General features: G+C 74.8%; 53 protein-coding genes and 1 pseudogene (2 of these 54 cut by a window edge). 29 read left to right on the forward strand and 25 right to left on the reverse strand.

Annotation, left to right across the window (positions count from 1 at the left end; all coding sequences use genetic code 11):
* A protein-coding gene (locus FB458_RS12775; RefSeq protein ID WP_246061198.1) for a bifunctional FO biosynthesis protein CofGH crosses the window boundary here: on the forward strand, positions 1–1,757 show its 3' portion. 766 nt of this gene lie to the left of the window's left edge; only the last 1,757 of its 2,523 coding nucleotides appear in the window; its start codon lies off the left edge, out of view; the stop codon is at positions 1,755–1,757.
* Positions 1,758–1,796: 39 nt separating this feature from the next.
* On the opposite strand, the gene FB458_RS12780 is transcribed toward FB458_RS12775, so the two are convergent.
* The 3 genes from FB458_RS12780 to FB458_RS12790 all read right to left on the reverse strand — a co-directional run bounded on the left by FB458_RS12780 (position 1,797) and on the right by FB458_RS12790 (position 4,429).
* Positions 1,797–3,080 (reverse strand): YncE family protein, encoded by a 1,284-nt coding sequence (locus tag FB458_RS12780; protein WP_211356031.1) that lies wholly within the window; start codon positions 3,078–3,080, stop codon positions 1,797–1,799.
* Positions 3,077–3,931 (reverse strand): polysaccharide deacetylase family protein, encoded by an 855-nt coding sequence (locus FB458_RS12785; RefSeq protein ID WP_246061199.1) that lies wholly within the window; start codon positions 3,929–3,931, stop codon positions 3,077–3,079. Before FB458_RS12785 ends, FB458_RS12780 begins: the two co-directional genes overlap by 4 nt.
* A 63-nt stretch (positions 3,932–3,994) precedes the next feature.
* Positions 3,995–4,429 (reverse strand): MerR family transcriptional regulator, encoded by a 435-nt coding sequence (locus tag FB458_RS12790; protein ID WP_141848828.1) that lies wholly within the window; start codon positions 4,427–4,429, stop codon positions 3,995–3,997.
* A gap of 55 nt (positions 4,430–4,484) precedes the next feature.
* Here FB458_RS12790 and FB458_RS12795 point away from each other — a divergent pair, with 55 nt between their 5' ends.
* The 3 genes from FB458_RS12795 to FB458_RS12805 all read left to right on the forward strand — a co-directional run bounded on the left by FB458_RS12795 (position 4,485) and on the right by FB458_RS12805 (position 8,606).
* The gene (locus FB458_RS12795) at positions 4,485–5,669 is read left to right on the forward strand and encodes an acyl-CoA dehydrogenase family protein (RefSeq protein WP_141848829.1); all 1,185 of its coding nucleotides are present in this window, start codon (positions 4,485–4,487) and stop codon (positions 5,667–5,669) included.
* Entirely contained in the window at positions 5,666–7,216 is a 1,551-nt protein-coding gene (locus FB458_RS12800; RefSeq protein WP_141848830.1) for an acyl-CoA carboxylase subunit beta, read from the forward strand. Before FB458_RS12795 ends, FB458_RS12800 begins: the two co-directional genes overlap by 4 nt.
* Positions 7,217–7,289: 73 nt before the next feature.
* Positions 7,290–8,606: a hypothetical protein gene (locus tag FB458_RS12805; RefSeq protein WP_141848831.1), complete on the forward strand. Its 1,317-nt coding sequence runs from the start codon at positions 7,290–7,292 to the stop codon at positions 8,604–8,606.
* 163 nt (positions 8,607–8,769) lie between these two features.
* On the opposite strand, the gene FB458_RS12810 is transcribed toward FB458_RS12805, so the two are convergent.
* Genes FB458_RS12810 through FB458_RS12825 form a run of 4 tightly spaced genes read right to left on the reverse strand, consistent with a single transcriptional unit; the run spans position 8,770 to position 14,336 of the window.
* Positions 8,770–9,432, reverse strand: coding sequence for a Maf family protein (locus tag FB458_RS12810; protein WP_141848832.1), 663 nt, complete (start codon positions 9,430–9,432; stop codon positions 8,770–8,772).
* A 9-nt stretch (positions 9,433–9,441) separates the two neighbouring features.
* Complete coding sequence (locus FB458_RS12815) at positions 9,442–11,310, reverse strand: Na+/H+ antiporter (RefSeq protein ID WP_141848833.1); 1,869 nt, start codon at positions 11,308–11,310, stop codon at positions 9,442–9,444.
* Between the two features lie 12 nt (positions 11,311–11,322).
* Positions 11,323–12,636, reverse strand: coding sequence for an MFS transporter (locus FB458_RS12820; RefSeq protein ID WP_141848834.1), 1,314 nt, complete (start codon positions 12,634–12,636; stop codon positions 11,323–11,325).
* Entirely contained in the window at positions 12,633–14,336 is a 1,704-nt protein-coding gene (locus FB458_RS12825; protein ID WP_246061200.1) for a DUF885 domain-containing protein, read from the reverse strand. Before FB458_RS12825 ends, FB458_RS12820 begins: the two co-directional genes overlap by 4 nt.
* Before the next feature lie 407 nt (positions 14,337–14,743).
* Here FB458_RS12825 and FB458_RS12830 point away from each other — a divergent pair, with 407 nt between their 5' ends.
* Complete coding sequence (locus FB458_RS12830) at positions 14,744–15,583, forward strand: helix-turn-helix domain-containing protein (RefSeq protein WP_141848835.1); 840 nt, start codon at positions 14,744–14,746, stop codon at positions 15,581–15,583.
* A 26-nt stretch (positions 15,584–15,609) separates the two neighbouring features.
* Here the strand turns inward: FB458_RS12830 and FB458_RS12835 are convergent, their stop codons facing one another.
* Genes FB458_RS12835 through FB458_RS12855 form a run of 5 tightly spaced genes read right to left on the reverse strand, consistent with a single transcriptional unit; the run spans position 15,610 to position 21,091 of the window.
* Positions 15,610–16,242 carry an HD domain-containing protein gene (locus tag FB458_RS12835; protein WP_170185672.1) on the reverse strand — a complete coding sequence of 211 codons (633 nt, stop codon included), beginning with the start codon at positions 16,240–16,242 and terminating at the stop codon, positions 15,610–15,612.
* Positions 16,239–17,705 carry a metallopeptidase TldD-related protein gene (locus tag FB458_RS12840; protein WP_141848837.1) on the reverse strand — a complete coding sequence of 489 codons (1,467 nt, stop codon included), beginning with the start codon at positions 17,703–17,705 and terminating at the stop codon, positions 16,239–16,241. The genes FB458_RS12835 and FB458_RS12840 overlap by 4 nt, the downstream gene beginning before the upstream one ends.
* Positions 17,705–19,210, reverse strand: a complete 1,506-nt coding sequence (locus tag FB458_RS12845) for a TldD/PmbA family protein (protein WP_141848838.1) — start codon at positions 19,208–19,210, stop codon at positions 17,705–17,707. The genes FB458_RS12840 and FB458_RS12845 overlap by 1 nt, the downstream gene beginning before the upstream one ends.
* A 28-nt stretch (positions 19,211–19,238) precedes the next feature.
* On the reverse strand, positions 19,239–19,451 hold the full coding sequence (locus FB458_RS12850) for an acyl-CoA carboxylase epsilon subunit (protein WP_141848839.1): 213 nt from the start codon (positions 19,449–19,451) through the stop codon (positions 19,239–19,241).
* On the reverse strand, positions 19,448–21,091 hold the full coding sequence (locus FB458_RS12855) for an acyl-CoA carboxylase subunit beta (protein ID WP_141848840.1): 1,644 nt from the start codon (positions 21,089–21,091) through the stop codon (positions 19,448–19,450). The genes FB458_RS12850 and FB458_RS12855 overlap by 4 nt, the downstream gene beginning before the upstream one ends.
* A gap of 25 nt (positions 21,092–21,116) precedes the next feature.
* On the opposite strand from FB458_RS12855, the gene FB458_RS12860 reads away from it, so the two are divergent.
* The 10 genes from FB458_RS12860 to FB458_RS12905 are packed head-to-tail and all read left to right on the forward strand — an operon-like array spanning position 21,117 to position 30,415.
* Positions 21,117–21,944, forward strand: a complete 828-nt coding sequence (locus tag FB458_RS12860) for a biotin--[acetyl-CoA-carboxylase] ligase (protein WP_246061201.1) — start codon at positions 21,117–21,119, stop codon at positions 21,942–21,944.
* Entirely contained in the window at positions 21,941–23,104 is a 1,164-nt protein-coding gene (locus tag FB458_RS12865) for an adenylate/guanylate cyclase domain-containing protein (protein ID WP_141848842.1), read from the forward strand. The genes FB458_RS12860 and FB458_RS12865 overlap by 4 nt, the downstream gene beginning before the upstream one ends.
* A 10-nt stretch (positions 23,105–23,114) precedes the next feature.
* The gene (locus tag FB458_RS12870; protein WP_141848843.1) at positions 23,115–23,789 is read left to right on the forward strand and encodes a response regulator transcription factor; all 675 of its coding nucleotides are present in this window, start codon (positions 23,115–23,117) and stop codon (positions 23,787–23,789) included.
* A 1-nt stretch (position 23,790) separates the two neighbouring features.
* Complete coding sequence (locus FB458_RS12875) at positions 23,791–24,816, forward strand: sensor histidine kinase (protein ID WP_141848844.1); 1,026 nt, start codon at positions 23,791–23,793, stop codon at positions 24,814–24,816.
* A gap of 35 nt (positions 24,817–24,851) precedes the next feature.
* Positions 24,852–25,430, forward strand: a complete 579-nt coding sequence (locus FB458_RS12880) for a GtrA family protein (RefSeq protein ID WP_141848845.1) — start codon at positions 24,852–24,854, stop codon at positions 25,428–25,430.
* An 11-nt stretch (positions 25,431–25,441) separates the two neighbouring features.
* The gene (locus tag FB458_RS12885) at positions 25,442–26,677 is read left to right on the forward strand and encodes a 5-(carboxyamino)imidazole ribonucleotide synthase (RefSeq protein WP_141848846.1); all 1,236 of its coding nucleotides are present in this window, start codon (positions 25,442–25,444) and stop codon (positions 26,675–26,677) included.
* Between the two features lie 25 nt (positions 26,678–26,702).
* On the forward strand, positions 26,703–27,209 hold the full coding sequence (gene purE / locus FB458_RS12890) for a 5-(carboxyamino)imidazole ribonucleotide mutase (RefSeq protein ID WP_141850554.1): 507 nt from the start codon (positions 26,703–26,705) through the stop codon (positions 27,207–27,209).
* A gap of 60 nt (positions 27,210–27,269) precedes the next feature.
* Complete coding sequence (locus FB458_RS12895) at positions 27,270–28,289, forward strand: LLM class F420-dependent oxidoreductase (RefSeq protein WP_141848847.1); 1,020 nt, start codon at positions 27,270–27,272, stop codon at positions 28,287–28,289.
* 1 nt (position 28,290) lies between these two features.
* Positions 28,291–29,205, forward strand: a complete 915-nt coding sequence (locus tag FB458_RS12900; RefSeq protein ID WP_141848848.1) for an oxidoreductase — start codon at positions 28,291–28,293, stop codon at positions 29,203–29,205.
* Positions 29,206–29,248: 43 nt separating this feature from the next.
* Positions 29,249–30,415, forward strand: a complete 1,167-nt coding sequence (locus FB458_RS12905) for an acyl-CoA dehydrogenase family protein (RefSeq protein WP_141848849.1) — start codon at positions 29,249–29,251, stop codon at positions 30,413–30,415.
* Between the two features lie 15 nt (positions 30,416–30,430).
* On the opposite strand, the gene FB458_RS12910 is transcribed toward FB458_RS12905, so the two are convergent.
* Entirely contained in the window at positions 30,431–31,156 is a 726-nt protein-coding gene (locus tag FB458_RS12910; RefSeq protein WP_211356032.1) for a flavodoxin family protein, read from the reverse strand.
* 157 nt (positions 31,157–31,313) lie between these two features.
* Here FB458_RS12910 and FB458_RS22135 point away from each other — a divergent pair, with 157 nt between their 5' ends.
* Positions 31,314–32,588, forward strand: a complete 1,275-nt coding sequence (locus FB458_RS22135) for a glycosyltransferase 87 family protein (RefSeq protein ID WP_141848850.1) — start codon at positions 31,314–31,316, stop codon at positions 32,586–32,588.
* Between the two features lie 356 nt (positions 32,589–32,944).
* On the opposite strand, the pseudogene FB458_RS22140 reads toward FB458_RS22135, so the two are convergent.
* Positions 32,945–33,967, reverse strand: a pseudogene (locus FB458_RS22140) (glycosyltransferase family 87 protein); the annotation flags it as partial.
* A gap of 24 nt (positions 33,968–33,991) precedes the next feature.
* Here FB458_RS22140 and FB458_RS21635 point away from each other — a divergent pair.
* From FB458_RS21635 to FB458_RS12930, 3 genes are read left to right on the forward strand one after another with little or no spacing between them, the layout of a single operon-like run.
* Entirely contained in the window at positions 33,992–34,543 is a 552-nt protein-coding gene (locus FB458_RS21635; RefSeq protein ID WP_211356033.1) for a hypothetical protein, read from the forward strand.
* The gene (locus FB458_RS21640) at positions 34,540–35,151 is read left to right on the forward strand and encodes a molybdopterin-dependent oxidoreductase (protein WP_211356034.1); all 612 of its coding nucleotides are present in this window, start codon (positions 34,540–34,542) and stop codon (positions 35,149–35,151) included. The genes FB458_RS21635 and FB458_RS21640 overlap by 4 nt, the downstream gene beginning before the upstream one ends.
* Positions 35,148–35,495 carry a hypothetical protein gene (locus tag FB458_RS12930; RefSeq protein WP_141848852.1) on the forward strand — a complete coding sequence of 116 codons (348 nt, stop codon included), beginning with the start codon at positions 35,148–35,150 and terminating at the stop codon, positions 35,493–35,495. The genes FB458_RS21640 and FB458_RS12930 overlap by 4 nt, the downstream gene beginning before the upstream one ends.
* A gap of 11 nt (positions 35,496–35,506) precedes the next feature.
* Here FB458_RS12930 and FB458_RS21645 read toward each other — a convergent pair whose 3' ends face one another.
* Positions 35,507–36,769 carry a DUF2064 domain-containing protein gene (locus FB458_RS21645; protein ID WP_141848853.1) on the reverse strand — a complete coding sequence of 421 codons (1,263 nt, stop codon included), beginning with the start codon at positions 36,767–36,769 and terminating at the stop codon, positions 35,507–35,509.
* Complete coding sequence (locus FB458_RS12940) at positions 36,766–37,458, reverse strand: glycosyltransferase family 2 protein (protein WP_141848854.1); 693 nt, start codon at positions 37,456–37,458, stop codon at positions 36,766–36,768. Before FB458_RS12940 ends, FB458_RS21645 begins: the two co-directional genes overlap by 4 nt.
* A 124-nt stretch (positions 37,459–37,582) precedes the next feature.
* Here FB458_RS12940 and FB458_RS12945 point away from each other — a divergent pair, with 124 nt between their 5' ends.
* Positions 37,583–38,302, forward strand: a complete 720-nt coding sequence (locus FB458_RS12945; RefSeq protein WP_342778056.1) for a response regulator transcription factor — start codon at positions 37,583–37,585, stop codon at positions 38,300–38,302.
* Positions 38,295–39,440, forward strand: a complete 1,146-nt coding sequence (locus FB458_RS12950; RefSeq protein WP_141848855.1) for a sensor histidine kinase — start codon at positions 38,295–38,297, stop codon at positions 39,438–39,440. Before FB458_RS12945 ends, FB458_RS12950 begins: the two co-directional genes overlap by 8 nt.
* A gap of 23 nt (positions 39,441–39,463) precedes the next feature.
* On the opposite strand, the gene FB458_RS12955 is transcribed toward FB458_RS12950, so the two are convergent.
* Entirely contained in the window at positions 39,464–40,552 is a 1,089-nt protein-coding gene (locus FB458_RS12955; protein ID WP_141848856.1) for an NAD-dependent epimerase/dehydratase family protein, read from the reverse strand.
* 84 nt (positions 40,553–40,636) lie between these two features.
* Between FB458_RS12955 and FB458_RS12960 the strand changes: the two genes are divergently transcribed.
* Positions 40,637–41,410: a nucleotidyltransferase domain-containing protein gene (locus tag FB458_RS12960; RefSeq protein ID WP_141848857.1), complete on the forward strand. Its 774-nt coding sequence runs from the start codon at positions 40,637–40,639 to the stop codon at positions 41,408–41,410.
* Between the two features lie 13 nt (positions 41,411–41,423).
* Here FB458_RS12960 and FB458_RS12965 read toward each other — a convergent pair whose 3' ends face one another.
* Genes FB458_RS12965 through FB458_RS12980 form a run of 4 tightly spaced genes read right to left on the reverse strand, consistent with a single transcriptional unit; the run spans position 41,424 to position 44,988 of the window.
* Positions 41,424–42,287 carry a MurR/RpiR family transcriptional regulator gene (locus FB458_RS12965; RefSeq protein WP_141848858.1) on the reverse strand — a complete coding sequence of 288 codons (864 nt, stop codon included), beginning with the start codon at positions 42,285–42,287 and terminating at the stop codon, positions 41,424–41,426.
* Positions 42,288–43,049, reverse strand: a complete 762-nt coding sequence (locus FB458_RS12970) for an amino acid ABC transporter ATP-binding protein (RefSeq protein WP_141848859.1) — start codon at positions 43,047–43,049, stop codon at positions 42,288–42,290.
* Positions 43,046–43,990 carry an amino acid ABC transporter permease gene (locus tag FB458_RS12975; RefSeq protein WP_141848860.1) on the reverse strand — a complete coding sequence of 315 codons (945 nt, stop codon included), beginning with the start codon at positions 43,988–43,990 and terminating at the stop codon, positions 43,046–43,048. Before FB458_RS12975 ends, FB458_RS12970 begins: the two co-directional genes overlap by 4 nt.
* Positions 43,990–44,988: an ABC transporter substrate-binding protein gene (locus FB458_RS12980; protein WP_141848861.1), complete on the reverse strand. Its 999-nt coding sequence runs from the start codon at positions 44,986–44,988 to the stop codon at positions 43,990–43,992. Before FB458_RS12980 ends, FB458_RS12975 begins: the two co-directional genes overlap by 1 nt.
* Before the next feature lie 348 nt (positions 44,989–45,336).
* Here FB458_RS12980 and FB458_RS12985 point away from each other — a divergent pair, with 348 nt between their 5' ends.
* Together FB458_RS12985 and FB458_RS12990 are read left to right on the forward strand one after the other, a co-directional pair.
* Positions 45,337–45,732, forward strand: a complete 396-nt coding sequence (locus FB458_RS12985; RefSeq protein WP_141848862.1) for an ArsR/SmtB family transcription factor — start codon at positions 45,337–45,339, stop codon at positions 45,730–45,732.
* On the forward strand, positions 45,729–46,679 hold the full coding sequence (locus tag FB458_RS12990; RefSeq protein ID WP_141848863.1) for a cation diffusion facilitator family transporter: 951 nt from the start codon (positions 45,729–45,731) through the stop codon (positions 46,677–46,679). Before FB458_RS12985 ends, FB458_RS12990 begins: the two co-directional genes overlap by 4 nt.
* 52 nt (positions 46,680–46,731) lie before the next feature.
* Here FB458_RS12990 and FB458_RS21375 read toward each other — a convergent pair whose 3' ends face one another.
* A complete protein-coding gene (locus FB458_RS21375) occupies positions 46,732–46,896 on the reverse strand; it encodes a hypothetical protein (protein ID WP_170185673.1) in 165 nt (54 codons plus the stop codon).
* A 125-nt stretch (positions 46,897–47,021) separates the two neighbouring features.
* Between FB458_RS21375 and FB458_RS12995 the strand changes: the two genes are divergently transcribed.
* Both FB458_RS12995 and FB458_RS13000 read left to right on the forward strand, forming a co-directional pair.
* On the forward strand, positions 47,022–49,310 hold the full coding sequence (locus FB458_RS12995; protein ID WP_141848864.1) for a putative bifunctional diguanylate cyclase/phosphodiesterase: 2,289 nt from the start codon (positions 47,022–47,024) through the stop codon (positions 49,308–49,310).
* Positions 49,311–49,544: 234 nt separating this feature from the next.
* Positions 49,545–50,687, forward strand: coding sequence for an IS110 family RNA-guided transposase (locus tag FB458_RS13000; protein WP_246061097.1), 1,143 nt, complete (start codon positions 49,545–49,547; stop codon positions 50,685–50,687).
* Between the two features lie 18 nt (positions 50,688–50,705).
* On the opposite strand, the gene FB458_RS13005 is transcribed toward FB458_RS13000, so the two are convergent.
* Positions 50,706–52,049: a hypothetical protein gene (locus FB458_RS13005; RefSeq protein WP_141848865.1), complete on the reverse strand. Its 1,344-nt coding sequence runs from the start codon at positions 52,047–52,049 to the stop codon at positions 50,706–50,708.
* Positions 52,046–53,224 carry an ROK family transcriptional regulator gene (locus FB458_RS13010; protein WP_141848866.1) on the reverse strand — a complete coding sequence of 393 codons (1,179 nt, stop codon included), beginning with the start codon at positions 53,222–53,224 and terminating at the stop codon, positions 52,046–52,048. Before FB458_RS13010 ends, FB458_RS13005 begins: the two co-directional genes overlap by 4 nt.
* Before the next feature lie 71 nt (positions 53,225–53,295).
* Here FB458_RS13010 and xylA point away from each other — a divergent pair, with 71 nt between their 5' ends.
* Complete coding sequence (gene xylA, locus FB458_RS13015; protein ID WP_211356035.1) at positions 53,296–54,477, forward strand: xylose isomerase; 1,182 nt, start codon at positions 53,296–53,298, stop codon at positions 54,475–54,477.
* Positions 54,478–54,664: 187 nt separating this feature from the next.
* Here the strand turns inward: xylA and FB458_RS13020 are convergent, their stop codons facing one another.
* Positions 54,665–55,690, reverse strand: coding sequence for an alcohol dehydrogenase (locus tag FB458_RS13020; protein WP_246061202.1), 1,026 nt, complete (start codon positions 55,688–55,690; stop codon positions 54,665–54,667).
* 38 nt (positions 55,691–55,728) lie between these two features.
* Between FB458_RS13020 and FB458_RS13025 the strand changes: the two genes are divergently transcribed.
* Together FB458_RS13025 and FB458_RS13030 are read left to right on the forward strand one after the other, a co-directional pair.
* Positions 55,729–56,121 (forward strand): helix-turn-helix domain-containing protein, encoded by a 393-nt coding sequence (locus FB458_RS13025; RefSeq protein WP_281286125.1) that lies wholly within the window; start codon positions 55,729–55,731, stop codon positions 56,119–56,121.
* Between the two features lie 37 nt (positions 56,122–56,158).
* Positions 56,159–56,741, forward strand: the 5' portion of a protein-coding gene (locus FB458_RS13030) for a TetR/AcrR family transcriptional regulator (protein WP_170185675.1). The gene runs 80 nt beyond the window's last position; the window shows 583 of its 663 coding nt (coding positions 1–583); its start codon is at positions 56,159–56,161; the stop codon falls past the right edge of the window.

The following is a 56,741-nucleotide window of genomic DNA, read 5'->3' on the forward strand; positions in this document are numbered from 1 at the left end:
TGCAGGAGGTCATCGTCCAGAACTTCCGCGCCAAGCCGGACACGGCCATGGCGCGCCGCCCCGACGCCGAGCTCGACGAGCTCGTCGCGACGGTCGCCGTCGCCCGGCTCGTCCTCGGCCCGCGGATGCGGCTGCAGGCCCCGCCGAACCTCATCGGCGACGAGTTCGCCCGGCTGCTCGCCGCCGGCATCGACGACTGGGGTGGGGTCTCGCCGCTCACCCCGGACCACGTCAACCCCGAGCGGCCGTGGCCGCACCTCGACGTCCTCGCGCAGGAGACGGCGGCGGCCGGCTTCGAGCTGCGCGAGCGGCTCACCGTCTACCCGCCGTACGTCGTCGCCCGCGAGCCGTGGCTCGACCCGCGCGTCGTCCCCCACGTCGAGGCGCTCGCCGGGCCGGACGGCCTCGCCGTCGCCGACGCCCCCGTCGTCGGCCGCCCATGGCAGGAGCCGGAGGACGTCGCGTCGTCCGGGCGCACCGACCTGCACACGGCGATCGACCGCGAGGGCCGCACCGGTGACCGTCGCTCAGACTTCGACGCCGTCTACGGTGACTGGGACACCGTTGCCGGGGAAGCGACCCGGACCGGGGCGCCGGTGCGGGTCGACGCCGACGTGGCCTCGGCGCTGCGCGCCGCCGAGCGCGACCCGGCCGGTCTGTCCGACGCGCACGCCCTGGCCCTGCTGCACGCCGACGGTCCGGCGCTCGACGCCCTCTGCGCCCTCGCCGACGGGCTGCGCGCCGACGCGGTCGGTGGCGACGTCACCTACGTCGTCAACCGGAACATCAACTTCACCAACGTCTGCTACACCGGCTGCCGGTTCTGCGCGTTCGCCCAGCGCAAGACCGACGCGGACGCCTACACCCTCAGCGTCGACGAGGTCGCGACCCGCGCGGCCGAGGCATGGGCGCTCGGCGCGACCGAGGTCTGCCTCCAGGGCGGGATCCACCCCGACCTGCCGGGGACGATCTACGTCGACATCGTCCGGGCCATCAAGGCCCGCTGCCCCGACCTGCACGTGCACGCCTTCAGCCCGATGGAGGTCGTCAACGCGTCCGCCCGCACCGGCCTGTCGGTGCGCGAGTGGCTCACCCAGCTCAAGGAGGCCGGGCTCGGCTCGATCCCCGGCACCGCCGCCGAGATCCTCGACGACGACGTGCGCTGGCTGCTGACCAAGGGCAAGCTGCCCGCCGCCGAGTGGATCGACGTCGTGACGACGGCGCACGAGGTGGGCCTGCGCTCGAGCAGCACGATGATGTACGGGCACGTCGACAACCCCTCGCACTGGCTGGGGCACCTGCGCACGCTGGCCCGGATCCAGGACCGCACCGGCGGGTTCACCGAGTTCGTCGGACTGCCCTTCATCCACACCAACGCCCCGATCTACCTCGCCGGTGTCGCCCGCCCGGGCCCGACCGCGCGCGACAACCGCGCCGTGCACGCCATGGCGCGGGTGCTGCTGCACGGTCGGATCGACCACATCCAGTGCTCGTGGGTCAAGCTCGGCGTCGAGGGCTGCCGCGAGGTCCTCACCGGTGGCGTGGACGACCTCGGCGGGACGCTCATGGAGGAGACGATCAGCCGGATGGCCGGCTCCCAGCACGGCTCGGCCAAGACCGTCGCCGACCTGCACCACATCGTCGAGGCTCTGCCCGGGCGCACGGCCCGCCAGCGCACGACGGAGTACGGCGTCGTGCCGCAGGAGCGGCTCGAGGCCGCCGGCCGGTTCACCGGCCTGCTGCCCTCGGTGGGGTGACGCCCGAGCCCGTACGGCGCCGCGCGGCGCCGTACGGGCTCAGCGCATGGTGCCGGTGTGCCCCAGCGAGATCCGGCCCGGCTGCGGCCACACGAGCAGCCCGTGCGGGCCGCTCGCGACGGGGATCTCGTGGGTCACCCGGCCGGTGGTCGTGTCGAAGACGTAGACCACCGAGCTGTACCGGCCCGACAGCCACAGCTCCTTCCCGTCGGCGCTGACGCCGCCCATGTCGGGGGAGCCGCCGCCGGGGATGACCCACGTCGTCACCGCGACGAGGGTGGCGGCGTCGAGGACGCTGATCGTGCCCTCGTCACGGTTGGAGACGTAGACCCTGCTCGCGTCGCGCGAGAAGTAGATCCCGTGTGCGCCCTTGCCGGTCGGGATGAACCTCGCCACGGTGAAGGTCCTCGCGTCGATGACCCAGACGCCGTTGCGGAGCATGTCGGCGGCGAGGAACCAGCGCCCGTCCGGGGTGAGCCGGACGTCCTGCGGCATCGACGAGGCACCGCGGACCAGGCCACCCGCCGGGCCGCCCATCGAGCGGGCCATGGCCGGGTCCGTCGCACCCGGGGTGGCGATCGCGTCGAGGTCGATCGTCTTCACGACGTGGGTGAGCCCCGGGTCGATCTCGACCAGCTCGCCGCTGAACTCGCAGCTGGCCAGCATGGTGCGCCGGTCGGCGGTGACGTCGGCGTGGTTGAGGCCGGCGCAGCCGACGGGCACGTCGCGGACGGCGGCCATCGTGTGGGCGTCGCGGACCTCGATGGCGCGGGCCCGCTCGCTCATGACGAGGGCGTAGCGGCCGTCGGGGGAGAAGTAGAGGTTGTAGGGGTCGAAGACGTGCACCGGCGTGCCGGGCGTCCCGGTCCGCGGGTCGATCGGGGTGAGGGTGTCGCCGGCGTCGCTGTTGACCCACAGCGTCGTGAGGTCGTGCGAGGGGACGACGTGCTCGGGGGACGAGGCCACGTGGTACGTCGCGACGACCCGGTAGGTCGACGGGTCGATGACCTGGACGAGCCCCGCGACCTGGTCCGGGACGTAGACGAGCGGCTTCGCGCTGCGCGCGGCGCCGGTGAGCATCCCGACGCCGTCGGCGGCGTAGACGTCCCTACCCGTCACGGCGGCGTCCGCGGCCGTCGCGCTCGCGGTGCTCGTCGCGGTGCTCGTCACGCCGGACGGGCGCGTCGTCCCGGTGCCGCGCGAGGGTGCGGCGGTCGTCGGCGCGCCACCGGACGAGCACGCGCCGAGGAGGCCGAGGGCCACGGCGGTGGCGCAGGCGAGCACGGCGGTGCGGCGACGGGTCGCACGGGTGGGACGGGTCACGCGGGGGCCTCCAGGAGGGTCGGGACGGTGACGGCGGACAGACCGGTGGCCTGCAGCGCGTCGAGGACGCGCGGCAGCGCGGTGAGCGTGCCGGGGTGGCCGAGGTGCAGGCTGACGATGGCGCCGGGGTGCAGGCCGGCGGTGACGGTGCGCACGACGGCGTCGGCGCCGGGGTCGGTGTAGTCGAGCGAGTCCAGGTCGTAGGAGATGCTGCGCGCGTACCCGGCCGACGCGGCCGCGGCCCGGATCGTCGGCGTGCTCGTCGGGGTGCCCGAGGGACGGAACAGCAGCCCCGCGTGCCCGACCGACGTGGCGACCGCGTCCGCGCCGCGTCTCACCTCGTCGGTGGCCGCGGCGAGGCCGAGGTGGGTGAGGGTCGGGTGGCTCCACGTGTGGTTGCCCAGCGCGTGGCCCTCGGCGACGATCTCGCGACCGACGGACGGGGTCGCGGACAGCCACGTGCCGACGGCGAAGACGGTGACCTTGGCGCCGCGCTGCTGGAGCAGGGTGAGGACCCGGTGGGCGAGGGCGACGTCGCCCGCCCCGTGGAAGGTGAGGGCCACGGCCGGGGTGCTCGCGGACCCGCTGGCGATGTCGGGCCCCGGGGTCGACAGGACCGCGGGGGTCGCGGGGGCGCTCGCGGTCGTCGACGTCGTCGACGTCGTCGACACGGTGCCCGGGGCCGCGGAGGTGCCGGTGGGGGGCGGGGTCCCCGCCGCGGAGGACTGCTTGATCGGCACGGTCGTCGGGCCGCTGTCGCAGCCCGCGAGCAGGGCGCCCGCGCCGACGACTCCGCCGACGAGGCCGCCGACGACGGCGCGCCGGGGCAGGGGGCGTTCGCTCGAGGTCACCGGAGAAGGGTCACACCTGCGCGCGGGTGCTCCGTGCCACCGGGGCCCGATCCGACGAGGTTGTCAGGAACCTCCCAGCCGGCCGAGGTCCTCGCGGCAGCGGGTCCCGAAGCGGTCCAGCTCGGCGAGCGCCTCGTCGAGGTCGGCGCGGCGTTGCTCGAGGTCGGCGCGGCGGTCGTCGATCTGCCCCAGCACGTACTCCAGCTGCGAGCGGCGGCCCCGGGGGGCGTCGTACAGGTCGATGATCGTGCGGATCTCCTCGAGCGGGAAGCCGAGCCGCTTGCCGCGCAGGATGAGCGAGAGCCGGGTGCGGTCGCGCCGGTGGTAGACGCGCTGGGTCCCGCGCCGCTCGGGGGAGAGCAGGCCGAGCGACTCGTAGTGGCGCACCGTGCGGTGGGTGACGCCGAACTCCTCGGCGACCTCGGCGATGGTCCAGGTCCGCTCGTCGGTGCGGGCCGGAGCTCGCTCGGAGGTGCGCTCGGGCGTGCTCGTGCTCATGACGGCATCGTGGTTGACGTTGACGTCAACGTCAAGAGCAGTCCATGATGGCCGCATGTTCGAGCTCTCCAAGGACCACGAGGACTTCCGCGCCGTCGTACGCGACTTCGCCGAGCAGGAGGTGGCGCCGTACGTCGCCGAGTGGGACCGGGAGGCGCGCTTCCCCACCCACCTCGTGCCGAGGATGGGCGAGCTGGGGCTCTTCGGCCTCGTCGTCCCGGAGGAGTACGGCGGCTCCGGCGAGGGCGGCGGGGGCGACTTCACCGCCCTGTGCGTGGCCATCGAGGAGCTCGGCCGGGTCGACCAGTCGGTCGGCATCACGCTGTCGGCCGGGGTCGGCCTGGGGATCAACCCGATCCTCACCTACGGCTCCGAGGAGCAGAAGCAGCGCTGGCTGCCCGACCTCGTCGCCGGGCGGGCGCTCGCCGGCTTCGGCCTGACCGAGCCGGGCGCCGGCTCGGACACCGCGGCGCCGCGGACCCGCGCGAAGCGCGACGACGACGGCTGGGTCCTCGACGGGGCCAAGGCGTTCATCACCAACAGCGGCACCGACATCACCTCGGTCGTCACCGTCACCGCGCGGACCGGAGAGAACGCCGACGGGTCGCCGCAGGTCTCGGCGCTCATGGTCCCGGCGGGGACGCCGGGCTTCACCGTCGAGCCGTCGTACCGCAAGCTCGGCTGGCACCTCAGCGACACCCACGGACTGACCTTCGAGGGCTGCCGCCTCCCGGCGGACAGCCTCCTCGGCGAGGAGGGGCAGGGGGTGCGGCAGTTCCTCAAGACCCTCGACGACGGCCGCATCGCGATCAGCGCGCTCGCGCTCGGCTGCGCGCGGGCGTGCCTCGAGCTGGCGACGGACTACGCGAAGAGCCGGACGGCGTTCGGCCGCCCGATCGGGGCCAACCAGGGCGTCTCGTTCCCGCTGGCCGACCTCGCGGTCGCCGTCGAGTCGGCGCGGCTGCTGACCTACAAGGCGGCCTGGCTCAAGGACGAGCTGCACGCCGGACGGCGCTCGGTCAAGGAGGTCAAGCAGGCCGCGGCGATCGCCAAGCTCCAGTCGACCGAGGCCGCGGTGTCGGCGACCCGGGTGGCGACGCAGGTCTTCGGCGGCAACGGCTTCATGGAGGAGTACCCGGTGGCGCGGTTCTACCGGGACGCGAAGATCCTCGAGATCGGTGAGGGCACCTCGGAGGTGCAGCGGATGCTCATCGGTCGCGGCCTCGGGCTGACGGCGTGAGCGACCCACGGGTCGCGCAGGTCCGCGAGCGGCTGGCGACGGCGTACGAGGCCACGGTCAAGCCGAGCGACAAGGCTCGCGCCAAGCTCGACGCCCAGGGCAAGATCCCCGTCCGCGACCGGGTGGACCTGCTCCTCGACGAGGGGTCCTTCGTCGAGGACGGGCGGTACGCGAACAGCCGGGCGGTCGGGCTGCCGGCCGACGGCGTCGTCACCGGGCGGGGGACGGTCGACGGCCGGCCGGTCGTCGTCATCGCCAACGACCCGACGGTCAAGGCCGGGTCGTGGGGGGCGCGGACGGTCGAGAAGATCGTGCGGATGACCGAGGTCGCGCTGCGCGAGGAGCTGCCGGTCTTCTGGCTCGTCGACTCCGCGGGGGCGCGGATCACCGACCAGGTCGAGATGTTCCCGGGTCGGCGGGGGGCCGGGCACATCTTCCACAACCAGGTCGCGCTGTCGGGTCGGGTGCCCCAGGTCTGCTGCCTGTTCGGGCCGAGCGCGGCGGGCGGGGCGTACATCCCGAGCTTCACGGACATCGTCATCATGGTCGAGGGCAACGCCTCGATGTACCTCGGCAGCCCGCGGATGGCCGAGATGGTCGTCGGGGAGACGGTCAGCCTCGAGGAGATGGGTGGCGCGCGGATGCACTGCACCACCTCGGGGTGCGGTGACCTGCTCGCGGCCGACGACGTCGAGGCGATCGAGCTGGCCCGGCTGTACTTCTCCTACCTGCCCTCGTCGTGGCGGGAGGCACCGCCGTCGTACGACGCCGAGGAGCCGTCCGTCCCGCTGACCCGCGACGTCGTGCCGGAGCGTGAGTCGGTCGGCTTCGACGTGCACGAGGTCATCGACGGGCTCGTCGACGACGGGTCGTTCTTCGAGGTCAAGCCGCTCTTCGCGCCGGAGCTCGTGGTCGGGTTCGGGCGGCTGGCGGGGGAGACCGTGGGGATCGTCGCCAACAACAGCCTCGTCAAGGGCGGGGTGCTGTTCATCGACAGCGCCGACAAGGCGACCCGCTTCATCTGGCTGTGCGACGCGTTCAACATCCCGCTCGTCTACCTGTGCGACGTGCCGGGCTTCATGATCGGCAGCGAGGTCGAGCGGCAGGGGATCATCCGGCACGGCGCCAAGATGGTCAGCGCGGTCGCGTCGGCGACGGTGCCGCAGGTGTGCGTCGTCGTGCGCAAGGCGTACGGGGCCGGGCTGTACGCGATGGGCGGGCCGGGCTTCATGCCCGACGCGACGATCGCGCTGCCGACGGCGCGGATCGCGGTGATGGGGCCGGAGGCGGCGGTCAACGCGGTCTACGCGAACAAGATCGCCGAGGTCGAGGCCGCCGAGGGGGTCGCGGCGCGGGAGGCGTACGTGGCGGAGCGGCGCCGGGAGTACGAGGAGGACGTCGACCTCGAGCGGCTCGCCGCCGACCTCGTCGTGGACCAGGTCGTCGAGGCGGAGGAGCTGCGGGGCGAGCTGCTCAAGCGGCTGCGGTACGCCGCCGGGCGCGACCGGGCGTTCTCCGAGCGGCGACGACCGGTCACGCCCGTCTGACGCCGTACCCTGAGGGCACGCCCACCGCCCGAGGAGCCGCACCATCGTCACCGTCACGCCCACCGCCCGCCGGGTGCAGGAGAAGCTGCCCGCTCCCGTCCAGGCGGGGGTGCGGGCGATCCGGCGCGTCACGCCGGGGCCGGTGCCGGTGGAGGCGCCGACCGTGGCGGCCCTCGAGGAGGGCCGGCCCTGGTGGCGCCGCTTCGGGCTGTGGTTCCCGCTGGCGGTGTGGTTCGTCACGCGGGCGACGACGGCGGTCATCGCCGTGGTGGCCCAGCGCAACGAGATCGCGCTGCCGTGGAGCAACGGGATCCTGCGGATCATGTTCCCGACGGGGACGGCGCCGGGCTACTGGACGGTGATGTCCAACTGGGACGGGCAGTGGTACCGGGAGATCGCCACCCACGGCTACCCGATGGTGCTGCCCCGCGCGAGCGACGGCACCGTCGACATGAGCGCGTGGGCGTTCTACCCGGTCTACCCCCTCCTCGTGAAGGGGCTGATGGCGGTGACCGGGCTGCCGTTCGCGGTGGCGGGCGGCATCGTCAACCTCGTCCTCGGCGCCGTCGGGATGGTGCTGCTCTTCCGGCTGGTGGACCAGGCGGTGGGGCGCTGGGAGGCGGTCGTCGCCGTCGTCGGCGTGTGCACCTTCATCTCCGCGCCGATCCTGCAGGCGACGTACACGGAGTCGCTGGCCATCGTCGTCGTCGTCTCGCTGCTCATGCTGCTGCGGGCCCGGCGCTACTGGTGGGTCGCCGTCGGGCTCGTCGTCCTGGCGCTGAGCCGCAACATCGTCGCGTCCATGGCGCCGGTGATCCTCACCCACCTCATCGTGCGATGGCGCACCGAGGAGGAGCTGCCGCGGCGCAGCAAGGTGGGGCTGCTGCTGCTCACCGGGTGGGCGGGCGCGCTGACCGCCCTGTGGCCCGCGGTCATCGGGGTCGTGACCGGGATCCCCAGCGCGTACACCCAGACGCTGGCGGCCTGGAAGGTCGGCAGCGACATCAAGCTCTACTCGTGGTGGACCTACCTCGTGGCCGCCTACGGGTGGGTGGGGCCGATCTTCGGCATCGTCGCCGTCGTCGTCTTCGCGTGGTTCATGATCACCCACCGCACCTGGCGCTGGGGCCCGGAGATCTGGGCCTGGGCCGGCGCCTACCCCGCCTACCAGCTGCTCGTCACCAACAGCGGGCCCTCGCGGCTGCGCTACGCGATCCTCGCGTTCCCCTTCACCCTGCTCATCGCCTGGTTCCTCCAGGTGCGCTGGTGGCGGCGCTGGCGCGTGCTGCTGCTCTGCCTCGTCGCCGTCCTCGGCGTCGCGCAGCAGGCGTGGTACGTGAGCAACTACATCGTCGTCAGCCACCTCGACGGGAACGTCTACTACCCCTGACGGGTGCCCCGTCGGCCGAGCCCTCGGCAGGTCCGCTCGGGCCGCCGCGGGCCTTCGGGGCCTGCGCGGGACCCGTCCGCGCTCGCTATGCCGTGCCCCGCCCTGCGGGGCACGGCATAGCGCCGGCGCAGGAGGCCTCGGACAACCCCCTCCGGGGCGGCTGTCAGCCGCGTCCGAGGACGAACCAGCCCACGCCGACCTCGGCGACGAGCTCGCGCAGGAGCGGCAGGGACAGGCCGACGACGTTGTGGTGGTCGCCCTCGATCCCGGTGACGAAGGCGCCCCCGAGGCCGTCGACGGTGAACGCCCCGGCGACCCGCAGCGGCTCTCCGGTGGCGACGTACGCCTCGATCTCGTCGTCGGTGACCTCGGCGAAGTGGACAGTGGTGCTGGCGGTGGCGCCGAGCGTGGCGCCGGTGCCGCCCTCGTCCTCGTCGCGCTCGTCCCGCAACCAGTGGCCGGTGTGCAGCACCCCGGAGCGGCCGCGCATCCGCCGCCAGCGCTCGCGCGCCTCGGCGGCGTCGGCCGGCTTGCCGTGCACCTCCCCGTCGAGCTCCAGGACGGAGTCGCAGCCGAGGACGAGGGTGGAGGTCTCGACCTGGGAGGCCACCGCCTCGCACTTGGCGCGGGCCAGCAGCAGCGCCACGTCCGCGGGCTCCAGCTCGCCGTACGCCGCCCTCGCCTGCGCGACGGCCGCCTCCTCGTCGACGTCGCTGACGACCACCTGCGGCTCGATCCCCGCCGCGCGCAGGGTGGCCAGGCGAGCGGGCGACTGGGAGGCGAGGACGAGGGCGACGGGGGTGGTGGAGGACGTGGGGTGGGGCACGGCGCGACCCTAGCCGAGCAGCTCGTCGACGTAGCACCAGCGCCACTGCTCGCCCGGCTCGATGCTGCGCATCACCGGGTGCTGGGTGTGCTGCCAGTGCCGCTCGCTGTGGCGCCCCACGGACGAGTCGCAGCAGGCGACCTTGCCGCACTCGAGGCACATCCGCAGGTTGACCCAGGTCAGCCCCTCCTCGATGCAGTCGCGACACCGGTCGGGGTCGTCGGGCTCGGTCGAGCTGCACGCCTCGCGCAGGTGCTCGCAGTCGCCGCGCTGCGGTTCGGGCGTGGTGATGATCCGGTCCTGGAGCTCCGTCTCGCGGTCGTCGACGATGGTGAGCATCGACTCCTCGAGGTCGAGGCTGGTCATCACCTCGTCGAGGACCTCGCGGTCGACGGTGCCGGTGTCGCGCAGCCGCAGCACCTCCTGACGCTCGGCCTTGAGCATCTTGCGGCGCAGCCTGCGGTAGACCTCGTTGGGGCTCGGTTCGTCGATCCGCGTGGTGCCGAGCCGCTCCCAGGCCAGGTGGGTACGACGCTCGCCCTGGAACCGCAGCTGGTCGACGATCGCCTGCGGGGTGTCGTCGTGCAGGTGCTCCTCCAGGACCGCGTTGCCCTTGGCCACGGCGCGCCCGAGGACGGTCGCGGTCTGCAGGGCGTCCTCGCGCGGGTCGGGCCCGTGGACCCCGAGTCGGCGCACGAGCCAGGGGAGGGTCAGGCCCTGCAGCAGGAGCGTGCCGACGGTGACGACGAGCGCGATGAAGAGCAGGACCTCGCGGTGCGGCGTCGTCGTGGGGAGCAGCAGGGCGGCGGCCAGGGTGACCACCCCGCGCATCCCCGCCCAGGACAGCACGAGACCGGCCTTGATGGACGCGGACTCGACGTGCCGGCCGGGGGCCAGGCGCAGCGAGGCACCGAGCAGGAGGATCCACACGGGGCGGAGGAGCATGACCGTGAGCAGGACGAGCAGGGCGATGAGGACCGAACGCCCGAGACCCAGCTCGGAGCTCACGACGGCGGCGACGATGACGTGCGCGTACAGGCCGATGACGAGGAAGACGGCGTTCTCGAGCAGGAACTGGATCGTCGTCCAGTTCAGGCGCTCGGCGGTGCGCGACTGCGCGGTCTGGACGACGGGGGCCTTGTGCCCGAGCAGGATCCCGGCGACGACGACGGCGAGGACTCCCGAGGCGTGGATGGACTCGGCGGGCAGGTACGCCAGCCAGGGCGCCATGAACGACAGCGCGACGTCGGTGGTCACGTCGGTGATCCGCTGGCGCACGTGCCCCAGCACCCACGCGACGACGAGGCCGATGAGGATGCCGCCCGCGGCGGCGAGCAGGAAGTCGCCGCCGACCTCGGCGAGGCTGACGCTGCCGGCGATCCCGAGGATGGCGGCCCGGACGATGACGAGGGCGGTGGCGTCGTTGAACAGCGACTCGCCCTCGAGGATGGTGACGATGCGGCGGGGCAGGCCGATGCGACGGGCCACCGCCGTGGCGGCCACCGCGTCGGGTGGCGCGACGACGCCGCCGAGGGCCAGCGCCGCGGCGAACGGGATGTCGAGCAGCTTCCACGTCACGAGGGCGACGCCGAAGGCGGTGAACACGACGAGGCCCACGGAGAGCAGGCCGATGACGTTGCGGTTGGCGCCGAGGTCCACGAGCGAGGAGCGGATCGAGGCGGCGTACAGCAGGGGCGGCAGGATGCCGAAGAGGATGACCTGCGGACCCACCTGCAGCTCCGGGACCCACGGGACGAAGGAGGCGAGGATCCCGACGGCGGTGAGCACGAGCGGGGCGGAGAGGTTGAGGCGCCGGGCGCCGGCGGCGACGACCACGACGGTCGCCGCCAGGAAGATGAGGGTGAGGGCGGGCTCCACGCCCGCATTCTGTCAGTCGACGTCGGGCCGGGGTGCCGCGCGCAGGACGAGGGTGAGGACGGCGCCGAGGAGCATCGCCGCCCCGACGAGCCACAGCCCGGCCCGCTGGTTGCCGGTGAGGTCGGCCAGCCAGCCGGTGACGTACGGCGCCACGAAGCCGGACGTGTTGCCCACCGCGTTGACCAGCGCGATGCCGCTCGCCGCGGCGGCGCCGGAGAGGAACGTCGTGGGCAGGGCCCAGAAGGTCGGCAGGAAGCACATGATCCCGATGGCGCAGATCGAGACGGCGACCATCGCGGCCACGGGGCTGCCGAGGTAGAGCGTGACCGGGATGGCCAGGCCGCCGACCGCGAGCGGACCCGCGACGTGCCAGACGCGCTCGCCGGTGCGGTCGCCGTGCCGCGCCCACAGGAGCATGGCGACGGCGCCGAGGACGTACGGGATGGCGTTGATGAAGCCGCGCTCGAGCAGCGAGTACGACGTGCCGTACTGCTTCTCGAAGCCCTTGATGATCGTCGGGAGGAAGAAGCCGAGGGCGTAGAGGCCGTAGACGCCGCCGAAGTAGACCAGGGCGAGCGTCCACACGCGCGGGCTGCCGAGCGTGCCGCGCACCGAGGCGTGGTAGCGGCCGGCCTTGGCACCCTCGTCGGCGTCCATCGTCCCCTGCAGGGCGGCCCGCTCGTCGGTGTCGAGCCAGCGGGCGTCGGCGGGACGGTCGGTGAGGTAGAACCAGCAGGCGATGCCGAGCAGGACGGCCGGGATGCCCTCGACGAGGAACATCACCCGCCAGCCGGCGAGGCCGCCGATGCCGTGGCCGGTCGAGATGACCCACGAGGACAGCGGGGAGCCGATCGCCGTCGACAGCGGCACGGCCGCCATGAAGAGCGCGGTGATGCGTGCGCGCTCCTTCTGCGGGAACCAGTAGGTGAGGTAGAGGATGATTCCCGGGAAGAAACCGGCCTCGGCGATCCCGAGGAGGAAGCGCAGGCCGTAGAGCCAGCCCGCGTTCGGCACGAACGTCATGGCGGTGGCGACGACGCCCCAGCTGACCATGATCCGGGCGATCCAGCGACGGGCGCCGAACCGGTGCAGAGCCAGGTTGCTGGGGACCTCGAGCAGCAGGTAGCCGATGAAGAACACCCCGGAGGCGAGGCCGAACGCCGCCTGGCTGAGGCCCAGGTCGTCGTTCATGCCGTTCGGGCCGGCGAAGGAGATGTTCGTCCGGTCGAGGTAGTTGACGAAGTAGAGCAGCGCGAGGAACCACACCAACCGCCGAGCGACCTTGCTCGACGCCCGGGCGAGGGCGGGGGCCTCGACGGCGGTCACCGCACGGCCTCCTTCTCCTGGCCCAGGACGGCGTCGCGCAGGGTGTCCAGGCCGACGCCGCCGACGTCGAGGGCCCGGCGGTGGAAGGCCTTGGGGTCGAAGGCGTCGCCCTCGCGGCGCCGTACCTCGTCGCGCAGCTGGAGCCAGAGCCGCTCGCCGATCTTGTACGACGGCGCCTGGCCGGGCCAGCCGAGGTAGCGGTCGAGCTCGAAGCGCAGCCACGCCTCGCCCTGGTTGGCGTGCGCGGTGAGGAACTGCCAGGCCTTGTCGTAGGTCCAGTCGCCGCCGCCGACGGACGCGGGGGCCTCGAAGCCGCAGTGGACGCCGATGTCGATGACGACGCGGGCGGCGCGCAGGGACTGCCCGTCGAGCCACCCCATCCGGTGACCGGGGTCCTCGAGGAAGCCGAGCTCGGCCATCAGCCGCTCGGCGTAGAGGGCCCAGCCCTCGCCGTGGCCGGAGGTCCACGCCTCGAGGCGGCGCCACTTGTTCAGCAGGCCGGAGCGGTAGACCGTCTGGGCGACCTGGAGGTGATGGCCCGGGACGCCCTCGTGGTAGACGGTGGTCAGCTCCTTCCAGGTGCCGAAGGAGGTCTCGCCCTTGGGGACCGACCACCACATGCGACCGGGGCGGCTGAAGTCGTCGCTGGGGCCGGTGTAGTAGATGCCGCCGGTCTCGGTGGGCGCGATCATCCCCTCGATGGTCCGGACCGGGCCGGGGATGTCGAAGTGGGTGTCGGCGAGCGCGGCGACGGCCTCGTCGGCGCGCTCCTGCATCCACGCGCGCAGGGCGTCCTTGCCGTCGAGGCGGTAGGCCGGGTCGTCGTTGAGCAGCGAGATGGCCTCCTTGACGGAGGCGCCGGGGCGGATGCGCTCGGCGACCTCGCGCATCTGCGCGTCGAGGCGGTCGCACTCCTCCTGGCCCCAGCGGTAGGTCTCCTCCAGGTCGACCTCGGCACCGACGAAGTAGCGGGACATGAGCCGGTACCGCTCGATGCCGCAGGCGTCGGCGGCCGGCGCGACGGGCAGGAGGTCGTCGCGCAGGAAGCGACCGAGGTCGCCGTACGCGTCGGAGGCGGCCCGAGCGGAGTCGGTGACGCGGGCGGCGGTCCCGGCGCTCGCACCGCCGCGCTCCGCCATCCCGGTGAGGGCGGCGAAGTATCCGTGGGCGGAGGTCAGCTCGTCGATCTGGGCGAGGCAGGCCGCGACCTGCCGCTGCGGCGCGACGAGCCGGCGGCCCTTGGCCTCGGTGAGGGACTCGCGGTACTGCGCCAGAGCGGTGGGGATCGCGCCGACCCGGGCGGCGATGGTGGCCCAGGCCGCGTCGCCCTCCTGGGGCATCAGGTCGAGGATGTCGCGCACGCCCTGCAGCGGTGAGGCGATGACGTTGAGGGACATGGCGTCGTACCCGGCGGCGTACACCTCCTCCGCGAGCCCGAGGCGCTCGCGCATGGCGGCGACGGTGACGCGGTCGGTGTCGTCGACCGGGCGGGCCGCGTCGAGCCGGCCGAGGGTGGCCTGCCGCAGGTGCGAGTGCGCGGCGTGACCCGCGGGCGAGAGGTCGTCGAGCTCCCCGTCGTGCCCTGGGATCCCGAAGGTGGTGGCGGAGATCGGACTGATGGCGACCATGGCGTCGAAGTAGTCGTTCGCGATGCGATCGACCTCGGTCTGCGGGCGCTCCCCTGCGCTGGTGTCACTCACCGGCCGACCGTAGCGCAGGCCTCCGGCCTCCGCCGTCGTGGATTCCCACGATGATTGTTCGTGGAACGACGGTTCGGGTCGGTGGTTTCCTGCCCCCTGCGGCGTGGTCTCGACCCCGTGTTCCGCGAGCGCTATGCCGTGCCCCGCCCTCAGGGGCAAGGCTCATCCACCGCGCAAGCGGCCCTTCGGCGGCGGCTATGCCGTGCCCCACGGGGTGGGGCACGGCATAGTGCGCGCGCGTGAGGGGGTGGGGTGGTGGTCGGGCGGGGGGGCGTCGGCCGCGCGTCGGCCCCGGTTTCGGAGCTGGGCGGCGGGCTCGGTCCACAACCCCCGGGTGCTTCCGCGGGTTCGATCACGTGTGGGGACAACGTCGGTGGGGCGTGGGGGGCGCGGTCGACGATGGGGGCATGAGCGCAGCGGCCGGCACCTTCGTGGAGGAGCTCGGGCGTGCGGTGCGCGAGGTGCGGTGGCGGATGCGGGTGAGCCAGCGCGAGCTGGCCGCGCAGCTGGGGGTGAGCAAGAGCTGGGTCGGGCGGGTCGAGAGCGGCGAGGTGTCGGCGGCGCTCGCCGTCGTCGGCCGGGTGGCGGCCGACCTCGGTCTCACCGTCGTGCTCATCCCCGGCCCCGCTGCCGGCACCGACCTCGAGGACCCTCGGCGTGACGGCGCCTCGGGGGACCATGGCCGCCCCGACGACGTCGGGGCGCGCGGCGAGGTCGCCGACGACCCGCTCGTCCCGACCGACAGCGACCACATCGGAGACGGCGAGGACATCGGCGACGGCGGGGCCCGTGGCGCGGGGGCGCCGTGGCGGGACGGCGCGACCCCGGGGCCGCCGCAGGGCACGGGGAGGGGGAGGGTCGGGTCGCCGTCGTTCGACGCCGACCCGCGGGCCGCCGCGCTCGTCGAGCGGTGGCGCGAGCGGGCCGAGCGGGAGGGCGTCCGGGACGCGGCGGGACGTCGGATGCCGGCGCACCTCGTCGCCTACCCGATGAGCTACCCGCACCACTGGTGGGTGGTCCGGCACCCGCACCGGTCCCTGCGCCGGCGGCCGATCTGGAGCTTCACCTTCCGCACCCCGACGGCGGCCGCCGTGCTCCTGGTCGGCGACAACCCCCCGCCCCTGGGGCTGCACCCCGACGGGGGCTGGCCGATGCAGGGACGCCCGAGCGCGGAGGTGCGCGCGCAGTGGCCGCCCACCTTCCCGGTCCGACCGCGCTGGTACCCGCCACCGCTCAGCGGGAACTGAGCGCAGCGACGGGTGGGCGGGACGGGTCAGACGACCGGGTGCCCGTACCGCCTCGCGAGCCCCTCGACGTCCGGCGGCCCGAACCGCTGCTGCGCGACGCGGAACAGCGCCGCCTGCCGCGGCAGGCTCGCCTCCAGCCCCGCGGCGAACCGCTCCGGGTCGTTGAAGCACGGCCGCTTGGAGTGGAACCGGTCCGCGTAGCAGAGCAGCTCGGCGACCACCCCCTGCGGCGCGTAGTCACGCACCGGAAGCAGCATCCCCGACGCGCGGATGTCGTCGGCCGACAACCCCATGAGCACGTGCGTGCGCACCGCCGCCGCCACCCGCTCGTCGACGCCCTCCTCGCGCAGCAGCGTCGCCCCGATCAGCGCGTGCAGCGGGTAGGCCGGGTGGTTCCCCAGCCGCCCGTCGGGCGAGTACAGCGCGTACGTCCCGAGGTCGTGCAGCAGGCACGTCGCCCGCAGCAGGGACAGGTCGACCGGACCCTCCTGCTCGTCGAGACGCTCCGCGCATTGCGCCGCGATGTCCGCGACGACCCGTCCGTGCGTCAGCACCAGCTCGAGGACCTGCTCGCTCGGTGCGTACCGCCGGTGCAGCGCCTCCACCTGCGCGTCGTCGGGCACCCAGCCGGAGGCCCCGGCCCCCGCGCCGCCCGTCACTGCGCCTGGCTCACGCTGCTCATGTTGAACCCCTCGACCCGCACCGGCGGCACGGCCGCCCGGGTGAAGTAGTCGCCCCACTCGCGCGGGTAGCAGCGTTGCGTCGCGCCCACCTCGGTGATCCGGCCGAGGACGTCGAGCGGCGACTCGTTCCACCGGAAGTTCGTCACCGCCCCGACCACCTCGCCGCCCTCGACGAGGTACACCCCGTCGCGGGTCAGCCCGGTCATCAGCAGCGTCTGCGGGTCGACCATCCGGATGTACCAGAAGGTCCCCACGAGCAGCCCGCGCGACGTCGACGCCACGAGGTCCTCGAGCGACCCGGTCGCCCCCGGCAGCTCCAGCACGAGGTTGTCGCCCGGGGGAGCGCACGGCGTCCCCGCCGCGGCGGCCCCCGTCCCGTCGCCGCCGGCCGCCGCCGACCGCGCCGCGTACGCCCGGCTCCCCGTCAGCGTCGCCACCGCGCCGCCCCGCAGCCAGTCGGTGCGCCCGACCGCGAGGCCGTTGTCGAACACCGACTCCGTCGCCCCCGACGCCGGGGCGATGAGGAACGGCGCGGACTGCAGGCCGTCGTACGTCGGGTCGGAGTAGAGGTCGAGGGGCAGCTGCGCCACCTGCTCGCCCACCCGCGTGCCACCGCCGGTCCGCGCGAAGGCCGAGCGACCCTCGTCCGCCGCCCGGGCGCCCATGCTCCACTGGAGGTAGACGAGCAGGTCGGCCAGGCACGTGCCCGGGAGCACCGTCTCGTAGCGCCCCGCCGGCACCTCGACCGTGCGTCGAGCCCACCCGAGCCGCTGGGCCAGCTGCGCGTCCGCGCCGAGCGCGTCCGCCTCCGACGGGTCGCGCAGGCTGAACCCCAGGTAGCTCGACGCGCTCCAGTCCTCGTTCTTCGCGTTCATCTCCAGCCGCCCCGTCGGCTGCACGTGCCGCAGCCGCAGCCCGGTCGAGGACCCGAGGTACGTCGTGTCGACGATCTGCTCGGCGAACCCGAAGTGCCGCCGCGCGACCTCGTCCGACCCGGGCGCCGCGCTCCGCGCGAACACCTCGCCGAGGTCGGCCGCCAGCCCCGCGAACGCCCCGATGCTCGTCGCCTCCGGCTCGAGCGCGAAGTCCGAGCCGGTCCCCGCCTGCGCCGGCGTCACCAGCGGCGCCTCGTCGGGCGCCGGCCCGGAGGCCCGCGCCGCCGCCTCCGCCTCGGCCACGAGCGCGACGACGTCGGCGGCGTCGACGACGGTCCGCCCGACGACCCCGGACGCCGTCCCGCCGGACACGCCCGCGGTCGCCACGACGGTCACCGTCCGCGACGACATCTCCCCGTTCGTCGTCAGCGAGCTGTCGCCCCAGCGCAGGTTCGCCTCGGACCGGTCGGTGACGAGGACCACCGTCCCCAGCGACGTCGCCGCCGCCAGCGCCCGCTCGACGACCTCCTGCGGGCTCGACAGCCCACCCGTGACCGCGCCCATCAGTGCCCCGCCTCCGCCACCGTGTTGAGGATCCGCACGCCACGGAACAGCCCGGCCGGCGTCCCGTGGCTCGCCGCCGAGACCTGCCCCGGCTGCGCCTTGCCGCAGTTGAGCGCGCCCCCGCGGTAGAACGTCGCCGGCCCGCCCACCGCCTCCATCGAGCGCCAGAAGTCGGTCGTCGTCGCCTGGTACGCCACGTCGCGCACCTGCCCGGCCAGCCGCCCGCCCTCGATCCGGTAGAACCGCTGCCCGGTGAACTGGAAGTTGTAGCGCTGCATGTCGATCGACCACGAGTTGTCGCCGACGACGTAGATCCCGTCCTCGACCCGGGAGAGCAGCGCGTCCAGCCCGCCGCCGTCCGGGTCCGGCTGCAGCGACACGTTGACCATCCGCTGCAGCGGCACGTGCCGCGCGCTGTCGGCGTACGACGCCCCGTTGCTGCGCCCGAGCCCGCGCAGCGCCGCCATCGCCCGGTCGGTCTGGTACCCGACCAGCACGCCGTCGCGCACGATGTCCCAGTGCTGCGCGGCGACCCCCTCGTCGTCCCAGCCGACCGACGCCAGCCCCCAGTCGGTGTCGCGGTCGCCGGTCACATGCATCGCCGGCGACCCGTAGGCGAACGTCCCCAGCTTGTCCGTCGTCGCGAACGACGTCCCGGCGTACGCCGCCTCGTACCCGAGCACCCGGTCCAGCTCGGTCGCGTGCCCGACCGACTCGTGGATCGTCAGCCACAGGTTCGACCCGTCGACCACCAGGTCGTAGACCCCCGGCCGCACCGACGGCGCCTTGACCTTCTCGCGCAGCAGCTCCGGCAGCTGCGCGACCTCGTCCTCCAACCCCGTCGACGGCGCGAGGACGTACTCCCAGCCCGCTGCCGCCGGAGGCGCCAGCGTCCGCATCGACTCGAACCCGCCCTGGGCCCGGTCGACCGCCACCGCGCTGAGCACCGGGTGGATCCGCACCCGGGTCTGGGTCGTCGACGTCCCGAACGAGTCGGCGTAGAAGACGCTCTCGCGCGCGCTCTGCACCGACGCGTGCGTGGCGCTCACCCCGTCGCCGGCGGCGAGCCGCTCCGACAGGTCGACCAGCGTCGCCACCTTCTCGCCGTCGGCCACCGCGAACGGGTCGAGCTCGTACGGCGAGCTCCAGGTCACCCCCGCGTAGACCGGCTCGTCGGCCAGCTCGACCCGCTCGGTCGACACCGGCCGGCTCGCGACGGCGACCGCGACGGCCCGCTCGGCCAGCCGTGGCGCCTCGTCGGTGGTCAGCGCCAGACCGGCCGCGAACCCCCAGCACCCGTCGTGGACGACGCGGACGGCCAGCCCGACGTCGACCGACGTCGCCGACGACTCGACCTCGAGGTCCTGCAGCGAGAGGTGGTGCCCGTGCAGCGACACGACGCGCAGCGCGGCGTACGACGCCCCCAGCTCCCGCGCCCGGGTGAGGGCGGCGTCGGCCAGGGCGGACAGGGGCAGGGCGAGGAACTCGGCGTCGACTCCGCTCATGGCCCCACCCAACCACGGGTGGGTCGGGTCAGCGCGGCAGGCCGGAGGCGCGCCACCCGCCACGGCGGGGCCCGTACGACGACCCGAGGCCGCGCCCGGGTGCGCCCCACCGGGGCCGCGGCCCGGGGCGCCGCTCCTCGCCGTCGCCGGACAGCCCGGCGAGCAGGACGGCGACGACCGCCGCCAGCTCCTCGTCGGTCGGCTCCCCGCGCTCGACGCGCAGCACCGGCTGCTCGCTCACAGCGGGATGTTCCCGTGCTTCTTCGGCGGCAGCGACTCGCGCTTGGTGCGCAGCGCCCGCAGCGCCCGGGTGACGTTCATCCGCGTGTTCGACGGGGTGATGACGGTGTCGACGTAGCCGCGCTCGGCGGCGACGTACGGGTTGGCGAGCTGCTCCTCGTAGGCGGCGATGAAGTCCGCGCGGACCTGCTCGACGTCGCGGCCCTCGGCCTCGGCGGCGGCGATCTCCTTGCGGTAGAGGATGTTCACCGCGCCCTGCGCGCCCATGACCGCGATCTGCGCGGTCGGCCACGCGAGGTTGATGTCGGCCCCGAGGTGCTTGGAGCCCATGACGTCGTACGCGCCGCCGTACGCCTTGCGGGTGATGACGGTGACGAGCGGCACCGTCGCCTCGGCGTACGCGTAGAGCAGCTTGGCGCCGCGGCGGATGATGCCGTCCCACTCCTGGTCGGTGCCCGGCAGGAAGCCGGGCACGTCGACGAAGGTCAGCACCGGCACGTTGAACGCGTCGCAGGTGCGCACGAAGCGGGCCGCCTTCTCCGACGCGTCGATGTCCAGGCAGCCGGCGAACTGCATCGGCTGGTTGGCCACGACGCCGACGGGCAGACCGTCGACGCGGGCGAAGCCGGTGATGATGTTCGGCGCGAACAGCGCCTGCACCTCGAGGAAGTCGCCGTCGTCGACGACGTGCCGCACGACCTCGTGCATGTCGTAGGGCTGGTTCGGCGAGTCGGGGATGACGGTGTCGAGGAACAGGTCGTCGTCGGTCACCGCGAGGTCGCCGTCCTGCTCGCCGTACGACGGCGGCTCCTCGAGGTTGTTCGACGGCAGGTAGGACAGCAGCGCCTTGACGTAGTCGATCGCGTCCTGCTCGTCGCTGCCCATGTAGTGCGCGACCCCGGACTTCGTGTTGTGGGTCAGCGCGCCGCCGAGCTCCTCCATCGTCACGACCTCGCCGGTGACCGTCTTGATGACGTCGGGTCCGGTGATGAACATGTGCGACGTCTGGTCGACCATGACGGTGAAGTCGGTGATGGCCGGCGAGTAGACCGCCCCACCGGCGCACGGACCCATGACGATCGAGATCTGCGGGACGACGCCGGAGGCGTGCACGTTGCGCCGGAAGATCTCGGCGTACAGACCGAGCGCGACGACGCCCTCCTGGATCCGCGCGCCGCCCGAGTCGTTGAGCCCGATGACGGGGCAGCCGATCTTCATGGCGAAGTCCATGACCTTGCAGATCTTCTCGCCGAAGACCTCGCCGAGCGACCCGCCGAAGACGGTGAAGTCCTGCGCGAACACGGCCACCTGGCGGCCGTCGACCGTGCCGTAGCCGGTGACGACGCCGTCGCCGTACGGGCGGTTGCGCTCCTGGCCGAAGGCGTACGAGCGGTGCCGCGCGTACTTGTCCATCTCGATGAAGGTGCCCTCGTCGAGGAGCATCTCGATCCGCTCCCGCGCGGTCCTCTTGCCCCGCGCGTGCTGCTTCTCGACGGCGCGCTCGGAGCCCGCGTGGGCGACCTCGGCGACCCGCCGCTTGAGGTCCGCGAGCTTGCCGGCGGTCGTGGCCAGGTCGGGGGCCTCGGGGGCCTCGGGGGCCTGGTCGGGCGCGTCGTCGGAGAGCGTGTCGACCTGCGTCATGGCCGTGACTCTAGCCTTGGGTCTCGTGGCTGACCTGGTCGACGTCGACGCCCTGCGTGCGTCCTTCGTCACGCACCCCCCGACGACCGCCGGGGGGTCCGTGCGGTGGGTCGACGTGGAGCACCACGCGAGCCTGCCGTCGACGAACCGACGCGCCCTCGAGCTGGCCCGGCCCGGGCTCGTCGTCCTCGCCGACCACCAGAGCGCCGGCCGCGGCCGGCTCGACCGCGGCTGGGAGTCGCCGGTCGGCGCCTCGCTCCTGCTGTCGGCCACCGTGCCGGTCCCGGCGACGGGGACCGGCTGGCTCCCGCTGCTCGCCGGCCTCGCCGTGGCCCGCGCGGTCCGCGAGGTCGCCGGGGTGCGGGCCGTGCTCAAGTGGCCCAACGACGTCCTGCTGCCGGCCGACGAGGACCGCAAGGTGTGCGGGGTGCTCTGCGAGCTCGGGAGCGCCCCGGGCCGCGCGCCGGTCGTCGTCGTGGGGATCGGCGTCAACCTCACCCAGGGGAGCGACGCGCTGCCGGTGCCCACCGCCACGTCGCTCGCCCTCGCGGGCGCCGGGTCGGTCGACCCGACGGCGCTCGCCGGCGCGGTCCTGCGCCACCTCGCGGTGGCCGTCGACGCGCTCGTGGCGGGCGGCGACGCGGCCGCCGCGGCGCGGGCGTCGTACCGCGGCGCGTGCGACACCCTCGGGCGGGAGGTGCGCCTGCAGCGGACCGGCGCCCCCGACGTCGTCGGCACCGCCGTCGACCTCGACGACGACGGCCGGCTCGTCCTGGAGACGGCGGCGGGGGAGCGGGGCGCGTGGGCGGCCGGCGACGTCGTCCACGCCCGCCGCGAGCCGGTGGGGCCGTGACCGACGAGCCCCCGGGCAGCCGCTCCGGCCGCCGGCCGCGGCCCTCCGACGCCCTCGCGCCCGACCCGGACCCGGACGACATCGCCGCCGCGCTGCTCGGGCGCCCCCGCAGCCTCGGTCGCCGCGACGTCTCCGCCGGCGCCGAGGTCTCGCTGCTCAGCGCGCGCAAGCTGTGGCACGCGCTGGGCTTCCCCGTCGTCACCAACGACGACCCCGTCTTCACCGAGGCCGACGTCTACGCGCTGCGCAGCGTCGCCCGGATGGTGCGCGAGGGCGACATGGACGAGACGACCGTCCTCGCCCACACCCGCGCCTTCGCCCGCACCGCCGACCGGCTCGCCGCCTGGCAGGTGCAGCTCGTCGCCGAGTCCATCGCCGGCGACGACGAGGACCTCGACCCCGCCGACGCGGCCCTGGGCACCGGCCCGCTCGCCGTCCCCGACGTCGCGACGGCCAAGGCCGTCGCCGTCCGGCTGGTCGACCTCGTCGACGAGCTCGAGCCGCTGCTCGTCTACGCCTGGCGCCGCCACCTCACCGACGCCATCTCGCGCATGATCCAGGACGCCGAGCCCAGCGTCGACGAGCACGGGATGTGGCGGCACATCGGCTTCGCCGACCTGGTGAGCTTCACCTCGGTGGTCCGCCGGCTGTCCGAGCGGCAGCTCGCCGAGCTGGTCAAGCGGTTCGAGATCCTCACCTCCGACATCGTCACCGCGCACGGCGGGCGGATCATCAAGACCGTCGGCGACGAGATCCTCTTCTCCAACCGCGAGGCGGCCCCGGCCGCGGCCACCGCGCTCGACCTCGTCGACGCGATGACCGGCGACGAGGTGCTGCCCGAGGTGCGGGTGGGGATGGCCGCCGGCCCCGTCCTGTCCCGGCTCGGCGACATCTTCGGCACGACGGTCAACCGGGCGTCGCGGCTGACCGCCATCGCGCACCCGTCGGCCGTCGTCGTCGACAGCCGGATGGCCGCGGAGCTCGACAGCGTCTCCGGGTTCGCCCTGCGTCCCCTGCGCCGGCGGGCGCTGCGGGGGGTCGGGGAGGTCAAGCCGTACGTCCTGCTGCGCTCCAGCGTCGAGACGCGCACCCTCGGACCCGAGGCGGGTGGCGGGGCCCCCGGCGGGGCGACGTCCCCTTCGCCCCCGTCCGTCCCCTAGCATCGGCGGCATGACGCGCGTGCTGCTCGCCGAGGACGACCCGGCGATCTCCGAGCCGCTGGCCCGGGCGCTGCGCCGCGAGGGGTACGACGTCGACGTCCGTCCCGACGGGCGCGCCGCCCTCGAGGGGGCCCGCGAGAACCCCGACCTCGTCGTCCTCGACCTCGGCCTGCCCTTCGTCGACGGCCTCGAGGTGTGCCGCCGGATCCGCGCCGACGGGCGCACCGTCCCCGTCCTCATCCTCACGGCCCGCGCCGACGAGGTCGACACCGTCGTCGGGCTCGACGCCGGCGCCGACGACTACGTCACCAAGCCGTTCCGGCTCGCCGAGCTGCTCGCCCGGGTGCGGGCGCTGCTGCGCCGCAACCCCGCCGAGAGCGCGCCGGCCAGCGACCTGCTGCGGATCGACCCGGAGGGGCGCCGGGCCTGGTTCAAGGACGAGGAGCTGCACCTGACGGCCAAGGAGTTCGACCTGCTGCGGGTGCTCGTGCGCGAGCAGGGCAAGGTCGTCTCGCGCGAGCAGCTGATGCGCGAGATCTGGGAGACCGCCTGGTTCGGCTCGACCAAGACCCTCGACATGCACATCAGCGTCCTGCGCCGCAAGCTCGGTGACGACGCGGCGCAACCGCAGTACATCTCCACCGTGCGCGGCGTCGGCTTCCGGTTCGAGCGCCCCGAGGGCTGACGTGCGCCCGCTGCTCGTCCGCTCCGTCCTCGTGGGGGCGGGGCTCGCGGCGCTCGTCGTGGCCGTGCCCACCGCGGCCGCGCTGGTCTGGGCCCAGGGCCCGGGCCGCTCGCTCGTGTCCGGCTGGCTCGACCTCGGGCTGGTCGGGGTGTGGGGACCGGCCGCCCTGCTCGCCCTCGTCCTGCTCGCGCTGCTCGCCGCCTCCGTCGTCACCCAGCGGTGGGTCGCCGACGTCGTCCGACCGCTCGAGCGGCTCGCCGAGGCGGCGGAGCGGCTGGCCCAGGGCCGCACCGACCTCGATGCCGTCGACTCGGGCGTGCCCGAGATCGACCGCGTGTCCGCGGTGCTCGTGCGCAGCGCCCGCGACGGGCGCAAGTCGCTGGCCGCCGAGCGCGACTTCGCCTCGGACGCCTCGCACCAGCTGCGCACCCCGCTCACGGCCCTGCTCATGCGGCTCGAGGAGATCTCCGAGACCGACGACCCGGGCGTGGTCAAGGAGGAGGCGACGATCGCCATCGACCAGGTCGAGCGGCTGACCAAGGTCGTCGACGACCTGCTCATGCGCTCCCGGCGGGGGAACGACGCCCCGCGGCCCGAGGTCTCGCTCGACTCGGTCATCGCCGCGCTCCAGCGCGAGTGGCAGCCGGCCTTCGAGCAGGCGCGGCGCAGCGTGCGCGTCCACGGCGAGCGCGGCCTCGTCGTCAAGGCGACGCCGGTGGCCCTCAGCCAGGTGCTGAGCACGCTGCTGGAGAACTCGCTCGTCCACGGCCGCGGCACCGTCGACGTCCAGGCCCGGCGCAGCGGGCCGTCGGTCGTCATCGAGGTGAGCGACCAGGGCGACGGCGTGCCGGCCGCGATCGCCCCGCACATCTTCGAGCGGTCGGTCAGCAGCGGGAAGGGCAGCTCGACCGGACTCGGTCTGGCGCTGGCCCGCGACCTCGCCGAGTCCAACGGCGGCCGGCTCGACCTCGTCGCCACCCAGCCCGCCCGCTTCGCGCTCTTCCTCTCCGAGGCCGAGCAGCGCTGAGCGCCTCGCCCGGACGGCGTCGTTACGCTGTCCCGGTGCGGCGGCTGCGTGACTACCTCTTCGTGCGGCACCGCCGCAACTGGGTGCTCCTCACCCGTTTCGCGCTCGTCGGTCTGACCGGCGTCGTCGTCAACCTGCTCGTGCTCGTCGTCCTGCGACGGCTCGGCCCGCCGGTGGACGATGCGCTCGTGGCCCTGCCCCCCACCCGGTACAGCGTGCGGTGGTACCACCTGTACTCCACGCTCGCGTTCCTCGCGGCCAACCTCTGGAACTTCCAGCTCAACCGGTCGTGGACCTTCCGCAGCGCCCACCACCGTGGCTGGCGCCGGGAGTACGGCCCCTTCCTGCTCATCGGCTTCGCCGGGCAGCTGGTGGGGCTCGTCCTCCTCACGCTGCTCATGCACCCCGAGTCGCCGGTCCACCTCCCCACCCACGTCCTCGACGACTCGACCGGACTGCGCACCCGCCTCTACTGGGCCCAGCTCGTCGTCATCGTCGTCGTGACCCCGCTCTCCTTCGTGCTCAACAAGGTGTGGACCTTCGCCGCCGTCCGTGCCGCCGCGGGGGTGCCTCCGACACCACCGCGCGCGGGCGCGGGCCGCACCGGTCGATAGGCTGGCTGGCCGTGGCTGGACCTCAACGCGCACCCGGTGGTTTCCCCGTCGTCGGCGTCATCGGTGGCGGCCAGCTCGCCCGGATGATGCAGGGCCCCGCCGTCGAGCTCGGCGTCCAGCTGTCCGTGCTGGCCGAGGCGCCCGACGCCGCCGCGGCGCTCGTCATCCCCTCCGCGCCGGTGGGCGACCACCGCGACGTCGAGGCGGTGCGCGCCTTCGCGCGCACCTGCGACGTCGTCACCTTCGACCACGAGCACGTGCCGCCGGACGTCCTCGACGCGCTCGTCGCGGACGGCGTCGCGCTGCACCCGAGCCCGCAGGCGCTGCGCTTCGCCCAGGACAAGCTCGCCATGCGCGAGCGGCTCACCACCCTCGGGCTGCCCTGCCCCCGGTGGGCCGCGGCGCACGACGCGGACGCGGTCCGAGCGTTCGGTGACGAGGTCGGCTGGCCGGTCGTCGCCAAGACCCCGCGCGGCGGGTACGACGGCAAGGGCGTGCGGGTGGTCGACGGCCCGGACCGGGTCGACGAGCTGTCCGACTGGTTGCAGGAGGCCGGGCGCCCGGGCCCGCTCGAGGGCGGTGTGCTGCTCGAGGAGAAGGTCGCCTTCACCCGCGAGCTGGCCGTCCTCGTCGCGCGCAGCCCCAGCGGGCAGGCCGCGGCGTGGCCGGTCGTCGAGACCGTGCAGGTCGACGGCATCTGCACCGAGGTCCTCGCGCCCGCGCCGGGCCTCGACGGCGACCTCGCCGCCCGGGCCACCGAGACCGGGCTGCGGATCGCGGGCGAGCTCGGGGTCACCGGCGTCCTCGCCGTCGAGCTGTTCGAGGTGCCGGGCGCGCCGGGTGAGCAGGGGGGCGACGGGGCGTCGTACGTCGTCAACGAGCTGGCGATGCGGCCGCACAACAGCGGGCACTGGAGCATGGACGGCGCGGTGACCGGCCAGTTCGAGCAGCACGTGCGGGCGGTGCTCGACCTGCCGCTCGGCGACCCGTCGGCGCGCTCGGCGTGGACCGTCATGGCCAACGTCCTCGGCGGCGACCAGCCGGGCGACGAGGAGCTGTACCCCGCCTACCGCCACGTCATGGCCCGCGACCCCGGGGTCAAGGTGCACCTCTACGGCAAGGGCGTGCGGCCCGGCCGCAAGATCGGGCACGTCAACGTGTCCACCGCCGACGCGGACGGCCTCGCCGCCGCCCGCGAGCGGGCGACCCACGCCGCCCACTACCTGAGAGGGACCGTCCGTGAGTGACCCCCAGCCGCTCGTCGGCATCGTCATGGGCAGCGACAGCGACTGGCCCGTCATGGAGCAGGCCGCGCTCGCGCTCGACGAGCTCGGCGTGCCCTACGAGGCCGACGTCGTCTCGGCGCACCGGATGCCGCAGGAGATGCTCGCCTACGGCCAGCAGGCCGCCGAGCGCGGCCTGCGCGTCATCGTCGCCGGCGCCGGCGGCGCCGCGCACCTGCCCGGGATGCTCGCCGCGGTGACGCCGCTGCCGGTCATCGGTGTCCCCGTGCCGCTGAGGTACCTCGACGGGATGGACTCGCTGCTCTCCATCGTCCAGATGCCGGCCGGGGTGCCGGTCGCGACCGTCTCGGTCGGCGGGGCGCGGAACGCCGGCCTGCTCGCCGCCCGGATCCTCGGCGCGGGGGAGGGCGAGGACGCGAGACGCCTGCGCGAGGCGATGGTCGCCTTCCAGGCCGACCTGCGCGACCGGGCGCACGCCAAGGGCGCGGCGCTGCGCGAGCGGCGCACGGGTGCCGGGGGTCCGGCGCGCTCGTAGGGTGAGGGACGCGGCCCCCACCGGGCGCACCCCACACAGTGTGAGAGAAGGCGACACCCCTTGCGTTTCGGTCTCTTCATCCCCCAGGGCTGGCGGCACGACCTCGTCGGCATCGACCCGTCCCAGCACTGGGGCACCATGCTCGGTCTGGCCACCCGCGCCGACGAGAACCCCGACTGGGAGTCGATCTGGGTCTACGACCACTTCCACACCGTCCCGGTCCCCTCGCAGGAGGCGACGCACGAGGCGTGGTCGCTCATGGCGGCGTACGGCGCCGCGACCTCCCGGGTGCGCCTGGGCCAGATGTGCACCTGCATGGCGTACCGCAACCCCGCCTACCTGGCCAAGGTCGCCGCGACGATCGACGTCGTCAGCGGCGGCCGGGTCGAGATGGGCATCGGCGCGGGCTGGTACGAGCACGAGTGGCGCGCCTACGGCTACGGCTTCCCGAAGGCCGGTGACCGGCTCGGCGCGCTGCGCGACGGCGTCGAGATCTTCCGGCAGATGTGGACGCAGGGGAGCGCGACGCATGCGGGCAAGTACTACACGGTCGACGGCGCGATCTGCTCGCCGCGGCCGCTGCAGGGCACGTCGTCCCCGGGCTCGAGCGACAACGGCATCCCCATGTGGGTGGCCGGCGGCGGCGAGAAGGTGACGCTCAAGATCGCGGCGGAGTACGGCGACTACACGAACTTCGACGGCTCCCTCGAGGGGTTCGTGCACAAGAGCGAGGTCCTCGAGGGCCACTGCCGGGACCTCGGTCGCGACTTCGGCTCGATCGTGCGCTCGGCCAACTACAACGTCGTCATCGGCGAGACCGAGAAGGACGTGCAGGACCGGATCGACTGGACGCGCGACCACTACCTCAAGGCCGGCATCCCGCAGGACGTCGTCGACGGGCAGGTCGAGGGGCTGCGCACCGGCCCCGCCGTCGGCACCCCGGAGCAGATCGTCGAGTCGCTCACGGCGTTGCAGGACAAGGGGATGACCTACGCCATCACCTACTTCACCGAGGCGGCGTACGACACCTCCGGCATCGAGCTGTTCGAGCGCACCGTCGTCCCCGAGCTGCGCGGCTGACGTGGCGACGGGCACCCGGTCCTGGTCGATCGACGCCGTCCCGGACCAGACCGGGCGCACCGTCGTCGTCACCGGCGCCAACTCAGGCATCGGCCTGGAGGCCTCGAAGGTCCTCTCCGGCAGGGGCGCTCGCGTCGTCCTGGCCTGCCGCGACCCGCGGCGGGGCGAGGTGGCGCGCGAGCAGGTGGGGGGCGCGGCGGAGGTCCGCGCCCTCGACCTGGCCGACCTGGCGTCGGTCCGGGACTTCGCCGACGGGCTGGACGGCGAGGTCGACGTCCTCGTCCTCAACGCCGGGGTCATGGCGCCGCCCCTCTCGCGGACCGTCGACGGCTTCGAGAGCCAGCTCGGCACCAACGTCGTCGGCCACGCCGCGCTCACGGCGCGGCTGCTGCCGCAGGTGACCGACCGCGTGGTGTGGCTGAGCTCGATGATGCACCGGTTCGGCAGCATCGACCTGGCCGACCTCAACTGGGAGCACCGGCGCTACCGGCGGTGGAGCGCGTACGGGCAGAGCAAGCTCGCGGACCTCATGCTCGCCTACGAGCTGCAGCGGCGCCTCACGCTGGCCGGGTCGTCGGTGCGGTCGGTGGCCGCGCACCCGGGCTACTCCTCGACCAACCTCCAGCAGCACGCCGCCGGTCCGTTCGCCCGCCTCAACAAGGGCCTGCAGGACCTGGTGGCGCGCACGGGGATCGGCATCCAGAGCGCCGAGGCCGGAGCCTGGCCGACCCTCATGGCGGCCACCGACCCGGACCTGCCGGGCGGCTCGTACGTCGGCCCGGGGGGACCGGCCGAGATGACGGGCGCGCCGCGGGTGGTCGGCTCGACCGACGCCTCGCACGACGCGGCCGTCCAGAACGCCCTCTTCGACCAGGTCGAGGAGCTCGCCGGTGTGACCTTCGGCCTACCGCGCTGAGGCGCGCCGTACGCCGCCGTACCCGCAGGTAACATCTGGCGCTGTGAGCAGCGCAGCCGACTTCCCCCTCTTCACCCTCACCGAGGACCACCTGGCCATCCGCGAGGCCGTGCGCGCCGTCGCCGAGGACAAGATCGCGCCGTACGCCGCCGCGGTCGACGAGGAGGCGCGCTACCCGCAGGAGGCGCACGACGCGCTCGTCGCGAGCGACTTCTTCGCCCCGCACGTGCCGGAGGCGTACGGCGGCGTCGGTGCCGACGCGCTGGCCGTGTGCCTCGTCATCGAGGAGGTCGCGCGGGCCTGCGCGAGCAGCTCGCTCATCCCGGCGGTCAACAAGCTGGGGTCGCTGCCGGTGCAGCTGGCCGGCAGCGAGGACGTCAAGCAGCGCTACCTCACGCCGCTGGCCGAGGGGCGGACGACGTTCTCCTACGGGCTCTCCGAGCGGGAGGCGGGGTCCGACACCGCGTCGATGCGGACCAAGGCCGTGCGCGACGGCGACGACTGGGTGCTGACCGGGCAGAAGTCGTGGATCACGAACGCCGGGGTCTCCGAGTACTACACGGTGCTCGCCGTCACCGACCCCGACGGGCGGCGCGGGGCGAACGTCACCGCGTTCGTCGTCGAGAAGTCCGACGAGGGCTTCACCTTCGGCGAGAAGGAGCGCAAGCTCGGCATCAAGGGCAGCCCGACGCGCGAGCTGCACTTCGACAAGGTCCGGCTGCCGGGCGACCGGGTCGTCGGCGAGGTCGGCGACGGGCTGAGGATCGCGCTGCGCACCCTCGACCACACGCGGATCACCATCGGGGCCCAGGCCGTCGGCATCGCGCAGGGGGCGCTGGACCACGCGCTGGCCTACGTCAAGGAGCGGCAGCAGTTCGGCAAGCACATCTCCGAGTTCCAGGGCGTCCAGTTCATGCTCGCCGACATGGCGATGCAGCTCGAGGCCGCCCGGCAGATGGTCTACGTCGCCGCCGCCAAGAGCGAGCGCGAGGACCCGGACCTGACCTTCTTCGGGGCGGCGGCCAAGGCGTACGCGTCGGACGTCGCGATGTCGATCACCACCGACGCCGTCCAGCTGATGGGCGGCGCGGGCTACACCCGCGACTTCCCGGTCGAGCGGATGATGCGCGACGCGAAGATCACCCAGATCTACGAGGGCACCAACCAGGTGCAGCGGGTCGTCATGGCTCGTCAGCTCCTCAAGCGCTGAGGGTCGTCGCGGCCGTCAGCGGTACTCCGGATTCTCGTAGTCGAACCGGCACCCGGCGTCCCACTGCGAGCGCTGGTTGCCGTGGGCGGGGATGCCGCCGGCGTCCTTGAGCAGCCGGGCGAGGTGGATGAGGTTCCACGTCATGAAGGTCGTGTTGCGGTTGGTGAAGTCGTTCTCCGGGCCGCCCGAGCCCGGGTCGAGGTACGACGGCCCGGGGCCGGCCTCGCCGATCCACCCGGCGTCCGCCTGCGGCGGGATCGTGTAGCCGATGTGCTGCAGCGTGTAGAGGACGTTCATCGCGCAGTGCTTGATCCCGTCCTCGTTGCCGGTGATGAAGCAGCCCGCGACCCGGCCGTAGTAGAGGTACTGCCCGGCGTCGTTGAGCAGGTGCGAGCCGCCGTACAGCCGCTCGTGCACCCGCTTCATCACCGAGCTGTTGTCGCCCAGCCAGATCGGGCCGGCGAGGACGAGGATGTCGGCCGCGAGGACCTTCTCGAAAATCATCGGCCAGTCGTCGGTGGCGGCGCCGTGCTCGCGCATGTCCGGCCACACGCCGGTCGCGATGTCGTGGTCGACGGCGCGGACCACGTCGACCTGGATGCCGTGCTCGCGCATGATGTGCGCGCTGGCGTCGACCAGGCCCTGGGTGTTGCTCGTCTCGGGCGAGCGCTTGAGCGTGCAGTTGACGAAGAGCGCCGAGAGGTCGGAGTAGTCGGGCAAAGTGCCCGTCGTCGTAATCATCGATGTGCCTTCCTGGGAACGTCACCGTCGGCGCCCGGCCGCGCCAGGGTCAGCGTCCGACCCCGCGGCCAGGGCTGTCCAGTCCCACCCCGGGCCGTCATCGGGCCGTAAGGCGTCGTCGCCCCGGGCCGGCGCCGTGGGCTCCTACCGTGCAGAGGTGCCGAGTCGGACGCTGGCGCCCGCGTGGTCGCGCGGCGCGCACCGGGTGCTGCTGGGGGCCGTGCTGGTGGTCGGTGGCCTCGTGCCGCGGCTCGGGGGGCGCGCCGTCGACCTCGAGGTCTACCGCACGGCCGGCCGGGTCGTCGGGCGCGGGCTGCCGCTCTACGCGGCCGGGTACCCGTGGGGGTCGGGCGTGGGGCTGCCGTTCACCTACCCGCCCGTCGCCGCGCTCGTCCTGGGCCGGTCGGCGCTGCTGCCGTCCGCGCTCGCCACGGCGGTGGTGACGCTGGGCGGGGTGGCGGCGCTGCTGCTCACGCTGCGGCTCGCGACCGCGTCGATCGGCTTCACGTCCACGGGCGCTCCCCGGACGCGTCTGCTCGGGATCCTGGTCGTCGCCGCCGCGCTGGCCCTCGAGCCGGTGCGCTCCACGCTCTTCTTCGGGCAGGTCAACCTCCTGCTCATGGTCCTCGTCGTGGCCGACGTGCTGCCGGTCCGGACCCGGCACCCGCGCGGTCTCCTGCTGGGGCTGGCGGCGGCGGTCAAGCTGGTCCCGCTCGTCTTCCTCGTGCTGCTGCTGGTCCGTCGGGACCGCCGAGCGGCCGCCACGGCGCTGGGGGTGTTCGCCGTCGCCCAGGGCGTCGGCGCGGTGGTGCTGCCCCGCGACAGCGGTGACTACTGGCTGGGCGGGGTGGTGACGTCGGCGTCGCGGGTCGGGCCCCCGGCCACCGCGGCCAACCAGTCGCTGACCGGGGTCCTCGCGCGGATGGCGCCGCAGGCGCCGGGGTGGGTGACGGCGGCGGTGGCCGCCGCGGTCCTCGGCCTGGTCGTCGCGGCCGTCGCCGAGCGGACCCGGCGCGGCGACGACCTCGGGGCGCTGCTGTGCACGGCGGCCGGTGGGCTCCTGCTCTCGCCCGTCTCGTGGACCCACCACTGGGTGTGGGTGGTGCCGGCCCTGCCGTGGGCGGTCGCCCGGGCCCGGGGTCTGCCGGCCCGGCTCGCCCTGACGGTCCCGTTCGCCCTGTTCCTCGTCGGACCGTCGTCCCTGCTGCCGTCCGGCGGCGGGCGCGAGCTGGGATGGACGTGGTGGCAGCACGTCGTCGGCGACGCCTACGTCGAGGTCGCGCTCGTCGTGCTCGTCGTCGCGGCGCTGCCGTCGCTGCGGCGGGCGGCGGCGTGGGTGGCGCGACGGCGCAGCAGGCCCGCCGCGAGCACGACGGCGGTCGCCGTGCACCACGCGCCGGTGACCAGCCCCGGCACGCCGAGCCCGAGGTAGGCGACCTCGCCGGCGACGGCGACCGCGAACCACTCGCCCCTCCCCGCGAGGACCGCGAGAGCCACGAGCGGGACGGCGTACCAGCCGTAGGTCGGCGTCGTGGCCAGCAGCAGGACGCCGTACGACGTCGCGCCGGCCGTCGCCACGGAGGCGGTCGTCACCGGCCGGCGGGAGGCCCCCCGGACGGCGAGGAGCGTCGCGGCGGCGATGACGACGGCGGTCGCCCACGGCACGGCGGCGGCGGGCAGCAGCAGCCGCAGCGTCGCGGAGCGACCGGCGGCGTCCTCCTCGAGGAGGTAGCCAGGGAGGTATCCCAGGACGAGGGTTCCTGCGACGGCGACGTGCGGGGCGTACGTCGCCGCGAGCGTCCCCACGGCGGCGAGCGGCGCCGACAGGCCCGGCCACCACCGGCGGCGCAGGACCGGCGACAGCCCGGCGACGACGAGCAGGGGGACGAGCTTGACCCCCGCGGCCAGACCGACGAGCACGCCCGGGAGCCACCGGCGCCCGCGCCCCGGCCCGGTCCCGGTGAGCGCCACCGCGGCGACGAGCAGGGCGCCGGCGAGGACGTCGACGTGCGCGCCGTTGCCGGTCTCCAGCAGGACGAGCGGGCACCAGGCCCACCACAGGGCGTGGCGGGGGTCGCGCCCGGCCCGGCGCAGCAGGGCGGCCAGGGCGACGGCGACCCCGACGGCGAGCAGGGCGGAGCCCACCTGCAGCCCGAGGGTGCCGGCCGACCACGGCGTCACCGCGGCGACGGCGGCGAACCAGGCCTCGGCGACCGGCGGGTAGACCGTGGGCACCCGGGGCCGGTTGATCCGGGTGCGCGCGTCGTCGCGGGCCCTCGCCGCGAGGTCCGCCCGGTCGGTCGGGACCGGCTCGGTGAGGTAGCCCGAGCGCTGCGCCGGGCCGATTCCCGGGAAGAGGACCGGGTCGCGCAGCCCGGCCAGCCGGTCGTCGAGCGGCGCGTACCGGTACGGCGAGACGCCCGCCAGCTGCACCCGCCCGTCCCACACGTACCGGTACGCGTCGCTGCTCGTCAGCGGCGGGTGCGCCAGCCCCGGCAGCTGCACCACCGCCGCGGCGAGGCCGACGACGACGAGGACGTGCCGGGGGGACGGTCCGCGCAGCACCCACCCGGTCAGGGCGAGCACGAGCACCCACAGCAGCAGGAGGAGCACGAGCGGTCGCGGCCCGCGGCCGTCGTCGACGAGGCCGGCGACCACCGCCCAGGCGGCGGTCACCACCGCCGCGGCGAGGGCGACCCGCAGGATGCGCACCCGCACACTCTGCCGCCGCTCGGCCGTCCACGCCCCCACCACCTGCCCGGCACCGACCGACGTCACCGACGCGTAAGGCCTCGCCGGCGCACGGCGCACCCGAAGGCTCCTAGCGTCGACGACGTGCCCCAGCCACCCCGCCCCGAGGACTTCCGCTCACCGCTGCACGGGCCGGGTCTGACCGCCCGCCTGGGGGTCTGGCTCGCCGCGGCCTTCCTCGTCTGCTTCGTCACCGGGGTCGTCAGCCACCTGCAGCAGGACCCCGTCGCGGGTCTCGTCCTGCCGACCGGCCCGGCGTGGGGCTACCGGGTGACGCAGGGTCTGCACGTCGTCACCGGGACCGCGAGCCTGCCGCTGCTGCTGGCCAAGATGTACGCCGCCTACCCGCGGCTCTTCGAGCGCCCGCTGCTCGGCGGCCCGCTGCGGGCGCTCGAGCGGCTCGCCACCGGCGTCCTCGTGGCCAGCGCGTTCTTCCTCCTGCTCAGCGGGCTGGTCAACGTCGCCCAGTGGTACGCCGTCCTCGGCTTCGGCTTCCGCCAGGCCCACTTCGCGCTCGCGTGGGTGGCGGTCGGGGCCATCGCGACCCACGTCGCGATCAAGCTGCCGGTCATCCGGGACGCGTTGACCGCGCCGCTGGAGGACCCGGCCGACCGGGCCCGGACGGGGCTGCGGTGAGCCCCGTGCACGGCCCGGCGGGTGACCGGCGCTGGTTCCTGCGCGGCGCGCTCGGCGTCGGCGCGGCGACCGCGCTGCTCACCGCGGGGAGCGCCGTACCGGCCCTGGAACGGGTGTCGCTGCTGCGGTCCCGCACCCCGAGCCGCAGCCCCCAGGGCGTCCCGGTCAACCGCACCCCGGCCCAGGCCGGCGTGACCGCGGTGGACGAGTCGCGGTGGCGACTGCGGGTCGTCGGTCCGGCCGGCACCCGCGAGGTCGGCGCCGCCGACCTGGCCGCGCTGCCGTCGCGCACCGTGGTCCTGCCGATCGCCTGCGTGGAGGGGTGGAGCGCGACGGCGACCTGGACCGGGGTCCGGGTCCGCGACCTCACCGCCCTCGTCGGCGCGACCGGGCAGGACCTCGTCGTGACCTCCACCGAGCGGTCGGGACCCAACCGGGTCAGCCGGCTCCCGGCCGCGTTCGCCGACCACGACGACACCCTCGTGGCGCTGCGCATCGACGGGGTCCGGCTGCCGCTCGAGCACGGCTTCCCCGCGCGGCTCATCGCCCCGAACCGCCCGGGCGTGCTGCAGACCAAGTGGCTCGCGTCGCTCGAGGTGGCGTCGTGACCGCCGGCCCGCTCCGACCTCGTGAGCTGCGGCCGGCGACGCGCGGGGAGCGCCGCGCCCGCGTCGCGCTCGTCGCGGTCGGGCTCGGGCTGGCCCTCGTCGGGGCCGTCGCCGCCGTCACCACCCTGCCGCCCGCTCAGTGGGTGCGGGTGGCGCTGTGGCTGGCGGCCGGGGTCGTGGTCCACGACGCCGTCGTGGCGCCGCTGGCCCTCGCGCTCGGGGTCGGGGTCCTGGGTCGGGTGCGCCGCCCCGCCGTACGGCGCCTCCTGCGCGCCGGGCTGCTCCTGGCCGCCACGGTCGTCGTCGTCGCCGTCCCGCTGCTCGCGACCGGCGGCCTGCGCTGACGGCGGGGCCCTCAGCCGACCGAGCGGAGCGCGACGAAGGACCGGTGCGCGACCCGCCACTCCTCGACGGGGACGAACCCGGCCCGGGTCGCCTCGCGCACCAGGCGCCGCGAGCCGACGACGGCCCACGGCACCGGTCGCGAGCGGCGACCGTGCGGCCCGACCAGCCGCAGCTCGGTGAGGGCGTCGGCCTCCTCGTCGAGGTCGACCTCGACGAGGGCGAGCGCTCCCGGGCGCAGCAGGGTGCGGCACCGGGCCAGCAGGGCGGCGGGGTCGCCGCCGATGCCGATGTTGCCGTCGGCGAGCAGCACCGTCCCCCAGCGGCCCTCGCCGGGCAGGGGACCGTGCACGTCGCGGCGCAGCGCCGAGGCGCCGCGCCCGAGCGTGGCGGCGACCGCGGCCGGTGACACGTCGACGCCGAGGACGGGCAGCCCCCGGCCGGCCAGGGCGCCGACGAAGCGCCCGGGACCGCACCCGACGTCGAGGACGGGGGGCTCGCACCGGGCGACGACCAGCTCGTCGGCGTCGCTCATCGCCTGCCAGGGGACCGCGTCGAGCGGGCGCCGGCTCCCGTCGGCGCCCAGCAGCTCGACGCTCGCGCCGGCGAGGGCCGCCTCGAAGAGCGTGCCGGGGTCCACGTCGCGCAGGAGCCGGCGGTGGACCCGGGCGAAGCGGGTGCCCGGCCCCTGCGCCGCCACCCGGGCGGCGTCCGCGGGGTCGTCGACGTCGAGCAGCGGCGGCAGCAGGTGCACCCGCAGCCCGAGCGAGCGCAGCCGGTCGAGCTGCCGGGCGCCGGTCGTGGGCGTGGACATCGGGACGCCGGCGAACGCGCCGGGGACCGGCCGGCGCAGCCCGACGGCCCAGTAGCCGCCGTCGGGGGAGGGACCGAGGACCGCGTCGGCGCCGTCCCAGTCGGACCGCAGCAGCTCGCGCGTCACCTGCGGGGTGTCCATCCCGACGAGCAGGGTGGGCCGCTGCGCCCGGGGCGCCAGGTCGCCGAGCAGGTCGGCGAAGACGTGCTCGAGCCGCTCGTCGAGCCCGTCGCCGCGCTGCGGCAGGACGGTGGCGTCCGGGGGCAGCCACCGCACCGGCGGCCCGTCCCAGGCGACGACGCGACGACGGGCCCCGACGCGGGCCGTCACGTCGAGGGTGTCGCGCAGCGCGGCGGTCGCCAGCACCGCGGCCTCGCCCGCGCTGAAGGTGGGGGTGAGCCGGGTCTTGACCCGGCCCGGGACCGGCGACTTGGCGAGCACGACCACCGTGTCCGGGGTCACGCGTCCAGCACCCGGCTCATGTCCCGCACGGCCCGGGCGGCACCGAGCGGGGTGCCGGTGACCTTCGAGCGCCCGACCCGCGGCCGGTAGGTCACGTCGACCTGCGCGACGCGCCAGCCCGCGTCGGCGGCCCGCACCACCGTCTCGAGCGGGTAGCCCGAGCGGCGGTCGACCACCCCCAGGTCGAGCAGGGCCCGGCGTCCGGCCAGCCGCATCGGCCCGACGTCGTCGAGCCGCAACCCGGTCCGCCGGCGCAGCCGCGAGGCGAGGACGCGGTTGGCCAGGCGCAGGTGCCACGGCCACGACCGCGGTACGGCGCGTCGCCGTCCCACCACGAGGTCCGCGCCCGCCCGGTGGGCCGTGAGCAGCCGCTCCAGCTCGCCGGGGTCGAGGCTGGCGTCGGCGTCCATGACGGCGACCAGGTCGGCGGTGGCCGCCTCGAGCCCGGCGTGGCACGCGGCGCCGTACCCCCGCACGGGGGCCGTGACGACGAGCGCCCCGAGGGCCTGCGCCACCTCCGCGGACCCGTCGCGCGAGCCGTTGTCGACGACGACGGGCCGGGCGAAGGCGGGCATCCGGCCCAGGACCCAGGGCAGCGCGTCGGCCTCGTCGAGGCAGGGCAGCACGACGTCGACGGTGCTCGCGGGGTCGGTCACCCCCGCGTCGGGGACGGGTCGGCTCGTGGGCATGGGGCGACGGTAGGCGGCGCCCTACGGCGTCGGCGGGGGCCGACGATGACGGGAGGCTTACGTCCGGCGGCCCGCACCGCCGAGGGGACCGGGCGCGGGGCGCGGGCGGCCTACGCTCGGGCGGGTGGTGGCCCGTGTGCTCGTCGTCGAGGACGACCCGACCGTGTCCGGCGTCCTCGTCGCGTACCTGCGCCGCGCCGGCTTCGACCCCGTCGTCGCGGCCGACGGCCCGACCGCGCTGCAGCAGTGGGGCCGCGTGCGCCCCGACGTCGTCGTCCTCGACGTCCTGCTGCCCGGGCTGTCCGGCCTGGAGGTGCTGCGGCGTCGTCGCGACGCCGACGACGACAGCGCGGTCATCGTCCTCAGCGCCCTCGGGGAGGAGGACGACCGGCTCCTCGGCCTCGACCTCGGAGCCGACGACTACGTCACCAAGCCCTACAGCCCGCGCGAGGTCGTCGGCCGGGTGCAGGCGCTGCTGCGCCGGAGCGAGCGGCTGGGGGAGCGGACGGGTGCCCGGCCCCTGCTGCCGCGCCGCCTCGTCAGCGACGGCCTGTGGCTGGACCTCGCCGCGCGGACCGCCGGGACCGGCGACGGCCCGGTCACCCTGACCCAGCGCGAGTTCGACCTGCTGGCCCACTTCATGGGCCACCCCGGCGAGGCGTTCTCCAAGGAGCAGCTGCTGCGCCGGGTGTGGGGCTGGGACTTCGGGGACGCCTCGACCGTCACGGTGCACGTGCGGCGGCTGCGCGAGAAGGTCGAGGACGACCCGTCGGACCCGCGGCGCGTCGTCACCGTGCGCGGCACCGGGTACCGGTTCGACGGGCAGGTCGCGGTCGATGGGTGACCTCGTCACGATCGGCGCGTCCACCGCCGTCGCCTGCGCCCTCGTGGCCGGCCTCGGCGGCCTCGCGCTGCGGGTGGTCCGGGCGCGCTCGCTCGTGCTGTCCGTCGTCGTCGCCGCCCTGACGCCCTTGGCCGCCGTGTCCGCCGCGGTCGTCGTCAACGTCCGGCTCATGTTCCTCTCGGCGCACGACTCGACCGCGGTGCAGCTGGCCCTCGGGCTCGCCGTCGTCATCGCCGTCGGGTTGGCCGTCGTCCTCGGTCGACGGGTCGCGACGAGCAGCCGGGAGCTGGCCAGTCAGGTGCGTGGGCTGGGGGACGGGGCGCCCCCGGGCGCGGCGGGGCTCCGTACGGGCCCCTCGGGGGCACCGGCCGAGCTGGCCGCGCTCGCCGCCGAGCTCGCCACCACGCGGGGGCGGCTGGAGGAGGCGCAGCGCCGGGCCCGTGCGCTCGACGAGAGCCGGCGGGAGCTCGTCGCGTTCATGTCGCACGACCTGCGGACCCCGATGGCCGGGCTGCGGGCGCTGGCCGAGGGCCTCGAGGACGGGGTGGTCGAGCGCGCGACGGGCCTGCGGCAGATCCGTCAGACCGTCGAGCGGATGAACGGGCTGGTCACCGACCTGTTCGAGGTGTCGCGGCTGCAGGCCGGGAGCGGGGGCCGGCCGCGCCCCCGGCGGCTGGTCAGCCTCGTCGAGCTGTGCCTGGACGTCGTCGGCGAGCTCGCCGCGCACGCCGAGCGTCGGCAGGTGGGTCTGCGGCTGAGGTCGGCGGGCGACGACGACCGGCTCGCCGTCCTCGGCGACGCGGAGGAGCTCACCCGGGCCCTGACCAACCTCGTCGGCAACGCCGTCCGGCACACCGGTGCCGGGGGCGAGGTCGTCGTCGAGGCCGTACGGCGTCCCGACGGCCGGGTCGCCGTCGCCGTCACCGACGGGTGCGGGGGGATCGCCGACGAGGACCTGGCCCGGGTCTTCGACCTCGGGTGGCGCGCCGACCCGGGCCGCAGCCCCGGGGACGCCGGGGCGGGGCTGGGGCTGGCCATCGCCCGAGGCGTCGCCGAGGCCCACGAGGGCTCCCTCGACGTCGTCAACGTCGACGGCGGCTGCCGGTTCGCGCTGGTGCTGCCGACGCGGACGAGCTGAGCGGGAGCGTCGTCGGGGACGCGTCAGCCCTCCCGTGCCGACGCCTCGGCGACGAGGTCGCGGACCCCCTCGGCCAGCGGGATCCCGGCCCGCCAGCCGAGGGTCGTGGCCGCCCGCTCGCTGGAGGCGGTGACGTGCCGGACGTCGCCGAGCCGGAACGCGCCGGTGACGACCGGCTCCGGGCCGCCGACCGCCTCGGCGAGGGTGCGGGCCAGCCCGCCGACCGTGCCGACCACGCCGGAACCGACGTTGAGCGCGGTGTGCGGGGCCAGGGTGGTCGCGGCGTCCGGCTCGAGGGCGCGCCCCACGGCCCGGGCGAAGGCCCGTCCGACGTCGGCGACGTGGACGAAGTCGCGGCGCTGCCGGCCGTCCTCGTGCACCCGGGGGGCCTCACCGCGGGCGAGCGCCGAGAGGAAGATGGCGGCCACGCCGGCGTACGGGGTGTCGCGGGGCATCCCCGGCCCGTAGACGTTGTGCAGCCGCAGGGACACCGCCCGGCCGCCCGTCTCGCGGGCCCACACCGCGGCGAGGTGCTCCTGCGCGACCTTGGTCGCGGCGTAGGTGTTGCGCGGGTCCAGGGGGGCGTCCTCGTCGACGAGGCCGGGCTCGAGGGGGTCGCCGCACCGCGGGCACGGCGGCTCGAACCGTCCCGCCTCGAGGTCCCCGGGGCGGCGCGGCCCGGGCGGGACGACGCCGTGCCGGGGGCAGGTGTAGCGGCCTTCCCCGTAGACCACCATCGAGCCGGCCTGGACGACGGCACGGACCCCCGCGTCGGCGGCGGCCCGGAGCACGACCGCCGTCCCGAGGTCGTTGCTGGACACGTAGTCGTCGATGTCGGACAGGTCCACCCCGAGGCCCACCTTGGCCGCGAGGTGGACGACGGCGTCGGACCCCCGCACGACCGGGACCAGCCGGTCCCGGTCGCGGACGTCGATGTGCCGCACCGGGATCCGCCGTCCGTCCAGGCGCCCTCGCGCGGCGGTGCCGCCGTCGCGGTGGACGTCCGGACGCAGCGAGTCCACCACCACGACGTCGTCCCCGCGCTCCGCCAGCGCGTCGAGGACGGCCGCCCCGACGAAGCCGGCCCCACCCGTCACCACGACCCGCGCCATGCCCGGGACAGTAGTGGGCCGGTCGCACCGCCGTGCGGACCTACCCTGGGCGGGCCGGTGGCCACGCGGGCGGGAGGAGGTCCGGTGCGCGATCCGTGGGAGGGCCGGGCGGCCGACGGCACGATCACGACGGGGGTGCGTGCCGACCGGGTCGCGCCGCCGTACCGCCCGGTGCTGAGCGCCGCCGTCGACGCGGTCCGGGCGCTCGACCCGTCGGCGACCCTCGCGGTCTACGGGTCGGTGGCGACCGGGCGGGCCCGCACCCCGACGTCCGACGTCGACCTGCTGACCGTCGGGCTGCCCGCCGCGGACGCCGCAGCCGTCGGGCGGGACCTGACCGGGCGCTTCGCGGACCGGTGCCGCGAGGTGGCGGTGGCGGCGCTCCCCCTGGCGCACCTGCTCGACGGGTCGGACGCGGCCTATGGCGACCAGGTGTTCCTGCGGCACTACGTGGTCGTGCTGTCGGGGCCCGACCCCGCCGACGGCTGGCCCGCCTTCCCCGCCGACGCGCGGGCCGCGCGCGGGTTCAACGGCGACATCGCCGTCCACGCGCGTCGCTGGCGTGAGCGGCTGGACGGCGAACCGGCCGCGGCGGCGGGGCGAGCGGTGGCGCGCAAGACGCTGCTGGCGGTGGCCGGGCTGGTCAGCGTCCACGACACGACCTGGACGACCGATCGGGCCACCGCCGCCCGGCGGTGGGCGCAGCTGCGCCCGGAGCAGGCGGCCGGGCTGATGCGGCTGCTCGCGTGGGGCGAGGGGGAGGCGGGGGCCTCGCGGACCGAGGTGGAGCGGGCGCTCGACGGGGTCGTCGACCACGTCGTCGACGCGTTCGCGCGCGAGGTCGGCCTGTGGCGGTGACCCCGCCCGTGGGCTACTCCTCCCCGTAGAGGTTCCAGCGCTGCGTCTCGTCCTCGAGGCGCTGCAGGCGGCGGCGTCCGGCGTCCCCCAGCCGGCCGAGCACGCCGGTCACGACCGCCTCGACGAGGCCGCAGAGCGGCACCAGGCTGTCGTACGGCGACACCGAGTCCACCCGGGTGGGCAGGACGACGTCGGCGTGGGCCGTGACCGGCGAGAGCCACGGGTCGGTGAAGAGCACCACGCCCGCGTCGTGGGCGCGGGCCACCTCGGCGAACCGGGCCGACGCCGGCTCGTAGCGGCGGTAGTCGAACAGGACGAGCACGTCGCGCCGGGTCAGGCCGGCGAGCGTCGCGGCGCGCCGTACGGGGTCGGACGGCAGGACGTCGACGTCGTCACGCAGCTGGGTCAGGTGCAGGGCGAAATACTCGGCGACGCAGCCGCTGAATCGGCCGCCGTGCAGCACCACCCGGCGGCGGTCGTCGGCCAGCCACGCGATGGCGGTCTCCAGGTCGCTGGCCGGCAGGGCCGCGAAGGTCGCGGCCAGGGCCTCGCGCTGCACCTCGGCGGTCCGCTCGGTGAGCAGGCGAGGCTCGCCGGCCACGGCCGCGGGGACGTCGCTCGTGCCGTACAGGGCGGCCGGGGATCCGGCGGCCAGCTCCTCGCGCACCTGCCGTTGGAAGGCCGGGTAACTAGCGAAGCCGAGCCGGGTGACCAGCCGCATCACCGTCGGCGCGCTGACGCCCGCCTGCGCCGCGACGGCGGCGGCCGTCTGGAGGGCGCTCGCCGGGAACTGCGCCAGCAGGACGCGACCGACCTTGCGCTCGGCCGGTGTCGCCTGCTCGAGACCGTCGCGCAGCAGCGTGGCGAGGGCGGTCACTCAGAGCACCTTCGAGAGGAAGGCGCGGGTGCGCTCGTGCTGCGGCCGGGTCAGCACCTCGTCCGGCGGGCCCTGCTCGACGACGACGCCGTCGTCCATGAAGACCACCCGGTCCGCGACCTCCCGGGCGAAGCCGATCTCGTGCGTGACGACGACCATCGTCATGCCGTCGCGGGCCAGGTCGCGCATGACGTCGAGGACGTCGCCGACGAGCTCCGGGTCGAGGGCCGAGGTGGGCTCGTCGAAGAGCATGAGCTCGGGGTGCATGGCCAGGGCCCGGGCGATGGCGACCCGCTGCTGCTGGCCGCCGGACAGCGCCGCCGGGTGCAGGTCGGCCTTGTCGGCGAGGCCGACCCGGGCCAGCAGCTCGTGGGCCTCGGCGACGACCTCGGGACGACGCCGGCGGTGCACCCGCAGCGGCGCCTCGACGACGTTCTCCAGCGCGGTCAGGTGCGGGAAGAGGTTGAAGCGCTGGAAGACCATGCCGATGCGCGCGCGCTGCGCGCTGGTCTCGCGGACGGTCAGCTCACGCAGGCGGTGACCGTCGCGTCGGTAGCCGACCAGCTCGCCGTCCACGGTGAGCCGACCGCCGTCGACGCGCTCGAGGTGGTTGATGCAGCGCAGGAAGGTCGACTTGCCGGAGCCGCTCGGCCCGAGCAGGCACAGCACCTGACCCCGCTCGACCTCGAGGTCGATGCCCTTGAGGACCTCGACGGGACCGAAGCTCTTGCGGACGCGCTCGGCTCGCACCATGGCGGTCATCGCCGCACCTCCGCCGGGACGGCCGGTCGCGGGAGGCGCCCGAGGAGGCGGGCGACGGCGCCGGGGGTCGCCACCGACGGGGAGGTCCCGCGCGAGAAGCGCTGCTCGAGCCAGCGCTGCGGCACCGAGAGCAGGGACGTCAGCGTGAGGTACCAGGTGCTCGCGACGACCAGGAGCGGGATCACCTCGAAGTTCTGCGAGTAGACGTCCTGGAGGTTGGTCAGCAGGTCGTGCCCGGAGATGACCGAGACGAGCGCGGTGCTCTTGAGCATGGTGATCGTCTCGTTGCCGAACGGCGGCACCACGACGCGCATCGCCTGCGGCAGCACGACGCGGCGCATGGTCGTGGCCGGGGACATCCCCAGGCTGTGGGCGGCCTCGGTCTGGCCGCGGTCGACACCGAGGATGCCGGCGCGCACGATCTCGGCCGCGTAGGCCATCTCGTTGAGCCCCAGCGCGAGCACCGCGGCGACCGACCCGGTGACGACCGAGCTCGTGGTCGCGCTGACGAGGGTGACGTCGGTGAAGGGGATCCCGAGCTCGAGCCGCGGGTAGAGCGCGCCGAGGTAGCCCCAGAAGATGATCTGCACGAGGAGGGGCGTGCCGCGGAACAACCAGACGAAGCCGGAGGCGAGCCCCGACAGGACGACGTTGTCCGACAGCCTCATGACGGCGACCAGCGTGCCGCCGACGACGCCCATGACCATGGCGACGACGGTGAGCCAGATCGTCGTCCACAGCCCCTCGAGGACGAGGGTGGTGAACAGGTAGCGGCCGACGACGTCCCAGCGCAGCTGGGGGTTCGTGGCGAGGGACCAGCAGACGCCGACGACGACCGCGGTGACGACGGCGGCCGCGACCCAGCGCCACGGATGGCGCAGCGGGACGACCTCCTCGGGCACGTCCTCGGTGAGGACGGCGGTGGGTGCGGGTGCGGTCATCAGCTCGTCCCTCCGTTGATCGTGGCCGTGCGGATACCGATCCCCTTCTCCCCGTAGGCGTCGAGGATGCGGCCGTAGGTGCCGTCGTCGATGAGCCGCTGCAGCGCCTGCCGGACGAGCGGCGCGAGACCCGGCAGCGCCTTGGACACGCCGATCCCGTTGGGTGTCGCGTCGGTCCCGGTCGGTGCGGCCGGGTCGTCGACGACCTCGAAGCGGGTCCCCCCGCCCGCGGTCCGGGCCACGTAGCCGGCGGCCGGCTTGTCCATGAAGTCGGCGTCCGCGGCGCCGCTGACGATGGCGAGCTGGGCGTCGGTGTCCTTCGGGTACTGCGCCAGGACGGGCTTCGGCCGACCCGCCGCGGTGCACGGGTCCTGGGCACCGGCGAGCATCGCCGCCTGCTTGCTCCCGCTCTGCACGGCGACCTTGCGGCCGCACAGGTCGAGCAGGGTGCGGATGCCGGCGGGGTTGCCGGCGGCCACGAGGATGCCGCTCCCGGAGGCGGAGTAGTCGACGAAGTCGAGCACCTTCTGGCGCTGGCGGGTGTCGGTCATGGCCGACATGACGACGTCGTACTTCCCGGCCTGGATGGCGGGCACGATGCCGTCGAACTTCTGCTCGCCGAAGACGAAGCGCACGCCGAGCACCCCGCCGATGGCCTGTCCCAGGTCGTAGTCGAGGCCCGTCATCCGCGTGCTGCCCGGGGAGGTGAACATCTCGAAGGGCGGGTACGGCACGTCGGTGGCGACGCGGACGACGCCCGCCGCCCGGATCTGCTCGGGCAGCCGGGCCCGCAGCGCGGGGTCGACGGTCGACGAGGCGGTCGCGACGGGTGCGGGTGAGCCCGAACCGGACGCCGTCGCCGGCGGCGTCGTCCCGAGGCCGAGCAGGCCGGCGAGGGCGATGCCGGCGACCGCGGCGAGCGCGGCGACCGGGGCGACCGCGCGCCGGGCGGTGGGACCGCGCCCGGGGGACGACGGGGGTGGCGGCGCTGCGGCCATGGCACTGCTCCTGGAGGTCGGGTGTTTGCAGTCTTACATCGACACCATCGAATGGTCCAGATGTAATTTCTCAAACATCACCGGGCGAGCACTCTGCCGAGGTGGGCCTCGCTCACCGGCCGGTGCAGCGTCCCTCCGCAGCCGGTGGCGGTCCGTCTCCCCCCCCGGCGGCGGACCTGCCGCCCGCCCACCTCCGAGCAGGCCTGGGGCGCGGTACGGCGCCCTGGTCGCGGGCGCTATGCCGTGCCCCACCCTGTGGGGCACGGCATAGTCCGCGCAGGTCAGGGGTGGTGTCAGGGGTTCTCGGGGCGCCACAGGGGGATCGCTGGTTCCTGCTAGCATCGTCGTATGGCGATGACATCGAGCGTGGCCGTACGGCGCCCCTCACCACCGCGGATCCCGTCGGAGGAGCCCTCCGCGATGGCGGCCGCCGCGGCGATGTTCCGCAGCCTGGGGGACCCCGTACGGCTGCTCATCGTGCAGCACCTGCTCTCCGGCGAGCACCGCGTCGTCGACCTCACCGCCCACCTCGGGCTCGCGCAGTCGACGGTCTCGGCCCACCTGGCCTGCCTGCGCGACTGCGGGCTCGTCACCGCCCGGGCCGAGGGCCGCTCGTCCTTCTACTCGCTCGTGCACCCCGAGCTCGTCGAGCTGCTCCGGGCGGCCGAGCGACTGCTCGCGGCGACGGGCGACGCGGTCGTGCTGTGCCCCACCGCGGACGGGGCGACGGGGGTGTCCCGATGAGCCACGAGGGCGCGCCCGCCGGGCACGGCCACGGCGGTGGGGGAGGCCACGACCACGGCGTGAGCCGCGACGCCGACCGGCGCTACCTCTCGCTCGCGCTGGCGCTGCTGGTGACCTACCTCGTCCTCGAGGTCGTCGTCGCCGTGCTGTCCGGGTCGCTCGCGCTGCTCTCCGACGCGGCGCACATGCTCACGGACGCCGCCGCCATCGCCCTGGCCCTCGTCGCGCTGACCCTCGCGGGCCGCCCGGCGCAGGGGCGGTGGACCTTCGGGCTGCAGCGCAGCGAGATCCTCTCCGGCCTGCTCAACGGCGTGACCCTGCTCGTGCTCGGGGCGGTGCTGGCCGTCGAGGCCGTCCGCCGCCTGCTCGACCCGCCGCCCGTCGCCGGCGGACCCGTGCTGGCCGTCGCGCTCGCCGGGGTCGTCGTCAACCTCGTCGCCGCCTGGCTCATCGCCAAGGCGAACCGGACCTCGCTCAACGTCGAGGGCGCCTACCGGCACATCGTCACCGACCTCTACGGGTTCATCGGGACCGCCGTCGCCGCCGTCGTCATCCTGCTCACCGGGTGGACCCGCGCCGACGCGATCGCCTCGCTCGTCGTTGTGGCCCTCATGCTGCACGCGGGGTGGGCGCTCGTGCGCCAGGCCGGGGAGATCCTCCTCGAGGCCGCGCCGGTGGGCACCGACCTCGACGGGATCCGGGCCCACCTGCTCGAGCTGGACCACGTCGTCGACGTCCACGACCTGCACGTGTGGACCGTCACCAGCTCGCTGCCGGCGCTGTCCGCGCACGTCGTCGTCGAGGACGGCTGCTACCGCGACGGCCACGCCCCGCAGCTGCTCGACCGGGCGCTCGAGTGCCTCGCGGGGCACTTCGACGTCGAGCACTCCACCCTGCAGCTCGAGCCGGCCGAGCACCTGGCGCACGAGGTGCTCGGCCGGCACTGACGCCGCCCGGCGTCCGCGCACCACGGTGGCGACGGGGGCCGGGACCGGTGGGCTACCGGCGGTAGAAGCGGAGCACGACGGCGAAGACCACCACGATGAGGGCGACGACCCCGAACGCCCGGAGCGGCCCGTGGTAGCCGCCGCCCGGCGCGCCCACGCCCCGCGCGGGCAGCCACGCCATGGACGGGGCGGTCGTGGTGGTGAGGAGGGCGAGCACCCACGCAGTGTGCCTCCGCGGCACCTTCCTCCGGTTTCCGCTCAGGTCACGGCGTTCGCTCCCGATGGAAGAGGAGCACGAGCGGAGCACGGAGGCGCTGCCGGCGACGGAAGGACGGATCGCGGATGAGGACCAGCTTCCGCGAGCGCGCCCGCAAGTCGCTGACCGTCGTCGTCACGCTGCTCCTCGTCGTGTCCGAGTTCGGCTTCCTGCACGCCGTCTACTCGCGGGGCCAGGGGGTCCGCGAGCAGGAGCGTGTCGTCGGTCGGCTCGTCAGCGCGGTGAGCGAGGTCGACGGTCCGCGGAGCGTGACGCTGGTGGACGAGGCCCTGCCCCGTCTCGCGTCCGCCGGCGTGGCCGCCGACGAGCTCGTCCCGCTGCGTGACGCCGTGACGTCGCTGCGCGCCGCCCCCACGGACGCGCAGCGGCTCACGGCGACGCGGTCCGCCGCCGCCCGCCTGGACCGGCTGCTGACCGATCGGTCGCGCACCATCGACGTGCAGGCCGACCTCATCTGGGTCGCGCTGCTCGTCGTCGTCTCGCTCGGCTGGACGGTCTGGTTCCGCCGCCTCGTCGGCCGGCACCGCGAGCTGCAGCGCCAGATCACCGAGCAGCAGGCCGCCGCCGCGGGGGAGCAGCGCCTGGCCGCGCTCGTGCACAACACCTCCGACCTCGTGACGGTGCTGCGCTCCGACACGACGGTCACCTACGCGACGGCGTCGGCGCAGGGCGTCGTCGGGCTCCGAGCCGAGGACCTCACCGGGCGGACCCTGCTGTCCATCGTCGCGCCCGAGGACGCGCCGCTGCTGGCCCGGCTGCTCGTGACGACCGCGCCGGACGACGACCACCCGGTGCGGCTGCGCCTGCGGCACGCCGACGGCCGCCTGCTCCACGTCGAGGGCAACCTCGTCAACCTGCTGGCCCACGAGGCGATCGAGGGCTACGTCCTCACGTTGCGCGACGTCACCGAGCGCGTCGAGCTGGAGGGCCAGATCAGCTACCAGGCCCTGCACGACCCGCTGACCGGGCTGTCCAACCGCCGCCTCTTCCACGACCGGCTCACCCACTCGCTGCAGCGCCGCCGCGCCACCGATGACGAGGTCGCCGTCGTCCTGTGCGACCTCGACGACTTCAAGGACGTCAACGAGAGCGCCGGGCACGACGCCGGTGACGAGGTCCTCGTCACCGTCGCCGAGCGGATCCGCGCCGTCGCCGGCGTCGGCGACACCGTCGCCCGGCTCGGCGGCGACGAGTTCGCCGTCCTCGTCGAGGGCGCCTCCGCCGACGAGGCCGCCGCGCTCGCCGAGCGCCTGGCCGACGCCATCGGCGAACCCATCGTCGTCGCGGGCCGCCAGGTCGTCGTCGGCGCGAGCGTGGGTCTCGCCGTCACCGGTGGTGCGTCGGCCGGGCGCCCCGAGCCCCGCCGGGCTCCGCGCCCCGACCCCCGCCCCGACGCCCGTACGGCGCCCCGTACCGACGCCGGCGAGCTCACCGCCGCCGACCTGCTGCGCAACGCGGACGTCGCGATGTACCTGGCCAAGGAGCGCGGCAAGGGCTGCGTCGCCCTCTACGAGCCGGCGCTGCACGAGCAGGCGCTGCAGGAGCTGCAGCTGCGCTCCGACCTCGCGCGGGCCCTCGAGGAGGACCAGCTCGTCGTGCACTTCCAGCCCACCATCGACCTCGCCACCGGTGTCGTCGCCGGCTTCGAGGCCCTCGTGCGCTGGCAGCACCCGACCCGTGGGCTGCTCGGCCCGGTCCACTTCATCCCGACCGCCGAGCGCACCGGCCTCATCGTGCCGCTGGGGCGCTGGGTGCTGCGCGAGGCCTGCCGGGCCGCCGCGACCTTCCAGACCCCGACCCGCCGGGTGACCATCTCGGTCAACGTCGCCGCGGCGCAGCTGACGAGCGAGGGGTTCGGCGACGAGGTCGTCGCGGCGCTGCGCGACAGCGGGCTGCCGCCGAGCTGCCTGCTGCTGGAGATCACCGAGAGCATGCTGCTCGGCGACCTCGAGCTCATCCGCTCGCGCCTCGAGGTGCTGCGCCGGCTCGACGTGCGGATCGCCATCGACGACTTCGGCACCGGCTTCAGCTCGCTGGCCTACCTGCGCCGGCTGCCCGTCGACGTCGTCAAGGTCGACAAGTCCTTCGTCGACCACGTCACCGACGACGACCACGACGCCTCGCTCACCCGCTCGATCATCGCGATGAGCCAGAGCCTCAACCTCGCGACGATCGCCGAGGGCGTCGAGCACCTCGGGCAGGCCGAGTGGCTGCGCGCCACCTCGTGCCGCTTCGGGCAGGGCTTCCTGTGGTCGCGCCCCGTGCCGCTCGACCAGGCGCGCGCGCTGCTCGCCGTCGCCGGCCCGCTGCGCCCGGCCGACGCCCGCGACGCGGTCGCCGTCGGCGCCGCCTGACAGTGATGATGGGTGCGGGCCCCCGCGCCGGGTCGTCCTGACTCGCCGCCTGACTGACTTGAGGTCTTCAACGGGATCTGTCGGTCGGTCCCGGCGCGGGGTCTCACGGCACTCATCGTCCGAGGGTTGTGACCTCATAGGAGCCTGTGCCAGCAGGCACCCATCACTGTCTTGTCCACTCGTTCGGATGGTGCATGCCGCCCACCCACCGTTCGAGAGTGAGAGAGGACGGCGATGACCACCATCGCACGCGGCACCACGACAAACCATCGGCGAGACCAGCAGGCGGATCCGGATCCGCAGCTGGACCAGCAGCGCGAGCCCGGTCAGGTGGTTGGTGGGGTGGACACCCACCTTGACACCCACACGGCGGCCGCGCTCGACCCGGTCGGGCGGCTGCTCGGGCATGCCACGTTCCCGGCCGACCCGGGCGGGTACGCGGCGCTGCTGGCGTGGCTGCGGTCGTTCGGGACGGTGGTGGTGGTTGGGGTCGAGGGCACCGGCGCGTACGGCGCCGGCCTAACCCGCCACCTGCGGGCCGAACAGGTGCAGCTGCTCGAGATCGACCGTCCCGACCGGCGGGCGCGCCGCAGCGCCGGCAAGTCCGACCCGCTCGACGCCGAAGCCGCGGCCCTGGCCGCGTTAGCGCGCACCCGCACCGGGGTCCCGAAGGTGCGCGACGGGCGGGTCGAGGCGCTGCGGAACCTGCGCGTGGCCCGGCGCAGCGCGATCGACCAGCGCGCGGACTGCCAGCGACGGATCAAGACCCTCATCGTGACCGCGGCCGAGCCGCTACGCGCGCGACTGCGGGGCCTGCCGACGCGGCAGCTGCTGGCAGCGTGCGCCGGGCTGCGCCCGGACCTGACCCGGGTCGGTGACCCCGAGCAGGCCACCAAGACTGCGCTGCGGGCCTTGGCCCGCCGCCACCACGCCCTCAGTGAGGAGATCACCGACCTCGACGCGGTCATCGACCCCCTCGTGGCCGCGATCAACCCCCAGCTCGTCGCGTTGAACGGCGTCGGCGCCGACGTGGCCGGTCAGCTGCTGGTCACCGCCGGAGAGAACAGCGACCGGGTCCACTCCGAAGCCGCGTTCGCGATGCTGTGCGGCGTCGCGCCGATCCCCGCCTCGTCCGGGCGGACCCACCGCCACCGCCTGAACCGGGGAGGGGACCGTCAGGCCAACGCCGCCCTGTACCGGGTCGTGCTGTGCCGGCTGAGATGGGACCCTCGCACCCAGGCCTACATGCACCGCCGAACCGAGCAAGGCCTGAGCAAGAAGGACATCATCCGCTGCCTCAAGCGCCTCATCGCCCGGGAGATCTACTACGTCCTCAACCCACGACTTCAGCCGTCGCCGGCCCTACAGACCATTTGACATCCATAGGAGCATCCCTCACCTCGCGGAGGCCGTGGCCCGCACGTCCGCACAGGGCAGCGGCAGCGTCCAGTACCCCTGGTCGGCCGGGGCGGCTAGCAGCCGCACCGTCGGCGGAGGGTCGACCGACCGGCAGGCCGCCACGAGCGCCGGCACCTGCGGCGGCAGCGCCGGGCCGGCGTCGCGCAGCGACGGCACGGCCCCCGACGTCGCCCACCCGAGGACGAGCGACCCGACGAGCGCGACGAGCGCGACCCGTCCGGCCCGCCGCCGGACCGGACCCTCCTCCGGGCCGTCGGCGAGGGCGTCGGCGAGGACGAGCAGGCCCAGGACGAGGAGGGAGGCGCTCACCGACGCGTACCGCGCCAGCGGCAGCCCGGCGAAGTCCGTCGCGCCCCACCGGCTCACGTCGGCTCCGGGCCGGCCGTTGAGGACCAGCGCCGCGGACCACGTCGCCACCGACCCCGGGACGCACGCGAGGACGAGGAGGCGTCGGCGGCCGCGGGTCCGCGTCGCCGCGAGGAGCAGCACGCCGAGGAGCAGCACGCCGGCCACGACGACGTACGCCGTCCGCTGCTCGCGCACGAGCCACGCCACGACCGAGGTGCGCGCCGACCAGGCCTCGGGCAGCGGCACCGCGAGGTAGCCCAGCGCGACCGACGCGGGGGAGGCGCCGTACGGCGTCGTGGTCCGCGGGCTGGTGAGCGTGGCGACCACCTGGGCGGCCGCGCCGACCACGGCCGCGGCGGCCACCGGCCACCGGCGCCGGTCGTGCCGCTCGTGCAGCAGCAGCGGCAGGAACAGCGCCGCCTGGATCTCGGTGAGGGTGACGAGCGCCGCGAGGGCCGCGCAGCCGAGCGCCGCAGGCCGCCCGCGGGGGCGGGCGAGGAAGAGGACGGGGGCGAGGACGAGCAGCACCGAGTGCAGGTTGGCGAGGTTGCCGAGCGTCTCGTGCGGCAGCGTCGGCAGCGCCGCCGCCGACAGGCCCATGACGACCCGCGCCGTCCGCCGGCGCACGAGCCCGCGGGTGAGGACGACGAGCGCCGCACCGACCAGCCCCGACACGAGGCAGCTCGCGGCCGTCACCGCCGCCGCGAGGTGGGGCAGGTCGGCGACGCGCAGCACGACCGCGGCGAGCAGCCGGGGGACGACGTGCAGGTAGCCGGCATAGGGCCGCAGCAGCGTGCTCGCCAGCCCGTCGCGCTGCTCCTCGTGCAGGAAGCGGGTCGCGTCCTCGGCCCACAGGGTGTCGCGGGCGACGGGGGACAGCCGCGCCCACGCGAGCATCGTCGTCGCGACGAGCACCGCTGCGGCCGTGAGGGACTCGGCCGCGGCGTCCGTCGGGGAGGGGCGCCGGGTCACCGGCCGGGGAGGGCTGCGCCGAGCGGGTCGGCGACGAGGCGGTCGAGGACGCCGTACGCCGCCCCGAGCGCGGCGGGGTGCGGCGTGTCCGGCGCGACCTCGACGAGCGGCGGGGACCACGCGGCGGACAGCACGCGCCGCGCGAGCGTCGCCTCGAGGGTCGGGCGCAGCAGCTCGCCGAGCTCGCGCAGGTGGCCGCCGAGCACGACGACCGGGACGTCGAGCAGGTTGACGACGGCGGCGAGGGCGACGCCGAGCCCGTGCGCGGCGCGCTCGACGGCCGCGTCGGCCTCCGGGTCGCCGGCACGGGCGCGCGCCGCGACGACGGCGGTGCCGGCGTGCTCGTCGAGGCCGGCGGCCCGGGCGAGCGCCCGCGCACCGGCGTACTGCTCGAGGCAGCCGGTGGAGCCGCAGGGGCAGTCGGGCCCGGAGGGGTCGACGGTCACGTGCCCCACCTCGCCGGCCCACCCGTGGCGCCCGCGCACCGGGCGCCCGTCGAGGACGACCGAGCCGCCGATCCCGGTCGAGCCGGACAGGTAGACCAGGTCGCGGTGCCGGCCCGGCCGGCCGGGGGCGAGCGAGCTGAGCGTCGCCGCGGCGAGGTCGGCCTCGTTGCCCGGCACCGGGGCCAGGGGCCCGGTCAGCGGGGCGACGAGGTCGCGCACCGGCAGGTCGGTCCAGCCGAGGTTGGGGGAGCGCAGGAGGACCCCGTCGGCGCCGACGATGCCCGGCAGTGCCAGGCCGGCGCCGACCACGCGGACCCCGGGCGCCTGCCGCAGCGCGCGGGTGGCCAGGCGGGACAGGCGCAGCAGGGTGGGCCGCGGCCGGGAGCCGCGCAGGTCGGCCTCGAGCACCTCCTGGGCCCGGACGGCGCCGCGCAGGTCGACGACGAGGGCGACGAGCCGGTCGACGTCGACCTGCAGGCCGAGGGCGGCCACGCCCGCTCCGGGGAGCAGGGGCGTCCCGGGCCGGCCCCGCCCGCGCGACGTCGGGGTCGTCTCGTCGAGCAGGCCGGCCGCGACGAGCTCGTCGGCCAGCCGCGAGGCGGTCGCGCGGGTCGTCCCCACCGCGGTGGCCAGGTCGGCGCGGCTGGGCGGGCTCGGGGCGGCGAGCGCGGCCCGCAGGACGCGGACGAGGGACCGGGTCCCGGCAGCCGGCACGGGGCGGTCCGTCACCCCTTGACCGTACCGTGCGCGACCTCTAGCGTCGTCTTTTGTTCTTTAGTGAAACAAAAGAGAGGTGGACGATGTCGACGATGACGCCGAGCCGTGAGGACCGTTTCTCCTTCGGGCTGTGGACGGTCGGGTGGACGGGCACCGACCCGTTCGGCGGACCGAGCCGCCCCTCCCTCGACCCGTGGGAGTACGCCGAGCGCCTGGCCGAGCTGGGCGCGTGGGGGATCACCTTCCACGACAACGACGTCTTCCCGCTCGACGCCGACGAGGCCACCGTGCGCGACCGGGTCGGGCGGCTGCGGGCGGCGGCCGACGCGGCCGGACTCGTCATCGAGATGGTGACGACCAACACCTTCAGCCACCCCGTCTTCAAGGACGGGGGGCTGACGAGCAACGACCGGTCGGTGCGCCGCTACGGGCTGCGCAAGGTGCTGCGCGCGGTCGACCTCGCGGCCGAGGTCGGTGCCTCGACCTTCGTCATGTGGGGCGGCCGGGAGGGCAGCGAGTACGACGGCAGCAAGGACCTGCACTCCGCGTTCGAGCGGTACAAGGAGGGGTTGGACACCGTCGCGTCGTACATCAAGGCGCAGGGCCACGACCTGCGGATCGCGTTGGAGCCCAAACCGAACGAGCCGCGCGGCGACATCTTCCTCCCCACCGTCGGGCACGCGCTGGCCATGATCGCCGAGCTCGAGCACGGCGACATCGTCGGGCTCAACCCCGAGACCGGCCACGAGCAGATGGCCAACCTCAACTACACCCACCAGCTCGCGCAGGCGCTGTGGAGCGGCAAGCTGTTCCACCTCGACCTCAACGGCCAGCGCGGCCTCAAGTACGACCAGGACCTCGTCTTCGGTCACGGGGACCTGCTGTCGGCGTTCTTCACCGTCGACCTGCTCGAGAACGGGTTCGCCGGCAACCCCGACGCCCCCCGCTACGACGGCCCGCGGCACTTCGACTACAAGCCCTCGCGCACCGAGCACCTGCCCGGGGTGTGGGAGTCGGCCAGGGCCTGCATGCAGACCTACCTGCTGCTGGCCGACAAGGCCCGCGCCTTCCGCGCCGATCCGCGGGTCACCGAGGCGATGGCGTACGCCGGCGTCGGCTCTCTGGCCGAGCCCACGCTCGCGCCGGGGGAGAGCCTGGCCGACTTCCTCGCCGCCGACGAGCACCACGACCCGGACGAGCTGGCGCAGCGCGACTTCGGCTTCGTCCGGCTCAACCAGCTGGCCGTCGAGCACCTCGTGGGCTGAGCCGCCGTCGGGGGTTTGCGCCTCCCCGGGGGCGGGCAACCATGTAGCAGCGCGCCCCCGCCGGAGCCCCTGGGCTCAAGCAGTCGGGCCCTCGGGCACCCACAGCGCGGCGGGGGCCGCCCACAGCGCGGCAGCACGACGAGGGGCCCGGACCAGCAGGTCCGGGCCCCTCGTCGTCCGGCGTCGGTCAGCGCCCGGTGGTCAGCACCATCCGGAAGCGCGCGTCGCCGGCCATCATGGCGTCGTACGCCTCCTGGGCCTGCTCGAGCGGCATGGTCTGCACCATCGGGCGGACGTGGGTGAGGACGCTGAAGCGCATGGCGTCCTCGGAGTCCTGCGCGGTGCCCGAGGCGTGGCCCTGGACCGCGGTCGAGCCGGGGATGAGCGCGAACGGCGGCACGGGCATCGGGTCGGCCGAGGCGCCGACGACGACCAGCTGGCCGCGGGGCTTGAGGCCGCCGAGGGTGGCCGCCATCGCCTCCGGGGCGGTGACGGTGGCGAGGACGACCTTGGCGCCGCCGAGCGACTGCAGCTCCTGCGCCACGTCGACCGCGGTCGAGTCGAGGTAGTGGTGCGCCCCGAGCTCGCGGGCCAGCTGCTCCTTGCCGGTACCGCGCGCGATGGCGACGGTCTCGAAGCCCATCTTCACGGCGTACTGCACGCCCAGGTGCCCGAGGCCGCCGACGCCGAGGATCGCCACGAGGTCACCGGGTCGGGCGACCGACTCGCGCAGCGCGTTGAAGGTCGTGATGCCGGCGCACAGCAGGGGAGCGGCGTCGACGTCGGACAGGTCGTCGGGGATGCGGGCCAGCGCCTCGGCGGGCGCGACCATGTACTCGGCGTACCCGCCGTCGTACGCGATGCCGGACACCTGCCCGTTGGCGCACGAGATGAAGTCGCCCCGGCGGCACGCCTCGCAGGTGAAGTCGCAGCCGCCGAACCAGCCCACCCCGACGCGGTCGCCGGCGGACCACCCCGTCACGCCGTCGCCGACGGCGTCGACGACCCCGGCGACCTCGTGGCCGGGGGCCCGCGGGAAGTCGTTGCCCATCGCCCCCTCGACGGTGAGCGAGTCGCTGTGGCACACCCCGCACGCGTGCACCTCGACGCGCACCTGACCCGGGCCCGGCTCGGGCACGGGGACCTGGACGATCTCGAACTTCGCTCCGGCGGAAGGGATCCGGGCCGTCGTCATCTGCTGCTGGTCGCTCATGGTCCTGACGCTAGGGCCGGGTGCCGGGTCTCGCAGCCATGGGGGGTGACGGGAGGCCGACCAGGCCATCTCATCGACATCAGAGAAAGGCCGGCACGTCGACGATCGCGCAGCTGCGCACCGCAGCGGGCTTGACCCAGCAGGAGCTCGGCGACCTGTCCGGTGTCGCCCGGTCCACCATCGCCGCGTACGAGTCCGGACGCCGGCACCCGTCGCCGCCGATGGTGGCGCGGTTGGCGGCGGCTGCGCGGATCCAGCGGGACGACCGCGACGTCGTCGAGGAGCACCCGGAGATCAGCTGGCGCGCCATGAAGGGCATGCGCGACGTCGTCGCCCACGAGCACGGGGCGATCGACCACGAGCTGCTGTGGAGGACGCTGAGCGCGGACGTCTCCCGGGAGGCCGAGCTCCTCCGCCTCCTCGCCGGCTAGGTTGCACTCAGTGCAACGTTGCACTTAGTGTTATGTGGTGACCACCGAGCTGCTGCGGGACCGGCGCGCCGAGCAGCGCACCCGCACCCGCGAGGCGATCCTCGTGGCGGCCCGCGACCTCGCGCTGGAGCGGGGCCCGCTCGGGACGTCGTACGGCGTCGACGAGCTCGCGGAGCGCGCCGACGTCTCCCGGCGCACGGTCTTCAACCACTTCGCCTCGCTCGACGAGGTCACCTCGACGCTGTGCGCCCGCACCCTCGACGGGGTCATCGACTCCTTCACCGACACGGCGCGGACGGCGCCGCTGGGCGACGGCACGATGGGCGGCGTCCTCGACGACGTCGCCGGGGCCCTGCGGGCCACCGACCTCGTCAGCGCCATCGGCACCATCCACGCGCTCGTCGGCGACGCCCCGTCCGACGACCCCCGCGACCAGCGCCCCGAGTGGCTGGTGCAGCACGGGTTCGCCCTCGCCTCCGAGCGGCTGCGCGCCGAGGTCGTGCGGCGCAACCCCGCGGCCGACCCGCTCGACGTCACCCTCCTGGTCGAGTCGCTCCTGTCCGGGGTGGCCGTCGTCGGCGAGCACTGGCTGCTCGAGACCGGCGGCGCCGACTCCGCCG

It is taken from the genome of Lapillicoccus jejuensis, from assembly GCF_006715055.1.
Classification (GTDB): Bacteria; Actinomycetota; Actinomycetes; order Actinomycetales; family Dermatophilaceae; genus Lapillicoccus; species Lapillicoccus jejuensis.

Excerpts from the sequence above, each read along its gene's own strand:
- FB458_RS12790 (WP_141848828.1), bottom strand. The coding sequence starts at position 4,429 with ATGAGCACGAGCACGCCCGAGCGCACCTCCGAGCGAGCTCCGGCCCGC.
- FB458_RS12795 (WP_141848829.1), top strand. The coding sequence starts at position 4,485 with ATGTTCGAGCTCTCCAAGGACCACGAGGACTTCCGCGCCGTCGTACGC.
- FB458_RS12830 (WP_141848835.1), top strand. The coding sequence starts at position 14,744 with ATGAGCGCAGCGGCCGGCACCTTCGTGGAGGAGCTCGGGCGTGCGGTG.
- FB458_RS12840 (WP_141848837.1), bottom strand. The coding sequence starts at position 17,705 with ATGGGCGCGGTCACGGGTGGGCTGTCGAGCCCGCAGGAGGTCGTCGAG.
- FB458_RS12845 (WP_141848838.1), bottom strand. The coding sequence starts at position 19,210 with ATGAGCGGAGTCGACGCCGAGTTCCTCGCCCTGCCCCTGTCCGCCCTG.
- FB458_RS12855 (WP_141848840.1), bottom strand. The coding sequence starts at position 21,091 with ATGACGCAGGTCGACACGCTCTCCGACGACGCGCCCGACCAGGCCCCC.
- FB458_RS12870 (WP_141848843.1), top strand. The coding sequence starts at position 23,115 with ATGACGCGCGTGCTGCTCGCCGAGGACGACCCGGCGATCTCCGAGCCG.
- purE (WP_141850554.1), top strand. The coding sequence starts at position 26,703 with ATGGGCAGCGACAGCGACTGGCCCGTCATGGAGCAGGCCGCGCTCGCG.
- FB458_RS12910 (WP_211356032.1), bottom strand. The coding sequence starts at position 31,156 with ATGATTACGACGACGGGCACTTTGCCCGACTACTCCGACCTCTCGGCG.
- FB458_RS12940 (WP_141848854.1), bottom strand. The coding sequence starts at position 37,458 with ATGCCCACGAGCCGACCCGTCCCCGACGCGGGGGTGACCGACCCCGCG.
- FB458_RS12950 (WP_141848855.1), top strand. The coding sequence starts at position 38,295 with ATGGGTGACCTCGTCACGATCGGCGCGTCCACCGCCGTCGCCTGCGCC.
- FB458_RS12955 (WP_141848856.1), bottom strand. The coding sequence starts at position 40,552 with ATGGCGCGGGTCGTGGTGACGGGTGGGGCCGGCTTCGTCGGGGCGGCC.
- FB458_RS12970 (WP_141848859.1), bottom strand. The coding sequence starts at position 43,049 with ATGACCGCCATGGTGCGAGCCGAGCGCGTCCGCAAGAGCTTCGGTCCC.
- FB458_RS12975 (WP_141848860.1), bottom strand. The coding sequence starts at position 43,990 with ATGACCGCACCCGCACCCACCGCCGTCCTCACCGAGGACGTGCCCGAG.
- FB458_RS12980 (WP_141848861.1), bottom strand. The coding sequence starts at position 44,988 with ATGGCCGCAGCGCCGCCACCCCCGTCGTCCCCCGGGCGCGGTCCCACC.
- FB458_RS12985 (WP_141848862.1), top strand. The coding sequence starts at position 45,337 with ATGGCGATGACATCGAGCGTGGCCGTACGGCGCCCCTCACCACCGCGG.
- FB458_RS12990 (WP_141848863.1), top strand. The coding sequence starts at position 45,729 with ATGAGCCACGAGGGCGCGCCCGCCGGGCACGGCCACGGCGGTGGGGGA.
- FB458_RS12995 (WP_141848864.1), top strand. The coding sequence starts at position 47,022 with ATGAGGACCAGCTTCCGCGAGCGCGCCCGCAAGTCGCTGACCGTCGTC.
- FB458_RS13000 (WP_246061097.1), top strand. The coding sequence starts at position 49,545 with ATGACCACCATCGCACGCGGCACCACGACAAACCATCGGCGAGACCAG.
- xylA (WP_211356035.1), top strand. The coding sequence starts at position 53,296 with ATGTCGACGATGACGCCGAGCCGTGAGGACCGTTTCTCCTTCGGGCTG.
- FB458_RS13020 (WP_246061202.1), bottom strand. The coding sequence starts at position 55,690 with ATGAGCGACCAGCAGCAGATGACGACGGCCCGGATCCCTTCCGCCGGA.
- FB458_RS13025 (WP_281286125.1), top strand. The coding sequence starts at position 55,729 with ATGGGGGGTGACGGGAGGCCGACCAGGCCATCTCATCGACATCAGAGA.